Annotated in this window: 62 protein-coding genes, 1 other RNA gene and 1 riboswitch (2 of these 64 only partly in view); of the genes, 23 read left to right on the plus strand and 40 right to left on the minus strand. The window is 66.1% G+C overall.

The window, feature by feature from the left end:
• The 4 genes from C8J45_RS12930 to C8J45_RS12945 all read right to left on the minus strand — a co-directional run.
• Positions 1-561, minus strand: partial view of an A24 family peptidase gene (locus C8J45_RS12930; protein WP_258191445.1) — the 5' portion only. It extends 195 nt beyond the left edge of the window; only the first 561 of its 756 coding nucleotides appear in the window; its start codon is at positions 559-561; its stop codon lies off the left edge, out of view.
• Positions 554-805 carry a hypothetical protein gene (locus C8J45_RS12935; RefSeq protein ID WP_107963586.1) on the minus strand — a complete coding sequence of 84 codons (252 nt, stop codon included), beginning with the start codon at positions 803-805 and terminating at the stop codon, positions 554-556. The genes C8J45_RS12930 and C8J45_RS12935 overlap by 8 nt, the downstream gene beginning before the upstream one ends.
• A gap of 71 nt (positions 806-876) precedes the next feature.
• Positions 877-1,332 carry a GNAT family N-acetyltransferase gene (locus C8J45_RS12940; protein ID WP_107963587.1) on the minus strand — a complete coding sequence of 152 codons (456 nt, stop codon included), beginning with the start codon at positions 1,330-1,332 and terminating at the stop codon, positions 877-879.
• Between the two features lie 23 nt (positions 1,333-1,355).
• Positions 1,356-1,856 carry an SH3 domain-containing protein gene (locus C8J45_RS12945; RefSeq protein ID WP_107963588.1) on the minus strand — a complete coding sequence of 167 codons (501 nt, stop codon included), beginning with the start codon at positions 1,854-1,856 and terminating at the stop codon, positions 1,356-1,358.
• A 115-nt stretch (positions 1,857-1,971) separates the two neighbouring features.
• On the opposite strand from C8J45_RS12945, the gene C8J45_RS12950 reads away from it, so the two are divergent.
• Both C8J45_RS12950 and C8J45_RS12955 read left to right on the plus strand, forming a co-directional pair.
• Positions 1,972-2,970, plus strand: coding sequence for a D-glycerate dehydrogenase (locus C8J45_RS12950; protein WP_107963589.1), 999 nt, complete (start codon positions 1,972-1,974; stop codon positions 2,968-2,970).
• Positions 2,971-3,060: 90 nt separating this feature from the next.
• Positions 3,061-3,252 (plus strand): hypothetical protein, encoded by a 192-nt coding sequence (locus C8J45_RS12955; RefSeq protein ID WP_093399163.1) that lies wholly within the window; start codon positions 3,061-3,063, stop codon positions 3,250-3,252.
• Positions 3,253-3,313: 61 nt separating this feature from the next.
• Here the strand turns inward: C8J45_RS12955 and C8J45_RS12960 are convergent, their stop codons facing one another.
• The 4 genes from C8J45_RS12960 to C8J45_RS12975 all read right to left on the minus strand — a co-directional run bounded on the left by C8J45_RS12960 (position 3,314) and on the right by C8J45_RS12975 (position 7,192).
• Positions 3,314-3,559 carry a hypothetical protein gene (locus tag C8J45_RS12960; RefSeq protein ID WP_132833271.1) on the minus strand — a complete coding sequence of 82 codons (246 nt, stop codon included), beginning with the start codon at positions 3,557-3,559 and terminating at the stop codon, positions 3,314-3,316.
• Positions 3,560-3,725: 166 nt separating this feature from the next.
• The gene (locus C8J45_RS12965) at positions 3,726-4,364 is read right to left on the minus strand and encodes a LysE family translocator (protein ID WP_107963590.1); all 639 of its coding nucleotides are present in this window, start codon (positions 4,362-4,364) and stop codon (positions 3,726-3,728) included.
• 218 nt (positions 4,365-4,582) lie between these two features.
• On the minus strand, positions 4,583-5,986 hold the full coding sequence (locus tag C8J45_RS12970; protein WP_107963591.1) for a nitronate monooxygenase family protein: 1,404 nt from the start codon (positions 5,984-5,986) through the stop codon (positions 4,583-4,585).
• A 69-nt stretch (positions 5,987-6,055) separates the two neighbouring features.
• Positions 6,056-7,192 carry a glycosyltransferase gene (locus C8J45_RS12975; protein WP_107963714.1) on the minus strand — a complete coding sequence of 379 codons (1,137 nt, stop codon included), beginning with the start codon at positions 7,190-7,192 and terminating at the stop codon, positions 6,056-6,058.
• Positions 7,193-7,347: 155 nt separating this feature from the next.
• On the opposite strand from C8J45_RS12975, the gene C8J45_RS12980 reads away from it, so the two are divergent.
• Positions 7,348-8,661 (plus strand): amidohydrolase family protein, encoded by a 1,314-nt coding sequence (locus C8J45_RS12980; protein ID WP_107963715.1) that lies wholly within the window; start codon positions 7,348-7,350, stop codon positions 8,659-8,661.
• 31 nt (positions 8,662-8,692) lie between these two features.
• Here the strand turns inward: C8J45_RS12980 and C8J45_RS12985 are convergent, their stop codons facing one another.
• The 9 genes from C8J45_RS12985 to C8J45_RS13025 form a co-directional block, all read right to left on the minus strand.
• Positions 8,693-9,460 carry a ThuA domain-containing protein gene (locus tag C8J45_RS12985; RefSeq protein ID WP_107963716.1) on the minus strand — a complete coding sequence of 256 codons (768 nt, stop codon included), beginning with the start codon at positions 9,458-9,460 and terminating at the stop codon, positions 8,693-8,695.
• Positions 9,461-9,529: 69 nt separating this feature from the next.
• Positions 9,530-10,219: a spermidine synthase gene (locus C8J45_RS12990; protein WP_107963717.1), complete on the minus strand. Its 690-nt coding sequence runs from the start codon at positions 10,217-10,219 to the stop codon at positions 9,530-9,532.
• Between the two features lie 34 nt (positions 10,220-10,253).
• Positions 10,254-11,252 carry a ribosome small subunit-dependent GTPase A gene (gene rsgA / locus C8J45_RS12995; protein WP_107963592.1) on the minus strand — a complete coding sequence of 333 codons (999 nt, stop codon included), beginning with the start codon at positions 11,250-11,252 and terminating at the stop codon, positions 10,254-10,256.
• An 85-nt stretch (positions 11,253-11,337) separates the two neighbouring features.
• Positions 11,338-11,886 (minus strand): nicotinamide riboside transporter PnuC, encoded by a 549-nt coding sequence (gene pnuC / locus C8J45_RS13000; RefSeq protein ID WP_107963593.1) that lies wholly within the window; start codon positions 11,884-11,886, stop codon positions 11,338-11,340.
• The gene (locus C8J45_RS13005; protein WP_107963594.1) at positions 11,883-13,028 is read right to left on the minus strand and encodes a phosphotransferase enzyme family protein; all 1,146 of its coding nucleotides are present in this window, start codon (positions 13,026-13,028) and stop codon (positions 11,883-11,885) included. The genes pnuC and C8J45_RS13005 overlap by 4 nt, the downstream gene beginning before the upstream one ends.
• 1 nt (position 13,029) lies before the next feature.
• The gene (locus C8J45_RS13010) at positions 13,030-15,333 is read right to left on the minus strand and encodes a TonB-dependent receptor (RefSeq protein WP_374956447.1); all 2,304 of its coding nucleotides are present in this window, start codon (positions 15,331-15,333) and stop codon (positions 13,030-13,032) included.
• A gap of 51 nt (positions 15,334-15,384) precedes the next feature.
• Positions 15,385-15,494, minus strand: a riboswitch (TPP riboswitch).
• Positions 15,495-15,541: 47 nt separating this feature from the next.
• A complete protein-coding gene (locus C8J45_RS13015) occupies positions 15,542-16,657 on the minus strand; it encodes a glycosidase (RefSeq protein ID WP_107963595.1) in 1,116 nt (371 codons plus the stop codon).
• A gap of 165 nt (positions 16,658-16,822) precedes the next feature.
• Positions 16,823-17,581 (minus strand): SDR family oxidoreductase, encoded by a 759-nt coding sequence (locus tag C8J45_RS13020; RefSeq protein WP_107963596.1) that lies wholly within the window; start codon positions 17,579-17,581, stop codon positions 16,823-16,825.
• Positions 17,582-17,648: 67 nt separating this feature from the next.
• The gene (locus C8J45_RS13025; RefSeq protein ID WP_107963719.1) at positions 17,649-18,530 is read right to left on the minus strand and encodes an alpha/beta fold hydrolase; all 882 of its coding nucleotides are present in this window, start codon (positions 18,528-18,530) and stop codon (positions 17,649-17,651) included.
• Between the two features lie 37 nt (positions 18,531-18,567).
• Here C8J45_RS13025 and C8J45_RS13030 point away from each other — a divergent pair, with 37 nt between their 5' ends.
• The 7 genes from C8J45_RS13030 (at position 18,568) to C8J45_RS13060 (ending at position 25,625) form a co-directional block, all read left to right on the plus strand.
• Positions 18,568-19,926 carry a protein adenylyltransferase SelO family protein gene (locus C8J45_RS13030; RefSeq protein ID WP_107963597.1) on the plus strand — a complete coding sequence of 453 codons (1,359 nt, stop codon included), beginning with the start codon at positions 18,568-18,570 and terminating at the stop codon, positions 19,924-19,926.
• Between the two features lie 152 nt (positions 19,927-20,078).
• Complete coding sequence (astD, locus tag C8J45_RS13035; RefSeq protein ID WP_107963720.1) at positions 20,079-21,491, plus strand: succinylglutamate-semialdehyde dehydrogenase; 1,413 nt, start codon at positions 20,079-20,081, stop codon at positions 21,489-21,491.
• Positions 21,492-21,729: 238 nt separating this feature from the next.
• The gene (cobA, locus tag C8J45_RS13040) at positions 21,730-22,521 is read left to right on the plus strand and encodes a uroporphyrinogen-III C-methyltransferase (RefSeq protein WP_107963598.1); all 792 of its coding nucleotides are present in this window, start codon (positions 21,730-21,732) and stop codon (positions 22,519-22,521) included.
• A complete protein-coding gene (locus tag C8J45_RS13045) occupies positions 22,518-22,814 on the plus strand; it encodes a DUF2849 domain-containing protein (RefSeq protein WP_107955139.1) in 297 nt (98 codons plus the stop codon). Before cobA ends, C8J45_RS13045 begins: the two co-directional genes overlap by 4 nt.
• Position 22,815: 1 nt before the next feature.
• The gene (locus C8J45_RS13050; protein WP_107963599.1) at positions 22,816-24,447 is read left to right on the plus strand and encodes a nitrite/sulfite reductase; all 1,632 of its coding nucleotides are present in this window, start codon (positions 22,816-22,818) and stop codon (positions 24,445-24,447) included.
• Positions 24,440-24,880, plus strand: a complete 441-nt coding sequence (locus tag C8J45_RS13055) for a DUF934 domain-containing protein (RefSeq protein ID WP_056050673.1) — start codon at positions 24,440-24,442, stop codon at positions 24,878-24,880. The genes C8J45_RS13050 and C8J45_RS13055 overlap by 8 nt, the downstream gene beginning before the upstream one ends.
• Positions 24,873-25,625, plus strand: coding sequence for a phosphoadenylyl-sulfate reductase (locus C8J45_RS13060; RefSeq protein ID WP_107963600.1), 753 nt, complete (start codon positions 24,873-24,875; stop codon positions 25,623-25,625). The genes C8J45_RS13055 and C8J45_RS13060 overlap by 8 nt, the downstream gene beginning before the upstream one ends.
• Before the next feature lie 162 nt (positions 25,626-25,787).
• Here C8J45_RS13060 and C8J45_RS13065 read toward each other — a convergent pair whose 3' ends face one another.
• Positions 25,788-27,278 (minus strand): replicative DNA helicase, encoded by a 1,491-nt coding sequence (locus C8J45_RS13065; RefSeq protein WP_056063049.1) that lies wholly within the window; start codon positions 27,276-27,278, stop codon positions 25,788-25,790.
• Positions 27,279-27,377: 99 nt separating this feature from the next.
• Between C8J45_RS13065 and C8J45_RS13070 the strand changes: the two genes are divergently transcribed.
• Genes C8J45_RS13070 through C8J45_RS13080 form a run of 3 tightly spaced genes read left to right on the plus strand, consistent with a single transcriptional unit; the run spans position 27,378 to position 28,991 of the window.
• Positions 27,378-27,860 (plus strand): UPF0262 family protein, encoded by a 483-nt coding sequence (locus C8J45_RS13070; RefSeq protein ID WP_107963601.1) that lies wholly within the window; start codon positions 27,378-27,380, stop codon positions 27,858-27,860.
• A gap of 7 nt (positions 27,861-27,867) precedes the next feature.
• On the plus strand, positions 27,868-28,545 hold the full coding sequence (locus tag C8J45_RS13075; protein ID WP_107963602.1) for a glycoside hydrolase family 25 protein: 678 nt from the start codon (positions 27,868-27,870) through the stop codon (positions 28,543-28,545).
• Positions 28,542-28,991, plus strand: coding sequence for a cytidine deaminase (locus C8J45_RS13080; RefSeq protein WP_107963603.1), 450 nt, complete (start codon positions 28,542-28,544; stop codon positions 28,989-28,991). Before C8J45_RS13075 ends, C8J45_RS13080 begins: the two co-directional genes overlap by 4 nt.
• On the opposite strand, the gene C8J45_RS13085 is transcribed toward C8J45_RS13080, so the two are convergent.
• The 8 genes from C8J45_RS13085 to C8J45_RS13120 form a co-directional block, all read right to left on the minus strand.
• Positions 28,988-29,647 (minus strand): HPP family protein, encoded by a 660-nt coding sequence (locus tag C8J45_RS13085; RefSeq protein WP_308811350.1) that lies wholly within the window; start codon positions 29,645-29,647, stop codon positions 28,988-28,990. The two genes, C8J45_RS13080 and C8J45_RS13085, sit on opposite strands and share 4 nt — an antisense overlap.
• A gap of 128 nt (positions 29,648-29,775) precedes the next feature.
• Complete coding sequence (locus tag C8J45_RS13090) at positions 29,776-30,621, minus strand: protein-glutamate O-methyltransferase CheR (RefSeq protein ID WP_107963605.1); 846 nt, start codon at positions 30,619-30,621, stop codon at positions 29,776-29,778.
• Positions 30,618-31,739: a chemotaxis-specific protein-glutamate methyltransferase CheB gene (gene cheB, locus C8J45_RS13095; protein WP_258191454.1), complete on the minus strand. Its 1,122-nt coding sequence runs from the start codon at positions 31,737-31,739 to the stop codon at positions 30,618-30,620. The genes C8J45_RS13090 and cheB overlap by 4 nt, the downstream gene beginning before the upstream one ends.
• Before the next feature lie 20 nt (positions 31,740-31,759).
• On the minus strand, positions 31,760-32,125 hold the full coding sequence (locus C8J45_RS13100; RefSeq protein WP_107963606.1) for a response regulator: 366 nt from the start codon (positions 32,123-32,125) through the stop codon (positions 31,760-31,762).
• A gap of 79 nt (positions 32,126-32,204) precedes the next feature.
• Entirely contained in the window at positions 32,205-32,633 is a 429-nt protein-coding gene (locus tag C8J45_RS13105) for a chemotaxis protein CheW (RefSeq protein WP_107963607.1), read from the minus strand.
• The gene (locus C8J45_RS13110) at positions 32,630-34,948 is read right to left on the minus strand and encodes a chemotaxis protein CheA (protein WP_107963608.1); all 2,319 of its coding nucleotides are present in this window, start codon (positions 34,946-34,948) and stop codon (positions 32,630-32,632) included. Before C8J45_RS13110 ends, C8J45_RS13105 begins: the two co-directional genes overlap by 4 nt.
• A gap of 119 nt (positions 34,949-35,067) precedes the next feature.
• Entirely contained in the window at positions 35,068-35,712 is a 645-nt protein-coding gene (locus tag C8J45_RS13115) for a histidine phosphotransferase family protein (RefSeq protein WP_107963609.1), read from the minus strand.
• 222 nt (positions 35,713-35,934) lie between these two features.
• Positions 35,935-36,327, minus strand: a complete 393-nt coding sequence (locus tag C8J45_RS13120; RefSeq protein WP_107963722.1) for a M67 family metallopeptidase — start codon at positions 36,325-36,327, stop codon at positions 35,935-35,937.
• A 17-nt stretch (positions 36,328-36,344) separates the two neighbouring features.
• Here C8J45_RS13120 and C8J45_RS13125 point away from each other — a divergent pair, with 17 nt between their 5' ends.
• From C8J45_RS13125 to mtgA, 4 genes are read left to right on the plus strand one after another with little or no spacing between them, the layout of a single operon-like run.
• A complete protein-coding gene (locus tag C8J45_RS13125; protein ID WP_107963610.1) occupies positions 36,345-37,292 on the plus strand; it encodes an RluA family pseudouridine synthase in 948 nt (315 codons plus the stop codon).
• A 57-nt stretch (positions 37,293-37,349) separates the two neighbouring features.
• The gene (gene rpoH / locus C8J45_RS13130; RefSeq protein WP_056048373.1) at positions 37,350-38,252 is read left to right on the plus strand and encodes an RNA polymerase sigma factor RpoH; all 903 of its coding nucleotides are present in this window, start codon (positions 37,350-37,352) and stop codon (positions 38,250-38,252) included.
• A gap of 1 nt (position 38,253) precedes the next feature.
• The gene (locus tag C8J45_RS13135) at positions 38,254-39,525 is read left to right on the plus strand and encodes an NAD(P)/FAD-dependent oxidoreductase (RefSeq protein WP_107963611.1); all 1,272 of its coding nucleotides are present in this window, start codon (positions 38,254-38,256) and stop codon (positions 39,523-39,525) included.
• Positions 39,526-39,534: 9 nt separating this feature from the next.
• Entirely contained in the window at positions 39,535-40,206 is a 672-nt protein-coding gene (mtgA, locus tag C8J45_RS13140; RefSeq protein WP_107963612.1) for a monofunctional biosynthetic peptidoglycan transglycosylase, read from the plus strand.
• A gap of 92 nt (positions 40,207-40,298) precedes the next feature.
• Here mtgA and C8J45_RS13145 read toward each other — a convergent pair whose 3' ends face one another.
• From C8J45_RS13145 to C8J45_RS13185, 9 genes are all read right to left on the minus strand, one after another.
• Complete coding sequence (locus C8J45_RS13145; RefSeq protein ID WP_107963613.1) at positions 40,299-40,541, minus strand: hypothetical protein; 243 nt, start codon at positions 40,539-40,541, stop codon at positions 40,299-40,301.
• An 80-nt stretch (positions 40,542-40,621) separates the two neighbouring features.
• Positions 40,622-40,945, minus strand: coding sequence for a YbaB/EbfC family nucleoid-associated protein (locus C8J45_RS13150; RefSeq protein WP_060524617.1), 324 nt, complete (start codon positions 40,943-40,945; stop codon positions 40,622-40,624).
• Positions 40,942-42,636, minus strand: a complete 1,695-nt coding sequence (locus C8J45_RS13155; RefSeq protein WP_107963723.1) for a DNA polymerase III subunit gamma/tau — start codon at positions 42,634-42,636, stop codon at positions 40,942-40,944. Before C8J45_RS13155 ends, C8J45_RS13150 begins: the two co-directional genes overlap by 4 nt.
• Before the next feature lie 335 nt (positions 42,637-42,971).
• An RNA gene (ffs, locus tag C8J45_RS13160) (signal recognition particle sRNA small type) lies at positions 42,972-43,067 on the minus strand.
• Between the two features lie 60 nt (positions 43,068-43,127).
• Positions 43,128-43,367 (minus strand): hypothetical protein, encoded by a 240-nt coding sequence (locus C8J45_RS13165; RefSeq protein WP_107963614.1) that lies wholly within the window; start codon positions 43,365-43,367, stop codon positions 43,128-43,130.
• A gap of 81 nt (positions 43,368-43,448) precedes the next feature.
• Positions 43,449-43,808, minus strand: coding sequence for a hypothetical protein (locus tag C8J45_RS13170; RefSeq protein ID WP_181321215.1), 360 nt, complete (start codon positions 43,806-43,808; stop codon positions 43,449-43,451).
• Between the two features lie 112 nt (positions 43,809-43,920).
• Positions 43,921-44,232, minus strand: a complete 312-nt coding sequence (locus C8J45_RS13175) for a 2Fe-2S iron-sulfur cluster-binding protein (protein ID WP_107963615.1) — start codon at positions 44,230-44,232, stop codon at positions 43,921-43,923.
• Positions 44,223-45,308, minus strand: a complete 1,086-nt coding sequence (locus C8J45_RS13180; protein WP_107963616.1) for a cysteine desulfurase family protein — start codon at positions 45,306-45,308, stop codon at positions 44,223-44,225. The genes C8J45_RS13175 and C8J45_RS13180 overlap by 10 nt, the downstream gene beginning before the upstream one ends.
• The gene (locus C8J45_RS13185) at positions 45,305-46,348 is read right to left on the minus strand and encodes a cysteine desulfurase family protein (RefSeq protein ID WP_258191446.1); all 1,044 of its coding nucleotides are present in this window, start codon (positions 46,346-46,348) and stop codon (positions 45,305-45,307) included. The genes C8J45_RS13180 and C8J45_RS13185 overlap by 4 nt, the downstream gene beginning before the upstream one ends.
• 81 nt (positions 46,349-46,429) lie before the next feature.
• On the opposite strand from C8J45_RS13185, the gene C8J45_RS13190 reads away from it, so the two are divergent.
• A complete protein-coding gene (locus tag C8J45_RS13190) occupies positions 46,430-47,086 on the plus strand; it encodes an alpha/beta hydrolase (RefSeq protein WP_056048342.1) in 657 nt (218 codons plus the stop codon).
• A 145-nt stretch (positions 47,087-47,231) separates the two neighbouring features.
• Here C8J45_RS13190 and C8J45_RS13195 read toward each other — a convergent pair whose 3' ends face one another.
• Positions 47,232-47,411 (minus strand): hypothetical protein, encoded by a 180-nt coding sequence (locus tag C8J45_RS13195; protein WP_107963617.1) that lies wholly within the window; start codon positions 47,409-47,411, stop codon positions 47,232-47,234.
• 99 nt (positions 47,412-47,510) lie between these two features.
• Here C8J45_RS13195 and C8J45_RS13200 point away from each other — a divergent pair, with 99 nt between their 5' ends.
• Positions 47,511-48,092: a hypothetical protein gene (locus C8J45_RS13200; protein WP_107963618.1), complete on the plus strand. Its 582-nt coding sequence runs from the start codon at positions 47,511-47,513 to the stop codon at positions 48,090-48,092.
• On the opposite strand, the gene C8J45_RS13205 is transcribed toward C8J45_RS13200, so the two are convergent.
• A complete protein-coding gene (locus C8J45_RS13205) occupies positions 48,093-49,055 on the minus strand; it encodes a threonine/serine dehydratase (RefSeq protein WP_181321216.1) in 963 nt (320 codons plus the stop codon).
• Between the two features lie 137 nt (positions 49,056-49,192).
• On the opposite strand from C8J45_RS13205, the gene C8J45_RS13210 reads away from it, so the two are divergent.
• The 4 genes from C8J45_RS13210 to C8J45_RS13225 all read left to right on the plus strand — a co-directional run bounded on the left by C8J45_RS13210 (position 49,193) and on the right by C8J45_RS13225 (position 53,045).
• Positions 49,193-50,428 carry a type III PLP-dependent enzyme gene (locus C8J45_RS13210; protein WP_107963620.1) on the plus strand — a complete coding sequence of 412 codons (1,236 nt, stop codon included), beginning with the start codon at positions 49,193-49,195 and terminating at the stop codon, positions 50,426-50,428.
• Between the two features lie 148 nt (positions 50,429-50,576).
• Positions 50,577-51,632, plus strand: a complete 1,056-nt coding sequence (locus tag C8J45_RS13215; protein WP_107963621.1) for a deoxyhypusine synthase — start codon at positions 50,577-50,579, stop codon at positions 51,630-51,632.
• Between the two features lie 162 nt (positions 51,633-51,794).
• Positions 51,795-52,784: an alpha/beta hydrolase gene (locus tag C8J45_RS13220; RefSeq protein WP_107963622.1), complete on the plus strand. Its 990-nt coding sequence runs from the start codon at positions 51,795-51,797 to the stop codon at positions 52,782-52,784.
• Between the two features lie 78 nt (positions 52,785-52,862).
• Complete coding sequence (locus tag C8J45_RS13225) at positions 52,863-53,045, plus strand: hypothetical protein (protein WP_107963623.1); 183 nt, start codon at positions 52,863-52,865, stop codon at positions 53,043-53,045.
• Between the two features lie 4 nt (positions 53,046-53,049).
• Here the strand turns inward: C8J45_RS13225 and C8J45_RS13230 are convergent, their stop codons facing one another.
• From C8J45_RS13230 to thiS, 3 genes are all read right to left on the minus strand, one after another.
• Complete coding sequence (locus C8J45_RS13230) at positions 53,050-53,718, minus strand: HAD-IA family hydrolase (RefSeq protein ID WP_107963624.1); 669 nt, start codon at positions 53,716-53,718, stop codon at positions 53,050-53,052.
• Between the two features lie 255 nt (positions 53,719-53,973).
• The gene (locus C8J45_RS13235; RefSeq protein ID WP_056050734.1) at positions 53,974-54,156 is read right to left on the minus strand and encodes a CsbD family protein; all 183 of its coding nucleotides are present in this window, start codon (positions 54,154-54,156) and stop codon (positions 53,974-53,976) included.
• Positions 54,157-54,267: 111 nt separating this feature from the next.
• Positions 54,268-54,829, minus strand: the 3' portion of a protein-coding gene (thiS, locus tag C8J45_RS13240; protein ID WP_107963625.1) for a sulfur carrier protein ThiS. The gene runs 431 nt beyond the window's last position; the window shows 562 of its 993 coding nt (coding positions 432-993); its start codon lies beyond the right edge, outside the window; its stop codon occupies positions 54,268-54,270.

The following is a 54,829-nucleotide window of genomic DNA, read 5'->3' on the forward strand; positions in this document are numbered from 1 at the left end:
GCCGAACAGCTTGGGATCGCCGCCCCCCATGCCGTCGCGTCCGCGTATGCGTCTGTAGCCGAACGCGACCAGCCACAGCGTGCAGAACCCGGCGAGCCCGCCGATCAATCGATCGGGCAGCGGCGGGTCGATATCGAACGCGGCGCCGACGAGCCCGGTCGCAGCCAGCAGGATCGTCAGTCGATCGGGCAGCCAGAATGCGACGAGGTCGAGGCTCGCCAACGCCAGCAACAGCCATCCGAACACCGCGCCTGCAACGCCTACCGGTCCCGGCGCAACGAGCCCCGCAGCCAAGCCGATCGCCAACCCCGCCAACTCGATCCGCCAATGAACCGGACTGATCGCAACGCTGCACCCTTTGCACCGGCCGCGCAGGACGAGCGCGCTCACCAGCGGTACCAGCTCGACCGCGCGGAGCGTCCGCCCGCAGCCATCGCACGCCGATCGCCCCTGCATCACCGATCGCCCGTCGGGCCAGCGCATCACCAGCGCCGCGACGAAGCTGCCGATGATCGCGCCGAGCACCCCCAGCAGCACCGCCCAGAACGCAGCCTCAGACACCCGTTTTCCGCACCAGGTAGCGATACACGCCGAGGAGGTTGATCCCGAACAACACGATGTTCTGCGTGCCCAGCGCCCAGTCTCCGGTCAAGGCCGCACCGCTCAGCCACGCGATCGACGAGGCAACGAACAGCACGAACCCCCACCCCGTCACGCGCCGCCCGAAGTCGAGCGACACCATGAACGCGGCGATGACGCCGGATGCTGCGGCGGACCATTTGAGCGTCGTGATGAGTGTTTCCATCGGACCGGTGTATGCGCTTCCGCGCCGCCCGATACTGAGCGAGGTCAACACGCGGCGTATGGTGGCAGCGGCTAGAACTTCAGCGTGTAATAGCGCGAGAACGGCGTGTCCTCATACGTGCCGAACGGCTCGCAGGCGACGAACCCTGCTTGTTCATAGAGCGACCGCGCCGGCGCATAGACCGCGGTGCTGCCGGTCTCCAGACTGACGCGACCATAGCCCCGCGAGCGTGCCTCGGCGATCAGGTGATCGAGCATCGTGCGACCGACACCGCGGCGGAGCCGATCGGGGGACGTCCGCATCGACTTCAGTTCGCCGTGGTCAGGATCGAGCTGCTTCAGCGCGCCGATCCCGGCGAGGACATCGTCGTCCCAGCACGACCACAGGGTAACCGCCGGATCGCGCAAACCGCTCATGTCGAGCGCGAAGACGCTGTCAGGCGGCGAGTTCGCATAGGCCTCCCGGAGATGCAGCGCGATCAATGCGACGACATCGGGATTATCCAGCGTCTCTCGAACGATCCGCATAGTCTCGACCTCCGCGTTCAAGTTCAGGGCAGCATCTCGCCGGCTTCCACGCCCCACAGCCCGCCAATCTGCACGAACCCCGCCTGCCCCTTCACGTCCATGCGGCACCAGCCACTGCCGCACTGGCTCAACCGCCCGACCACGCCTGGAGCGGCTCGCCACAGCAAGCGGCTGCCGGCATTGGGCTTCTCGCGAAGTTCGACGGGGTCAGCGCCGTGCACGATCGCGGTGCGCGTGCCGCTCAGCAGGTTCGCCTGCATCCAGCCTTCGGTGCCGTCCGGATCGGCGATCTTGCGCCATTCCTTGTAGATCGCGACCACCTTGATGGGGAGATCCTGGCGCTGATACAGCCAGCTCGCCGGATAGGTCCGCGCAGGGCCGGTCCGCATCCGCGCGCGCGATGCCGAGATCGACGCGTAATAGGGCAGCGTGCGCTTCGTCGCGTCGGCAGCCGCCACCGGGTCGGGCACCAGCGCGGTGGCAACGAAAACGGAAAGCGCGGCGGCGAGAATGCGCATGGTCATGTCCTAACTGGCGAACCGAACTCCTATCGCGACGAACCGCTTTCCTCAACCGAAGTTGCGGCCCCGACGGTGACGGGACGTTGACGGGCACGAGCGGCTTCGCCAAGCCATCCGCATGACCGACACACGCCGCTGTCCGAACCCGAAGGTCGTCGTCACTCGCGAGCTGGCCGATACGCTCATGGACCGGATGGAGGCGCTGTTCGACACGCAGAACAACCGCGCCGATGTGAAGCTCGACCGCGACCAGCTCGCCGCGGCGATGGCCGATTGCGACGTGTTCGTGCCGACCGTGACCGACGACATCGACGCAGCGCTGATCGCCGGTGCGGGCGACCGGCTGAAGCTGATCGCCAACTACGGCGCGGGCGTGAACCATATCGACCTGAAGGCGGCGCGCGCACGCGGCATCATCGTCACCAATACGCCGGGGGTGCTCACCGAGGACACCGCGGACATGACGATGGCGCTGATCCTGTCGGTCCCGCGGCGCCTGGCCGAAGGCGAGAAGCTGGTGCGGTCGGGGCAGTGGAACGGCTGGAGCCCGGGCGGGATGCTCGGCCACCGGATCGGCGGCAAGGCGCTCGGGATCGTCGGGATGGGTCGGATCGGCCAGGCGGTCGCGCTCAGGGCGCGCGCGTTCGGGCTGACGATCCATTATCATAACCGCACCCGCCTCCCCGCGGTCCGCGAGGCGCAACTCGCCGCCACCTTCCATGCATCGCTCGACGACATGCTCGGGGCGGTCGACATCGTCACGATCCACACGCCCTTGAACGCCGACAGCCTCGACCTGATCGACGCCCGGCGGATCGGCCTGATGCAGCCGCACGTGTACCTCATCAACGCCGCGCGTGGCGGGATCGTCGACGAGGGTGCGCTGGTCGACGCGCTGGAGGCGGGCAAGCTCGCGGGCGCAGGTCTCGACGTCTGGGCGCACGAGCCGGCGATCGATCCGCGGCTGCTCGCGCTGCCCAACGTCGTGATGCTGCCGCACATGGGCTCCGCGACGCTCGAAGGGCGGATGGCGTCAGGCGAGCGCGTCATCCAGAATATCCGGATGTGGGCGGATGGCCATCGCCCGCCGGATCAGGTGCTCGACGGCTGGATCTGAGCCCACCGATACGATCTGCATCAATATTTCGGAACCGATGCCGCGATGCAGCATTTGTTGGATACCCCCGGAGAGACAGGAGTATCCAAGATGAAGAAGTTTGCCGTTTCCGCCCTGCTGGTCGCATCCGCCGTGTCGATGAGCGCATGCTCGACGCTCAAGGGCGCGGGCATCGGTGCAGCCGGTGGCGCAGGCGTCGCCGCCGCGACTGGTGGTAGCGTCGAGAAGGGTGCAGCCGTTGGTGGTGCCGGTGGCGCCGTCGTCGGCACCGTCGCCGACTGATACGTTACCCCGCAACATGAACGATCCTCCCCCGCCAGGGGGAGGGTTAAACCGAACGCCCTTAAACCGCGCGCATCCAGTGGGTTCGCGCTACCGTTCCGGTCAGGACCTTCGACCCGAACGCCTTGATGATCTTCGCCGCATCCGCGCTGTTCATCAGCACGACGCGTGTTCCGCCCGATGGCAGTGTCTCGATCGCACTGATGATCGCGCCATGCTTCTTGCACATCGCCACGACCTGAGGCTGTTCGACGCTGACATTGACCGCGCGCGAGATCGGCACGACCGTGTCCGTACCCGTCGTCACGATGCGGACTCTGAGGTCACGAAGGCAGAATAGATCGTCATGCGGCATTCCCGGCTCGGAGCGGGAGCGCAAAGCATCTCTCAGTCGCAGCCTGCCCGTACGAAGCGCCCCGATGGCTCATCTATGCGCGCTATCGCCCCGAACGGCAATGGCGCTGCGTGCCCCGCTATGCTCGCACGCGCAGCAAAGCTAGGCCGAACCCGACGAAGATCGCCCCCGTCACGCGGTCGAACGCGCGCCGCAACGCCGGGCGCGTAAGATACCGCGCGAGCGTTCGACCACCGGCTGCATACATGCCGTACCAGAAGCTCTCGACCACCGCGAAGGTCACCACGAGTATCGCGAACTGGGGCGCCTGCGGTGACGCGCGGTCGACGAACTGCGGTAGGAACGCGGCGGCGAACAACAGCAGCTTCGGATTGCTGATCCCGATCACGAACCCGCCGCGGAACAGGCGCCACGCCGACACGGAAGGAGGGAGCGCCACCGGCGACGTATCATCACCGACATCGATCGGAGCCCCCGCCCCGCGCCACGCCTTGATGCCGAGGAATATGAGGTACGCGACGCCGGCATAGCGCAGCGCGTCGAACACTCTCGGCCAAGCCGCGAGCAGCGCGGATACGCCCGCCGCGGACGCCGCCAGCACGAGCACCAGCGCGGTCAGGCACCCCACCATCGCCGCGACGCTACGCCGCGCGCCAAAGGCGATGCTGCGTGTCATGACGTGCAGCATGTTGGGTCCGGGCGTTCCGCATAAAAGGAACACCGCGACCACGAACAACCACCAGGCGTGTAGCGTCATTTACGGCTCCTGTTGTTCACGGGGCGGTTCGGGCGGTTCCCGTGTGTCCATCCGCCCCCAGCCCCATCACCCCAGCGGAAGCAGGGGTTTCCCCGTTTGGCGGGCGACTAAAACCTCAAAACGATACCCCAGCTTTCGCTGGGGTGACGGGGCTGCTTAGGAAAACGAGGAAAATTTCGCTTGAGACGCGTTCGGCTCAGTCACTGATATCTACCGCCTCAATCCCCCGTCAAAATCCGGTCGACCAGCTGCCCGACGCTCGGCACGAAGCCGTTCGAATAGAACGGATCCTTCTTGAAATTATACGCGGCATGGCCTGCGAACATCAGGTTCTGGTCGATATCGCCGCCATGCGCGATGTCCTGCAAAGTCTTCTGGATGCAGAAGCTGCGCGGGTCGGCGAGGCGTCCGGTCGAGTTGGTCTCGGTATCCGCCCAGCTCGAGAACGAGCATTGCGACAGGCAGCCCATGCAGTCGGCCTGGTCCTTGCGGATCATGCCCTTCTCGGTCGGGCTGACGAACACCAGCGTGTTGTCCGGCGTCTTGAGCGCATCGGTGTAGCCCTCGCCGAACCACTGCCGTGCACGCAGCAGGTCGTTGCGCGTAACCCAGAAGTTCTTGCCCTTCACGCCTACGTCGAGCTGGAAAATGTGGTCGCCCGCCTCCTGCGTCGAGAACGCGATCTGACGCTCCGAGCGTGCTTCGAGCGAGCGGAGGAACGGATTGCGCACCGCCGACGAATAGAAGCCGGTCGGCGAGAACTTGTGCAGCAGCACGTCGCCTTCCTCGATCTGCGTCAGCGCGTCCTTCCACCCCTGGGGGATCGGGCTTTCGCGAGTCAGCAAGGGCCGCGTGCCGAACTGAAACGCGATCGTGCCAAGCTCGGGATTGTCGATCCAGTCGTTCCAGTCGCGCAGATACCAGACGCCACCGGCCATCACGATCGGCACGTCGTCGCTGATGCCGCCTTCGCGCATCACGTCGCGCAGTTCCTTCACGCGCGGATACGGGTCCTGCGGCTTCAACGGGTCCTCGGCGTTCGACAGGCCGTTATGCCCGCCCGCGAGCCACGGGTCCTCGTACACCACCGCGGCAAGCCATTCGGCCGCCTTCGAATACGCCCGCTTCCACAGCGCGCGGAAGGCACGGCCGGAGCTGACGATCGGCAGGTAGCTCACGCCGTAGGATGCGGTGATCTCGGACAGCTTGTACGGCATGCCCGCGCCGCAGGTGACTCCGGCGACCTTGCCCCGCGTGCGTTCGAGCACGCCGTGCAGGATCCGCTGCGCGCCGCCCATTTCCCACAGCACGTTGATGTTGATCGCGCCCTTGCCGTCGGCGATCTCGTAGGCGCGCTCGACCTGCTGGACCGCGCCTTCGATGGCGTATTCGACCAGTTCCTCGTGACGGGCACGCCGCGTCAGGGCTTCATAGACCTGCGGGATGATCTTGCCGTCGGGATCGTAGCTGTCCGCGTTGACCGCCGACACGGTGCCGATACCCCCGGCCGCAGCCCAGGCGCCGGCCGACGCGTGGTTGGTCGCGGCGACGCCTTTGCCGCCCTCAACCAGAGGCCAGACTTCCCGACCGTTATAGACGATAGGCTTCAGGCCCTTGAACACGACGTCACCTCTCCCGGAAAATACGGCCCCCTATATCGCAAGGACGCAGCGTGCGAGCAATATTACGACCTAGGTTAGCGCGCCCGGACGGTTCAGGGCACCTTCGTACAGCGCGCGATAGCGAGCGATCATAACCGCTTCGTCGAATTCCGCGCGCGCCTTGGCCTGGTTCGCGGCCCCGACCGAGGCGCGCAAGGCGGGATCGCCGACCAGCGCCTGCAACGCATCACGCAACCGAACCTCGTTTGCGATCTCGGTCACGAACGGCAGATTCTCGGGCGCGACCATCCGCGTGATGTCGCCGACCGGATAGCTCGCGATCGGCAGGCCCGCGGCCATCGCCTCGACCACCGCGATCGGGAACTGCTCGCTGCGCGACGACACCGCCAGCATGTCGAAATGGCCGATATAGCGGTATGGGCGATCGAGAAATCCGGGCAGCACCAGCTTGTCCGCCATCCCCATCGCGGCGGCGGCTTGCAGGATGTTCGCGCGCTCCGGGCCCTCCCCGATGATCACCAGCCGCACGCGTCCGGATACACCGCCGACCGCACGGACCAGCGCGGTGAGGTCCTTCACCTCGCGCAAGCCCGCCAGCGCACCGATCACGACTTCCTTGGCGTTGCGCGTGAACCCGGGGATGGCCTTGGGCTCGGGCTTCTGCGCGTAATAAGCCGTGCCGATCCCGTTGACGATCCGGTGGACGCGCTCGCGCGGCTGTTTCCAGGTCTTCAGCGCGATGCCTTCGAGCACCTCGGAGGGCACTGCCAGCGCATGCGCCGCGCCCAGCGCGAGCCGCCGATAGATGTTGCGCTCGATCTTGAGCCCGCCCGCCTCGTCCGCGTTGAACCCGTCTTCGTGATGCACGAGCGGCGGCGCGCCCTTGGCGAACGCCCGCCGCGCCATCGCCCCATCTATCGCACCCCAGTTATAGCTCAACACCAGATCGAACCGCCGCATATACTGCGCGATCGCCTCGTAGCGCTTGACCGAAGGCTTGCCCGTCAGCGGCGGTGGATTCTGCGCGATCTCGTAGCGGATGCCCTTCGCAATCGAGTCCCGTGCTTTCAAGGCATCGGGCATACCCGACACGATGGTATGCTTCGCGCGATCCCCGATCGCATTCATCAACCGAACCGCCCGCGCCTCCTTGCCGCCAAGATCGAACGACGAGTGGAGATGCAGGATGTTCACGGGAGCAGACATAGCGAACGCGATGCCGATTTCGGCGCGCGCTTTCAAGGGACCTTCGATACCCGACAGGACTTGCCCGCTCCGCCATCCGCGTTCGCCGTTCCCGCAATGACCACTTGCAGGCGCCCCTTGGTTGGACGAGCATGGTAGGCAAAGGGGAGAGAATGATGATCAAGGCATTTCTGATCGGGCTGGCGGCGACCGTCTCGGTATCGGCATTGGCGCAGACCAAGCCGTCGACCACGACTTATATCCAAGCCGGCACGCTGCTCGATCGCCCCGGTCAGGCGCCGCGCGGCAACACGACGATCATCGTTCGCGACGGCAAGGTGGCGGAGTTGCGCGACGGCTTCGTGGCGCCGGAGCAAGGCGCGACTCTGGTTGATCTCCGCAACGCCTTCGTCCTGCCGGGGCTGGTCGACATGCACGTGCATCTCTGGGGTATCGGCGGCGATCCGATGCGCGCGCGTCTGGAGGCGCTGAACCGCGACCGGTTCGACGACGAGATGACTGCCGTCGCCAACGCGCGCACGACGCTGAACGCAGGCTTCACCTCGGTCCGCGATCTCGGCGGCGATCCGCGCGGCATCCGTGCGCTGCGCGACGCGATCGACGCCGGGACGGTCGAGGGACCGAGCATCACCAACGCGGGCGAAATGATCTCGGTGACCGGCGGGCACGGCGACGGCGGCAACGGGCTGGCCGAGGAATTCGCCGACATGGTGCATGCCAAGGAAGTGAACCTCTGCGACGGTCCCGACGACTGCCGCCGCGCGGTGCGCGCGCAGGTCGCGCTCGGCGCCCGCGTCATCAAGTTCGCCGCGACCGGCGGCGTGCTCTCGAACGTCAGCGGCGGGCTCGGCCGTGCGATGACGCCCGAGGAGATGCGCGCGATCATCGAGACGGCGCATACGCTCGGTCGCAAGGTCGCCGCGCATAGCCATGCGACCGAGGGCACGCGTGCGGCGCTGGAGGCCGGCGTCGATTCGATCGAGCACGGGACGTTCCTCGACGCGGATACGATCAAGCTGTTCAAGACCAAGGGCGCCTATCTGGTGCCGACCGAGATCGCGCCCGTCGCGGCGCTCGCGCAGGCCCGCGGCGGCGCGCTGCCACCCGCGACGATCGTCAAGGCCGAAGCCGCAGCCGCCGCGATGGCCGACAGCCACCGTCGCGCCTATGCGGCCGGCGTGAAGGTCGCGTTCGGAACCGATACCGGCGTGTCGAAGCACGGCGACAACGCGACCGAGTTCGCGCTGATGGTGAAGAACGGCCTAACCCCAACGCAGGCAATCGCCGCCGCCACCGTCGGTGCCGCCGACCTGCTCGGTCGCGACGACATCGGTATGCTGGCGCCCGGCAAGACGGCGGACATCATCGCGGTGACGGGCTCTCCGCTGCAGGACGTCACGCGGCTCGAACACGTCGATTTCGTCATGCACCGCGGCAAGATCGCCAAGACGTCGTCCGGCGGCGTCTGACAGCCGGGATCGACCGCGCGGCGTCCGGGGTTCAGTGGCGCTGACCCCGGCCCGTCGCGGCCCAGTAGAGTCCGCCCAGCAGATGCTGGAGATAGCGCTCGTCGCGGTACGCCTCCGCATCGTGGCCGAGCAGTGTGACGAACACCCGCCCCTTCTCATACCGATGATGCCAGGCTTCGGGGTGGTCCTTCCCCATCGGCTTCGCCACCTGACCCGGCCAGATCCTGGTCGGATCATAGCTCGTCTCGTCCACCGTCAGCACCGTGTCGATGGCCACCGCGAACGGATTGCTCGTGACGTAGAACTCGTCGCTCCAGATCCAGCGGTCGGGCACGCCGAACGTCGCCGGAAAGCCCTTGTCGACCACGGTGACGACGCCGGTCTGCAGCATCGGATGATTGACGAAACTGCGACCCACCAGTTTCTCGTACCACGGCCAGTCGGCCTTCGGGATGATCGCGGCGCGGTGCACGACGATCGCGTTGCCGCCACCCCGCATATACACCTCGAAATGCCGACGCTGCGTCTCGCTCAGCTGTTCCGCCGGGGTATTGAGGAACATCACCGCCGCGTAATGGCTGAGGTCACCATCGAACACCGCAGGGTCGCTGGTCCACTCGATGTGAAACGCATGCAGCTTTGCGAGGTGCTCGATACTGTCGCGCGCGACCGGAATATATTCATAGTGGTATTTGCTGGGGGTCGCGATCACCAGGACCTTGAACTGATCCTCGGCGAAGCCGACCGACGGGATCATCACAAGGACGATCGCGAGAAGCGCTCGAAAAGCCGCGGTCATCATGTCCCTTTCGCGTCGCCAAAGCGCCTTATAGCGATCGAAGCCCCGCCGATGATACCGCGGCGCGTGTCAATCCGCCGGCGTGGCGAACCAGATGACGTGTCGCGGCCCCTTGCCGTTGCTGCGCGCCCGCACGACGACCTCCTCGGTACGAAACCCCGACGACGCGAGACGACGGACGAAGACCGGGTCGGGTGCCGCCGACCAGATCGCCAGGACGCCGCCGGGGGCGAGCGCTCGCTTCGCCGCAACCAGTCCGCGTACCGAATAGAGCCGGTTGTTATCGGTCCGCGTCAGCCCGTCGGGGCCGTTGTCGACGTCGAGCAGGATCGCATCGTACGCCGACGACGCCTCTGCGATGACGGCGCCGACATCGCCCTGCACCAATGTCACGCGCGGATCGTCGAGACAGCCCGCCATCAGCGTCGCCATCGGCCCGCGCGCCCAGTCGATGATCTCCGGCACCAGTTCGACCACCGTTATCCGCGCGTTCTGGTCGAGCGCCGCCAGCGCCGCGCGCAGCGTGAACCCCATGCCGTACCCACCGATCAGCAGATGCGGTCCCTGTCGTTGGCGCGGGCGCTTTCCCAGCCGTTCGCAGGTCATGACCGCGAGCGCCTCTTCCGACCCCGTCATCCGCGTACTCATCAGCTCGGCACGATCGAGCAGGATCATGAAGTCGCCGCCGCGGCTGTACAGGTGCAGTTCCTCACCGCCGCCCGGCACGATCGCGGTGGCCAGCAATTCCCGTGGTGTCATGCTGCGCTCGCGTCCCTGGATACCGGGTCCTGCATCAATGCGGCCGCCGCCCGGCAGTCCGCGCGGCATTGGCCTTCTCTTCGGTCGCGAGCTTGCGCCAGCGCGCGAACCGGTCCGGCGCCAGCGTCCCCGCCTTGATCCCCGCCTGGACCGCACAGCCCGGCTCTACGGTGTGCGAACAATCCGAAAACTTGCACGCCTGCGCCGCCAGTTCGAAATCGTCGAAGACCTCGGCGATCCCGGTCGACGCGTCCGACAGTTGCAGTTCGCGCATGCCGGGCAGGTCGAGCAGCCAGCCGCCCTCCTCCAGCCGGTGCATCTCGCGCACGGTGGTCGTATGCCGTCCCGTCGAGTCGCCCTTGCGGATCGCCTGCGTAAGGATGCTCTCCGACCCGCGCAACGTGTTGACGAGCGTCGACTTTCCGACGCCGGACGATCCAAGGAACGCCACCGTCTTGCCCTTGCCGCACCAGGCCGCGAGGTGTGCGACGCTGGCCGGATCGCGACCGTCGATCGCCTCGACTTGCAATCCCGCCTCGATGCCGTGCACCGCCGCCACGAACGTCTCAGGGCTATCGGTCAGGTCGATCTTGGTCAGGACGACGACCGGGTTCACCCCGACCTCGCGCGCGAGAACGAGGTAGCGCTCGATCCGCGCGACGCTGAAATCCTGGTTGCACGACGCGACGAGGAACACCGTGTCGACATTGGCGGCGATCATCTGATCCTTGCGCGGATCGGCGGGTGATCGCCGCTTGAACAGGTTCATCCGGTGCAGGACGCGCACCGGCTCCAGCGTCCGATCGTCGATCAGCAGCCAGTCGCCGACGGTCGGATGATCGTCCGTCGGCAAGGCACCGGCTATGTACGGCGAGACGAAACGCTGGCCCCCGTCGCCGGCGACCGCGATCTGGCCGCGGTGGACGGACATCACGCGAACGGGGTGGCATTGCGCCGTTTCGTCATCCGAAACCTGGACGCTGAAATGATCGTTCCAGCCAAGATCGAGCAGTGTCTCGGTCGGAGCTGTCATCGGGTTGCGGCGTCCACTATCATGCCCGCTCGGCTGACATCATCCGCGCCGATACGCAAGCGACCAGGGTGACGCCGAACCGTCGCTACGCGGCTCGCCAACGCCGATATCCCATGACCGCCAGCGCGATCATCACCGCATAGAGGCCTGCCGTCAGCATGAGCCCCTTGACGATGAACATCCCGACATAGAGCACGTCGACCACGATCCAGAGCAGCCAGCTCGCAGCATGACGCCGCGCCGTCCAATATTGCGCGACCAGGCTGAAACTGCTCAGCCCCGCGTCCATCCAGGGCAGCGCCGCATTCGTGTAGCGGCTCATGAACCAACCGATCGCGAGCGCGCCGACCGCACCGGCCGCCAGCCCGGCGGAGGCTTGCGCGCGATGCAACGGCCGCACGACGATGTCGCCGGTATCCGCCTTGCCGCGCGCCCACGCGATCCAGCCATAGACGATCGCGATCCCGAACAGCGCCTGCAGGACCATGTCCGCATACAGGCGAACGTCGAGGAAGAGCTTGAAGTACAGGGCGCAGGCGACGAAATTGACCGGCCAGCACAGCATGCGCCGCGTCGCGGTCAGCCAGATGCCCGCGAAGCTGACGACGACGGCGATGATTTCGAACCCCGTCATCGGACCGGACCCTCGCCGCCGATTCGCTCCAGGAAATCCTGCCCGGCTGCCGACAGGAACCAGTCGGCATGACCGACCAGATAGTCGTCACATGCCAGCGTTGCGGCATCCGGATCGTCGACGATGCCGGCGAAGTAGTCGATCTCCGACAGCGCGAATTCGAGATGGACCAGCGGCAACAGGCGCACGATCGTCGCGATGTCGGCGCGGCTCAAAGGCCGGATCGTCGCATAGCCCGAAAGGATCGCGATCGCGGCCTCCGGGTCCGCGATCGCCGCGTCATCCCCCTGCCCCAGCTTCAACCACTGTATCGCGGTCCGCTCGATCGCGGTGGCGATGTCATGAACGGCGCAAGTACGATCGGCGAGACCGAAGTCGAACACCGTCCGCACGCTCCCGTCGCCCGCCCAGAGCAGGTTCGACGGATGCCAGTCGTTGTGAGTCCATAGCGGCACTTGCGCCGCCAGCAGCGCGGGAAGCCCCTCGCCCAACGTTCCGAACAGTCTCGCAAGGTCCCGCCGCCACGGTCGGGGCGTCAGGAATGCGGCGAGCGCCGGACGGGCGGCGACATAGACTTCGGCCGCCGCGATCGGATCGGCTGCGGGCAGGATCGTAAAGCTCGCCACGAGCGGTTGCGGGCGACGTGCCGGAGCCATAAAATCGCGTGCGGCCAAGTGCAGCGTCGCAAGGGCGACCCCCGCGGCATGCGCGTGGGCGTGCGTGAAGAACGGCGTCCACGACAGGCTGTCACGGTACAGGTCCGCGCCGGGCGCCTCGCGAAAGAGCTCGTAGGACCACTCGCCGCGCGCAACTACACTCCCGCCGTCTGCGGTCGCCATCACTTCGGCAACGGAAACGCCCGCACCGGCGAGATGCGCGATGAATGCGTGCTCCTCGGCCAGGCCCTCGATCGAGCGGACACTCGCGTGATGACGTTTCAGCAAGAACGCGCCCTGCGTCGCGTGGACCAGCGTCGCGGCGGAGAATGGTCGCGGGGAATGCCAGTGCAGACCGGTCATCCGTCCTGCCGCCGGGAAGCGGGCGAGTACCGCCTCGGCCTCGTCCGCGGTTATCGCGGGCCAGGTCGGCGCTTCCATCGCGGTGCCCATACCGTGGACCAGATGCGCGGGCTGCGACGCCACCTCAGAACGCCCGCGAGATCGTCGCCATGACCGCCGCGCCGCTGCCGATGTAATAAGCGGGCGGTGCGCCAGCGATGACCGTGCCGTTGCGGCCGATCGTGTCCTGCGCATTGGTGCTGACCGACTGCACACCGGCGAGGACGTGCGGATCGGTGACGTTGATCGCGTTGACGCGCAGGTCGGTGCGCTTGCCGTCGAGCCAGTCGGCGAGGTGCATGCCGACCGACAGGTCGAGCGTCGCATACCCCTTGATGCGTTCGTCGTTCATGAAGCTCGCATATTGCCGGCCGATATATTTCGACGCGACGCTGCCGAAGAAACGCCCGTCGTCATAGATCCCGCCGGCGCCGAACTGCACCGTCGGGCTGGACACCGCGTGCTTGCCCCTGGTCGGCAGGAAGTCCGCGCCGACTGGGAGGTCGTCATCGATCCGCGCGCGCAGATATTCGCCGGAAAGATACAGGCTGACCCCGGCGACCGGGCGATAGTCGATCTCCGCATCGACGCCGTACGAAGTCTGGCCGCCCGCGTTGAGCGTCGCGTTGACCTGCGCGCCGCCCTGATCGAGCACGGTCGCGAGTTGGCGGTTGCGGAACTTGTAGTGGAAGCCGGTCACCGACGCGGAGAACTGCTCGCCGATGAAACGATAGCCCACTTCCTCCGAGACAGAATACTCGTTCTTGAGCGCGTTGGTGCCCTGCACGACGACCGCGCCACCCGCATAACTGTTGTAGAGCGTGAACTCGTTCGGCGTGCGGAAGTTGGTGGTGATGTTGGCGAACAGCTGCTGGCGATCGTCGATCCGGTAGTGGATCGCGGCGCGCGGCAACGCGGCGAAGCTGTCGTTGCGCACCTTGTCCTGCGGTCCGGGGAGGTAGTTGCGGCCGTTGCGGAGGACGTTGACGCCCTTGAACCCCGCGTCGATCGTCAGCCGCGGCGTGAGTGCGATGCTGTCGGCGAGGAAGAAGCCTTTCGTGACGGTGACGGTGCGCTGGTTCTCATAGGCGAGCAGGCGGCCGTCGGCGGTGCGGATTGCCTTCGAACGATAGCCCCAGCGGTCGAACGGCTGCCCATCGGCGTCGACCGAGGTGTACGACTGCGTAACGCGGTCGGTGCCGTAGTCGAACCAGAGCCCAGCGGTGAGCGTGTGTGCGCCGGTCCTGAAGGTGAGCTTGCTGACGTTGCCGGTTCGCATCTGGTCGCCGGTATAATTGCCGAGCACGGTCGCGACGCCGTCGACTGCACCGGGCAGCGCGATCGGCTGTGCCAGTTCCTCGGTGCCAAGGAAATTGCCTTCGGTGGTCAACTGCGTGCCGTAAGGCGAGTTGCCGTAGCCGAACTGGAGGTAGGTGGTGCTGTCGAGCGCCAGCCGATCGGTCAGCACCAGGTGCACCGGCGCGGAGGCGTAGAGGTTGCGGAACGGCGCGCGGTACAGGCGCCAATAGTTGGTGTTCCCTGCCGTGTAGCGCTTGTCGTAGTTGAACCCGCGACCTTGCGCGTTCCATTCGGCGAGCGTCGGGCTCGGGTAGCTCGACGAGTTCGCGTCGTTATACGACAGCGCGAGGCTGGCGCGGTTGCCGGCACCCCATTCGTTAAGGATTTTGGCGTCGATGTGCTGGCGTGTATCGAAACCCGCACCCCGCCAATTGTCCGCGCGGGTGTTCGAATAAGACAGGAACGCCTTCAGCCCGGTGTTGCCGATCGTCCCGCTATCGACGCGGAAGAACCCACGCCGGGCCGCGTAGCTGCCGAGTGACAGGTCGACGAGCGCTCCGGCGCGCGCCTTCGGATCGTCCAGCGACAGCGACAACAGCCCGCCGGCGCCGCCGAGCGTCGGTGAATCGATATCGACCGAGCCTTGCGCGAGCGTGATACGCTTGAGGTTCTCCGGGTCGGCGAACTGCGACGGATAGGCGTAGTAATAGCCAATGTCGTTCTGCGGCGCGCCTTCCATCAGCACGCCGATCTCGTCCTGGCCGAGCCCGCGCAACGTCAGGCTGGAACTCGTCGACAGGCCGTACGGGTCGCTCGACGCGACGTTCGCGCCGGGCAACAGCGTGACAAGCTGGAACGCGTTGAGCGTCGGCGCCTGCTTGACGATGAAGTCGGCGGAAATCGCACTCTGCGCGCGCGGCACCTTCTGGTCGGGCAGCAGACCGGCTGGGTCCTGCTTGCCGACCACCCGGATCTCGGCAGGCTCGACCGGATCGGACGCTTGCGCCCCGGCCGACGATGCGGCGAGGGTCGCAGACAGGGACAGCGCGACCCGCCCCAGAAGTCTGCGCTCGCGCCCAGCGGAAATCACACTCAAACCAGCACTGAAAAACGTCACGTCCACTCCAATCGGAGGGACGACGGGCCAGCCGCAGACCCTCCCTACGCCGGTATAAGCCGGATCAGGTTCAGCGGGTCATGGGCTGCTGCCCACCTCTCAGCCGCGCATGAGCGGCCCCCCGGGGATACGCGTCGCTTAGGCGGTCCGGGGGTGCGTGGAAAGCGCTATCGCGTGCGGTTCACGGGGCGGCGGCGAACACGTCCTTGCCGATATGCGTGATCCGGCACGCCAGGTCCGCCTCGCCGCTTGCCACCACGTAGAAGTCGCCGGCGTCGGCGATGCCCGTCGTGAAGACCACGTTGTCGAGGTACATGCTGTCCTTCAGCGGCTCGGTGAGCGCGGGGTTCGGTTCCAGCAATGCGGTGTGCTCGGTCGCCACCGTGATCGAGGGATCATCCTTGTCGAGGATCGACCAGTACGTCCGGTAGATGCCGACCACGCCCGACGGCTCGACGCCGTGCCACAGCGTCAACCAACCTCGATCGGTCAGGATCGGTGGTGCGCCGCCGCCCATCCGCGCGGTCGAGACGGTGGCCGAATGCGGGCGGATGCCGGGCTTGTCGTGCGGCTTCCAGTGCAACGCATCGGGCGAGCGCGACAGGTTGATCGACGGTCCGCTGCGCCATTCGCTGCCCGGCGGATACGCGAAATACAGATCGCCGAGCGGTCGCGTCTGCGCCCAATACTGCCCGTCGATCAGCCCTTCGAAGATCAGCATGTCCTTGTTCTGGTGATCGAGCACGATCCCCTCGAGCTGCCAGTCGAGCGCGTCGGCGGACGAATACAACGTCGTCGAATGCCGCTCCGGGCTCACCGAACAGGTGGTCATCAAATACCGATCCCCAACCTTCGAGATCCGCGCATCCTCGACGCCATAGCATTGGTACGACGTCCGCGGCGCGATCGCCTTGTCGTAATGCACCGCAACGACCGATCGTGCCTCGGGGTCCAGCTCGACCGGCAGCAACCAGGACAACGACGTCAACGCCATCACCTTCCACCCGCCCCCAGGGATCAGGAACTTGCGCGGATCCTTCGTATCAACCATCTGCAACGGCCACGCATCGAGCAGGTATGCGCCGTCCTGCCAGCGGATCGCATGGACGTTGCCGTTCTTGATCGGCTGCCGCAGAGCCTCCGCCACGCGCACCATTAGCAGCAGATTGCCGTTCGCCAGCCGCGTCATTCCCGGGTTAAACGCGCCGAGCACATAGGTCTCCGCGCCGACCTTCCCCGCCAGCGGCGAGCGCGACAGGTCGATGTCGGCGGGGGTGAAGACGAGCTGATCGAACATGCTATTCTCCTAAGGTATCTAATCTTTCATCGCCCCCCTTGGCCCTCCCCCTTTTTGTTCGCCACCCTATCTCCGTTCGCCCTGAGCGAAGTCGAAGGGCGTGCTCCGAGCGAAGGTGCTTCGACTTCGCTCAGCACGAACGGAATTGGGGAAGCTAGTCGGCGCCTATTCCCCCTCCAGCGCCCGCGGGACGATGACGATCTGCTGGATCACGGTCCGCGTCGGCTGCGTCAGCACGAACTCCACCCCGACCGCGATGTCCTCCGCGCGCAGCATCTGCTCCGCCTCGATCATCTGGCGCTGCTTTTCGTCGGGCACGTCCGGATACTGCATGTTCGAGCCGACCTTGCCAGGCTCGACCAGCGAGACTTTGATCCCCTTCGGCCCAAGCTCGCGCCGCAACGCCTCCGAGAAGCCGGCGATTCCGGACTTTACCCCGGCATACACCGTCGAGCTCGGCCCGAGGATATGCGCGCTGAGCGAACCGATGATGACGATGTCGCTGATCGGCTTCATCCGATGCGCGGCATGGTGCGCGCTGAGCAGGTACGCCGTGAAGTCGACCGCGATCGCATAGCGGAGCTCGTCCTCGCTCATCTGCGTCAGCCCGCCCGCTGCGACCGCCGCGTTGACGACGGTGATGTCGAACCCGCCGAGATACGCCTCGCCCGCGTCGAAGAACGCGCGGACCTTGTCGGGATCGGCGAGTTCGGTGACCATCCCGTCGCCCTCGCCGACTTCGCGGATACGCGCCAGCGCGTCCTGCAGATACCGCTCGTCGCGCCCGCAGATATAGACCGTCGCACCCTCGGCCGCGAGCAGCACCGCGATTGCCCGGCCGATCCCGGTGGTCCCCCCGGTAATGATCGCGCGGCGGCCCTTCAGCGGGCGGACAGTGGTGTGGGCGTCGGAGAGTTCGGTCATCAAGTATCCCGGCTTGTCAGCAGATTGGCGGCGAAACGCACGTTGAAACACTGCGCGCCGACCTCCCCTAAGCGCGGATCGCCGCCCCCTCAAGCGCGCGCGCCAGCAACCCGTCGATCGGCTCCTGCAGCATCGTCTCGCTCAGCGTCGGTGCGTGGCCGACACCCGGCACCGTCACCAGTTCGGCCTGGTCGAGCGACGCCGCCATCCGCTCCGCCGTCGCCGCCGACAACAGGTCGGAGCGCCCACCGCGCACGATCAACGTCGGCACGTCGCGCAGCGAACCCAGCGCCTGCCACATGTCAGGCCCCGCCTCGTTCCCCGGCACGCGGAACGGCTCGGCGATCTTCAGATCATAGTCGAGCACGATGCGCCCAGAACTGTTTAGCCGATACAGCCGCTTGGCCATCGCCAACCAGTCCCCGATCTGCCAGTCGGGATAGACGTCGGCGTTGTTCTCCGAAACGCAGCGTGCTGCATGCATCCAAGTCGGGAAGACGCTCGCCTTGCCGACATAGCCGCGGATTCGCGACAGCCCCTGCGCGTCGATCTCCGGCCCCACGTCGTTGAGCAACGCCGCCATCATCCGACCGCGCGATGGCCCGGCCATCAGCATCATCACGATCCCGCCCAGCGACGTGCCGAACGCGATATACCGATCGATACCCTGATCGGTCAGCAATGCCTCGACGTCCTGCACGTACGTCAGCGGGACGTACGACATCGGGTCCTTCGCATACGCGCTCTCGCCGCGCCCGCGAAAATCCACCGCGATCAGGCGCCAGCGCCCTGCCAGCCTTGCCGCGAGCGCATCGAAATCGCGCGCATTACGTGTCAGCCCCGCCATGCAAATGATCGGCGGCTGGCCTTCCGCACCGCCCGGATAGTCCCTCGCGTGGAGCCTCAGCCCGTCGTTGGACCACCAATAGAGGTTTTCGTAAGCGGCCATGGTTGCGTCCTTCGGGTAGCGGCCACCATATCGCCGCATGCCTATCTCCCCGCAAGCCTATCGCCCCGAAGCAAAGCTCCTCGACCTCGGCGACGGCTTTTTCGATCCTGTCGCGCCTGCGGACTTCCCCGAGACGCGAACCCGCTTCCGCAACGATCGCGCCGCCGCGCAAATCGGTCTCGACGCGCTCACCGACGACGAATGGACTCGCCATTTCGGCCGGTTCGAGCCGCTCCCCGGCACACTCCCCCAGCCGTTCGCGCTCCGCTACCACGGCCACCAGTTCCGCAACTACAACCCCGATCTCGGCGACGGCCGCGGTTTCACCTTTGCGCAGATGCGAGATGACCGAGGCCGGTTGATGGACCTCGGCACCAAGGGATCCGGCCAGACGCCGTGGAGCCGTGCAGGCGACGGCCGCCTCACCCTCAAGGGCGGCATGCGCGAAATCCTCGCGACCGAGATGCTGGAAGCGCTCAACGTGCCGACTTCGCGGACGCTGTCGCTGATCGAGACCAGCGAGGAACTCCAGCGCGGTGACGAACCCAGCCCGACTCGCTCCGCGGTGCTGGTCCGCCTCAATCACAGCCACGTCCGCATTGGCAGCTTCCAGCGCCTCGCCTACCACCGCGACGAAGCGGCTTTACGCAAACTCGTCGGCTACACGCTGCGCAACCTCTACGACGAGGACAGCGAAGACCCGGTCCGCCTGCTCGACCTCGTCGTCGGCCGCACCGCGCACCTCGCCGCGCGCTACATGGCGGCGGGTTTCGTCCACGGCGTGCTCAATTCGGACAACATCAACGTCACCGGCGAAAGCTTCGACTACGGCCCGTGGCGGTTCGCCCCGACCTGGGACCCCGCCTTCACCGCCGCCTATTTCGACCACCAGGGACTGTACGCGTTCGGCCGCCAGCCCGAGGCGATCCACTGGGACGTGATGCAACTCGCCGTCGCGCTCCGCCAGATCGCCGAGAGCGACCCACTGGTCGCCGCGCTCGACCAGTTCGGCCCGCGCTACCAACCCGAAGTCATGCAGGCGATCCTCTGGCGCCTCGGCGTCCGCCCCCGCGATCCCGAGACGGACCAGAACCTCGTCCAGGCCACCGAGCGCGCGCTCCGCACCTCCGGCATCGGCATCGACCGCTTCTTCTTCGACGCGTTCGGCGGAGAGCTGCCCGACACCTATGCCGAACCCTGGACCGAAGTCCGCGCCGCGCTCGCGGCGTACCAACCCCGGAAAGACCGCTCGCACGCGTATTGGTCGGGCGAACCGTGCAGCATGCTGATCGACGAAGTGGAGGCAATCTGGGCCCCGATCGCCGACCATGACGACTGGACGCTGTTGAACGAGAAGGTAGCGGCAATCCGCTGCATGGGCGAAGCGCTAGCTTAATGGTTCCCCCGCGGAGGCGGGGGCCCAGGATCTCACAGGACAACGTTCGTAACCCTGGGCCCCCGCCTCCGCGGGGGAACGAGTATTGCCGGTCGACCTGCCTTTTGCACGACCAGTGGAAACTCATCGCGAATCAAGGCAAGAGCAGCGCCATGTCCGACGAGATCATCTCCCACGAACCCGCCACCGGCGCGGTCCTCTGGCGCCATCCGGTCGGCGACGTCGACGCGGAGGTCGCCTGCGCGCGCGCCGGCTGGTCGAGCTGGGCGTCGAAACCGCTCGCCTTCCGGATCGAGACGATGCGGCGCTTCGCCAACATCGTCCGGCAGCGCAACGATGCCTTCACCGATCTGATCGCGCGCGAGACCGGCAAGCCGATCTGGGAAGCGCGCGGCGAAGTCGAGACGGTCATCGCCAAGGTCGACATCTCGGTCAGCGCCTATGCCGACCGTACCGCGCAGCGCCGCCTCGAAGCGACGATGGGCTCGCGGATCGCCGTCCGTCACAAGCCGCACGGCGTGCTGGCCGTGCTCGGACCGTACAACTTCCCCGCGCATCTGCCCAACGGCCACATCGTCCCCGCGCTGATCGCGGGCAACGCGGTCGTCTTCAAGCCGTCGGAAAAAACACCCGCCGTCGGCGCCTTCCTCGTCGAGTGCTTCCGCGCCGCAGGGGTGCCGCCCGAATGCATCCGTCTCGTCATCGGTGGCCCGAACGAGGGCAAGGCGCTCGCCGCGCATCCGGATATCGACGGACTGCTGTTCACTGGCTCGGCGCGCACCGGCCTGGCGCTCAACCGCGCGTTCGCCGACAAGCCCGAGAAGATCCTCGCGCTCGAGATGGGCGGCAACAATCCGATCGTCGTCTGGGATACGCCCGACCTGCACACCGCGGCCGTGCTGATCATCCAATCGGCCTTCACCACCGCTGGCCAGCGTTGCACCGCCGCGCGCCGGCTGATCGTCGACACCAAGCTCTACGACCCGTTGATCGCCACGCTCGACAAGATGGTCGGCCGGATCATCGTCGGCGAACCGCACGCCAACCCGGCCCCGTTCATGGGCCCGGTGATCGACAACGAAGCCGCCGAGCAACTCAGCGAAAGCTTCCTCGAACTACTCACGCGCGGCGGCCGCCCGATCCGCCATCTCGAACGCCCGGTCGCGGACCTGCCGTTCCTCAAGCCCGCGCTGGTCGACGTCACCGACATCGCCGATCGGCCCGATATCGAGCTGTTCGGGCCGATCCTCCAGGTCGTCCGCGTCGATGATTTCGACGCCGCGATCGCGGAGGCGAACAACACGCGCTACGGCCTGTCCGCCTCGCTCATCAGCCAGACCCCCGCGCTCTACGACCGCTTCTGGGCCAACATCCGCGCCGGCATCGTCAACTGGAACAAGCCCACCAATGGCGCCTCGAGCGGAGCCCCGTTCGGCGGCATCGGCTGGTCCGGCAACCACCGTCCGAGCGCCTATTACGCCGCGGATTACTGCGCCTACCCGGTCGTCAGCAGCGAATCCGAAAGCGCCCGCGCGTCGATCGGGATCGGCCTAGCCGACGGCTGATTGCTTTCGATCCTCCCCCGCCAGGGGGAGGTGGCGCGAAGCGACGGAGGGGGAGGACACGGAGCAGAGGTTATCGCCGCCCTCCCCCCTCCGTCTGGCAAGAGCCAGCCACCTCCCCCTAGCGGGGGAGGATCAGTCGCTTCGACAACCAACATACCCCGCCACGGAAAGCAATCCTACCTCCCGCCAAAGCATCATTCGGTTGCAGCGCAGCGCCCATCCGCCCATCTCCGGTCGCATGGCAAGCCTCCTAGACCCCACCGCCCGCGGGCGCGTCATCCTCGTCGGGGCGGGCCCGGGCGATCCCGGCCTCCTGACCGTCCGCGCGGTCGAGGCGCTGAAGACCGCTGACGTCGTCGTGCATGACGGGCTGATCGACCCGCGCGTGCTCGACATCGCGCCGCCGTCCGCACAGCGGATTTCGGTCGCCAAGCAGCGCGCGCGTCACACGCTGCCGCAGGAGGCGATCAACGCGCTGATCATCGCGCACGTGAAGACCGGCGCGATCGTCATCCGGCTCAAGGGTGGCGACCCGTTCGTGTTCGGCCGCGGCGGCGAGGAGGTCGAGGCGGTTCGCGCTGCGGGTCTCCCCGTCGAAGTGGTTCCTGGCGTCTCGGCTGCACTCGGTTGTGCCGCCGAAGCGATGCTGCCGCTGACGCACCGCGATCATTCGAGCGCAGTCAGCTTCGTCGCGGGCCAGTGCAAGGGTTTGACCGAGCAGGACTGGTCGGGGCTCGCCGGCCAGGGCCGCACGCTCGTGATCTACATGGGCATCGCTACGGCGACCGAGATCGCAGACAAGCTGATGGCCGACGGCGTTGCGCCCGATATGCCCGTCGCCGTGCTGGAGCGCGGCACGTTGCAGGGCAGCCGTGCGATCCGGACGCTACTCGCCGACCTCGGCGCCATGGTGGCGCGGGAAGCGGTGAAGAGCCCCGCGATCATCGTCGTCGGCGAAGTCGTCGAACTGTCCGACGCACAAGATAAACTCGCCCGCTGGGCCCGCGTAGCAGAGGACGCCGCCGCATGAAGCTGTTGACCGGAAACGACCTTCCCACCGGCGACGTCGTCTGGTGGACCGGCAATGGCTGGTCGCGTCACATCGAGGACGCGGCGGACGTCGGCGTCGCCGGTGAAGCCATCCTCCAGGCGGAGGAAGGCGCGCGCCGCGTCAATGTGCCCTATCTGATCGAGGCAACGCAGACGGACGAAGGCCCCCGCCCCGCCCACATCAAGGACCGCATCCGCGCTTTGGGCCCGACGATGCGGCCCGACCTGACCCTCAAACCCGCCGACCCTAACGCCGGCAGCTGGGTAATCTGATATGTATAAATACGACGAATACGACCAGGCGATCGTCGACCAGCGCGTCGACGAGTTTCGTGATCAGGTCCGCCGCCGCCTTTCGGGTGAGCTGACCGAGGACCAGTTCAAGCCGCTGCGGCTGATGAACGGTCTGTACCTCCAGCTCCACGCGTACATGCTGCGCGTCGCGGTGCCGTACGGGACGCTCGACGGGCGCCAGATGCGGATGCTCGGGCACATCGCGCGGAAGTACGATCGCGGTTACGGGCATTTCACCACGCGGCAGAACATCCAGTTCAACTGGATCCAGCTCGACCAGACCCCGGACATCCTCCAGGAGCTGGCGACGGTCGAGATGCATGCCATCCAGACCAGCGGCAACTGCATCCGCAACATCAGCTCGGACCAGTTCGCCGGCGCCGCCGCGGACGAGGTCGCCGATCCGCGTCCTTGGGCCGAGCTGATCCGCCAATGGTCGACGTTCCACCCGGAATTCACGTACCTGCCGCGTAAGTTCAAGATCTGCGTGATCGCCGCGGACGAGGATCGTGCGGCGATGCGCCTCCACGATATCGGCATCGGGCTGCACGTCCGTGACGGCGAACTCGGCGCGAAGATCTTCGTCGGCGGCGGCATGGGCCGGACGCCAATGATCAGCCACGAGATCCGCGACTTCGTCCCCGCCGACGACCTGATGAGCTATCTCGAGGCGTGCCTGCGCGTCTACAATCGCTACGGCCGGCGCGACAACATCTACAAGGCACGGATCAAGATCCTGCTCCACGAGATCGGCCCCGACGAATATCGCCGCCAGGTCGAGGAGGAATTCGCCGCGGTGAAGGGCCTCGGCCTCGATCCTCCGCGGGCCGAGCTGGAGCGCATTACCAGCCACTTCGGCGCGCCCGATTTCGACGCCAATGCCTCGACCGACATCGACCGCAGCGATCCCGACTTTGCGGTCTGGCTCGACCAGAACGTCAAGGCGCACAAGCAGTCGGGCTATGCGATCGTCAACATCAGCCTGAAGCCGATCGGCGGCATCCCCGGCGACGCGTCGGCGGACCAGATCGACGTGATGGCCGACCTTGGCACGCGCTACAGCTTCGACGAACTGCGCGTCACGCATGCGCAGAACATCGTCCTGCCGCACGTCAGGATCGCCGACCTGCACGCGGTGTGGTCGGCGCTGAACGAGGCGGGGCTAGCCGAAGCCAATCTCGACCTGATCAGCGATATCATCGCCTGCCCTGGTCTCGATTATTGCAGCCTCGCCAATGCGCGCTCGATCCCACTCGCGCAGAAGATCGCGACGCGGTTCGGCAGCCTCGATCGCCAGCGCGATCTGGGTGAGTTGAAGCTCAAGATCAGCGGCTGCATCAATGCGTGCGGGCACCACCATGCCGGCCACATCGGCATCCTCGGCGTCGACAAGAAGGGCACCGAGAATTACCAGCTCTCGCTCGGCGGCTCGGGCGCGGAGGATGTAAGCCTCGCGAAGATCACCGGCCCCGGCTTCTCGGAGGACGGCGTGGTCGACGCGATCGAGCGTGTCACCGACCGGTATCTGCAGGTCCGCGACCCCGGTGAACGCTTCCTCGATACCTACCGCCGCGTCGGCTTCGAGACGTTCAAGGAGGCGATCTATGGTTGAGTATCCGGACCAGACGCTGCTCCGCTTCCGCGACGACGAGCCGCATGACGAGCCGGCCGTGACGCTCGATTCGTTCATCGGCCAGAGCAACGCGGCCGCCGTGCGCCTGGAAGCGGGCGACGATGCCCGCGCGCTGTTGCCGCAGATCGACCAGCTTGCGCTGATCGAGGTGAGCTTTCCCGGCTATCGCGATGGCCGTGGCTATTCGTCCGCGCGGATCCTCCGCGAGGCGGGGTATACCGGCGAACTGCGTGCGCAGGGCGACGTCCTGGTCGACCAGATTCCGCTGATGCGGCGCTGCGGGTTCGACAGCTTCGCACCACAAGCACCGATCGATATCGACGTGTTGCGCGCGAGTTTGGAGCGCTACGATACGCCGTACCAGAAGGCGGCGGACGGCGCGGTGCCGGTGTGGAAGCTGCGCCATGGGTGAGCCCGCGCGCCGACTCGACATGATCGACGTCACGCCGGCGTTCACGCGCGCCGATGCGATGGCGATGCAGGAGCGGTTCGAAGGCGTCTCCGCTCAGGAGATGCTGTTCGAGCTGCTGGTCGGCGAGTTGCGCGGGCGGATCGCGGCGGTGTCGTCGTTCGGCGCTGAGTCGGCGGTGCTGCTGCACATGGTCGCGCAGGTCGATGTCGACGTGCCGGTGGTGTTCACGAATACGCAGAAGATGTTCGGCGAGACCTTGGCCTATCGTGACGAACTGGCCGAGAAGCTGGGCTTTACGGATCTGCGCGTGTTCCGTCCCGATCCGCGGTTGCTCGCGATCAAGGACAAGACGGGGTTGCGGTGGTCGTACGATCCAGATGGGTGTTGCGATCTGCGCAAGGTCGAGCCGTTGCGGCGGGCGTTGGCGCCGTTCGATGCGTGGATTTCGGGGCGGAAGGGGTTTCAGTCGGGGACCCGCACTGCCTTGCCGCGGTTCGAGGAGGATGAGGGGCGCCTCAAGATCAACCCGCTGGCGGATTGGGACAAGGCCAAGCTCGACGCGTATTTCGCCGAGCATGAGTTGCCGCGGCATCCGTTGGAAGCTCAGGGTTATCTGTCGATTGGGTGTGCGCCGTGCACGACGAAAGTTGCACCGGGCGAAGACCCGCGTGCGGGGCGGTGGCGGAGTTTCGACAAGGTCGAATGCGGCATCCACGCCCCCACCGATTATGACCCGATGATCTGACTACTTTCCCTCGCCCCTACGGGGAGAGGGAGGGAGGAGCCACTTGGCGACGGAAGGGAGAGGGGCGGCATCCAGGTCCCGAGCCACACTCCCCTCTCCCTTCCCACCGCAAGCGCGGCGGGCCCCTTCCCTCTCCCCGGAGGGGAGAGGGACACGATGGCTTCAATACTCGGCGAGATCCGAGAACTTCGTGATCGTCGGATCGAACTTCATCCGGACCTTGCCGGTCGCACCGTGGCGCTGCTTCGCGATGATAAGCTCCGCCAAGCCGTAGACCCGCTCCATCTCCGCCGCCCACGACGCGTGGTCCTCGAAGATCTTCGAACTATCCCCTTCCGCCGGCCGCTTGGGCTCCTTCGACGCGACGTAATAGTCCTCGCGGTACACGAACCAGACCATGTCGGCGTCCTGCTCGATCGACCCCGATTCGCGAAGATCCGACAGCATCGGCGTCTTGTCCTCGCGCGATTCCACCGCACGCGACAGCTGCGACAGCGCCAGCACCGGCACGTTGAGGTCCTTCGCCAGCGTCTTCAGCCCGCGTGAAATCTCGGAAATTTCCTGGACGCGGTTGCCGTCCTTGCTCTTGCCCGACCCCGACAGCAGTTGGAGGTAGTCGACCACCACCAGCCCGATCTCGTTGTTATGCCGGCGCTGCAACCGGCGCACGCGCGTATGCAGTGCGCCGATCGAGAGACCGCCGGTATCGTCGATGAACAGCGGCAGGTTCTCCAGTTCCGCGGCGGCGGCGGCGAGCTGTGCGAACTCGGTCCGGCTGATCTTACCCATGCGCAGCGATTCGGACGATATCTGCGACTGCTCGGCAAGAATACGCGTCGCCAGCTGATCCGCGGACATTTCCAGCGAGAAGAACGCGACCTTCGCCCCGACCGAATCCTTGGGCGCGATCCCGTCGGCCATGTCGCGCATCCAGCGCCGCGCGGCGTTGAACGCGATGTTGGTGGCGAGCGAGGTCTTGCCCATGCCCGGACGGCCGGCGAGGATCATCAGATCGCTGTGATGCATGCCGCCGATCTTCGCGTTGATCGAATCGATGCCGGTGGTGACGCCCGACAGGTTGCCGCCCGAGTTCAGCGCGCGCTCGGCCATCTTGACCGCCGCGGTGGTCGCCTGCGCGAACGACTTCACCGTGTTCTCGGAGCCGCCGTCGGCCGCAACCTTGAACAGCTCCTCCTCGGCCAGTTCGATCTGCGCCCGCGGATTGACTTCCTCGGAGGTATCCATCGCGCGATCGACGAGCGTGCGACCGACCGACACGAGCGCGCGGAGCATCGCGAGGTCGTAGATCTGCTGCGCGAACTGGCGCGCGCCGATCAGGCCGGCGCCGCTGCCGGTGAGTCCAGCCAGATACGCCGGTCCGCCAAGCTCACGCATACCCTCATCCGCATCGAACATCGGCCGCAGCGTCACCGGCGTCACCAGCATGTCGTTGCCGCGCAGCGTCTTGATCGCCGCGAAGATGCGCCCGTGAACGGGCTCGAAGAAATGCCCCGGTTCGAGCTTGTCGACAAGATCGTCCGCGAGCCGGTTGTCGATCATCATCGCGCCGAGCATTGCGGCCTCGGCCTCGACGTTGCGGGGAAGCTGCTGCGGCTCAGCCACGGCGGGAACGGGGAATGCGAGAGTTGCCATCCCCTGCACCTACGCGATGCATGGGTCCTCGTCCAAGCTACTCGCGCCGGAATGCTGGGGATAAGTGACAGGGCGAATGTCCCCCGCTATCGAACCGGTATGGCCGACCCGCGGATCATCGACGTGCAACTCGACGAGACCAGTCTCGGCTGGCGCTCGCCCGACGTCGAGCAGGAGCGGCGGATCGCGATCTTCGACCTGATCGAGGGCAATCACTTCGCCCCGCAGCGGGCCTATGCCGATGGCTATGCCGGGCCGTACAAGATCAAGCTCCAGTCGGAGGAAGGCCGCCTCGGCATCCATATCCACCGCGAGGACGATACGCATCTGGAAACGCTGGTGCTCGCGCTCGGGCGCTTCCGCCGGCCGATCCGCGATTATTTCTCGATCTGCGACAGCTATTACCAGGCGATCCGGCAATCCTCTCCCGCCCAGATCGAGACGGTCGACATGGCGCGCCGCGGCGTCCACAACGAAGCCGCCGAGCTGCTCAAGGAGCGCCTCGACGGCAAGATCGAGGTCGATTTCGACACTGCGCGACGGCTGTTCACGCTGATCTGCGTCCTCCACATCCGCAACTAGAAGACCCATGGCTCACGCACTTTTGAAATTCGCGGCCGCGCTCGCCGCGACCGGCTTTGTCGGTATCTGCGGCTGGACCGCCGCGACCGGCTGGCACCCCGACGTCAAACACTACCCGCTGCAGGGCATCGACCTCGCCGAGAACCCCGGCCCCGTCGAATGGGGCACGGTGCGCGCGAGCGGCGCCGACTTCGCCTATATCGTCGCCACGTCAGGTACCGACCGGCGCGATCCGGCATTCGAGACGAATTGGGCGGCGCTGCCCGACGCGGGCCTGCGACGCGGCGCGGTCCACGTCTATTCCTTGTGCCAGCGCGCGGACGAGCAGGCGAACGCGTTCAACACCTTCGTGCCGCGGACGTCGGACGCATTGCCGACCGCGGTCGACATCGCCTTCCACGACGACTGCACCGCGCGACCCGATCGCGCGACGCTGATCGCCGACATCGCGCAGTTCGTGACGATGGTCGAGACGCACACCCGGCAGCCGGTGATGCTGCGGATCAGCAAGGCGGTGGATTCGACGTACACGCTGTCGGATGCCGTGCCGCGGCCGCTATGGGCGGTGGAGAATATCCTCAAGCCCGACTACACCGCGCGGCCGTGGCGGATGTGGCGCGCAAGCGATTTCCGCCGCATCGACGGGATCGAAGGACCGGTGAATTGGGACGTGGTGGCATCATGACTGATCAAGCAACACAACTCGTAGCGGCAGCGCGTGACGCCGCGCGCAACGCCCACGCGCCCTATTCGCGGTTCGCGGTCGGTGCCGCGGTACTGCTCGACGACGGCACGGTGATCACCGGCGCGAACTTCGAGAATGCGAGCTACGGCTTGTCGCTGTGTGCCGAGACGGTCGCGATCGCCACCGCCAGTGCGGCGGGGCGGCTGCGTGATATCGTCGCGATCGGCGTGATCGGCGGCGCGATGGACGCCGACGGCCGCGCGACCGGCACATCACCCGTGAGCCCATGCGGGCGCTGTCGCCAGGTCATCAACGAAGCGGCGCAGATGGGCGGCCGCGACCTGCCGGTGCATTGCGGAGCGGCGGAAGGCGATGCGATCCGCACCTATACCGTGTCCGAATTGCTGCCCGACGCGTTCGGTCCAGCGGATCTTGGGGTCAGCTAAGCAACGCGTCCTGGAGGATCGCCGCTTATACTTCGCGTTCGTCGGTGCACCGCGTGATACGCGACACGGCCAAACAACAGATCCAGATCCTCCCGGCTGACGTCGAGCGTTTCGCCGAGATCGGCGAGCGCCTTGTCCAGATCCTCGGGGTGCGGCGTCGCTTCGTCCGGGATCAGCGGCTTCCCGGATACCGGTATCGCGCGATGTGGATAGCTGTGGCCGGAGAACCGGTGGAACAGAATGCCGCACGCGGTCAGTATGATGGCGTTGAGTGCGATCGGCACGACGGCGAACGCGAACCCCACCTGCAACACGGCGGGGCCGCCGACGACCGCGGTCAGCGCGACCGCCCCCGCCGGAGGGTGTAGCGACCGCGTCAATGACATCACGAGGATCGCGCCCGCCACTGCGATCGCCGCGGCGAACTCGGGCACGGGAACCAGTCTTGCCACGACGATGCCGACCAGCGCCGACAGGACATTCCCACCGATGACCGGCCAGGGTTGTGCGAGCGGACTTGCAGGCACGGCGAACACGAGAACTGCGGCGGCCCCCATCGGCGCCGCGATCAGCAGGACGCTGCCGTGCGGATGGACGAACGACGCGCTGATCGCACTCGTCAGCGCAATGCCGATCAGCGCTCCGAGGCAGGCCAACAGCCTGTCGCCAAGAGAGCCTCCTGCGAGAATGGGTACGAAAAACGCGCGCATGGTGAAATCCGGTGAGTGACCCCGGCTCCTATGGCGAACGGGGTCCGGTGTCACGGAACCTCGACGCTATGGCGCTAGCTCCTCGCCTCGATCGGCGTCTCGTAGAAGCCGCGAAAGCGCTTGCTCGGCTCGAACACGCGGGTCTGGCCGATCACCGTCTCGCCCGCACCCATCACCAACATGCCACCCGGCTTGAGCGCGGCGGCGATCTTCGGGAAAACCTGTCCCTTGGTGTTGGTCGACAGGTAGAGCAGCACGTTGCGGCAGAGAACGATGTCGAACTGCCCCGGCGGCGGCTGGTCGGAGACGAGGTTCATCCGACGATACGTCACCAGCGCGAGCAGTTCCGGCTTGGCGACCCAGTCGGTCCCGGTCGTATCGAACCAGCGGATCATCCGACGAACCGGCAGCCCGCGCTGGATCTCGAACTGCGAGAACCGGCCCGATCGCGCGCGAACGATCGCCGCATCGGAGACGTCGGTAGCGACGATCTCCGGCATCGACGCACCGCTCGTCTCGCGACGCTCGGCGAACTGCATCGCAAGCGACAGCGGTTCCTGACCGGTCGAGCAGCCTGCACACCAGATGCGCGCGCGCCGGCCATCCTGCTCGACGTCCGTAACGGCCTCCGCGAGCATCTCGAACACCAGCGCGTCGCGAAAGAAGGACGTCTCCTGGTTGACGAGCGCATCGACGATGGAGTCGCCGATCTGCCGATCGCTGCCCTGCAACAACTGCGTGACGAGCTGGTCTAGCGTGTCGAGTTTGCGCGCACGCAACAACGGTTTCAGCGCGGTATCCAGCCGCCACGAGCGATAGGCGGCGATCTGTTGACCGGTCCGTGCCTCGAGCAATGCGGTCAACACGCTGATCGCGGTCTGCGATGCCGTGGAGGAAGTCGGAAGATCACGGTGCGTCATGGTCGACGGCGCGATGCGACGAGGCGGCCGATCGCGTCCGGTGGCAGCACGGCGTCCGCCACGCCAGCAGCCGCGACCGCGCCCGGCATGCCCCATACGACCGAGCTCTGCTGATCCTGCGCAACGACGCAGCCGCCGACCTCGTGAACCCGCCGCGCGCCCTCGGCCCCATCGCGGCCCATCCCGCTAAGGATGATCGCCAGCATCCGTGCGCCGTACACATCGGCGAGCGAGCCGAGCATCGGATCGACCGAGGGCATGCAGCCGCTGGCGACCGGTTCGTGCGTGAGCCGGAACGCAGCACCGCCATCGGACAGCTTGACGCATTTCAGATGTGCGTCGCCCGGCGCTATGATGATCCGGCCCGGCCTAATCCGCAACCGATCGACCGCGACCTCGCACGGACGACCGGCAAGCAGCGCGATCTGCGCCGCGAAATACGGCATGAACGACGCCGGCAGATGCTGCGTGATGACGATCGGCAGGCGGAACCCAGCGGGCAGCGCGCGGAACATCTGGCTGAGTGCGTGGATGCCACCGGTCGAGGCGCCGATCGCAACGATGTCATAGTCCGCGCTGCTAGAGATCTGCCGCGTCGGAGCTTCGTCGCTCTCGCGCGTCGAGCGTACGTTAGACTGGGGAGCAGGACGCACCAACGCCGCAGCCGGCATCGGCGAGGGTCGCTCGCTCAGCTTTTCGAGCTTGGCGACGAGCATCGATCCGAACCGGCCGGACAATGCTCCCGCCGCCGGCTTGATAAGCGTCTCGGCCGCACCCAGCGCGAGCGCCTGGACCGCGATGGCCCCGCCCTCGTCCGCGGTCGACGACACGATCAGCACCTTGGCCCCCCGCCCCGCCGCAACGAGCGACGGCAGTGCGGTCAGTCCGTCGACCCCCGGCATCTGGATATCGAGCAGGATGAAATCGACCATCGCCCGACCTAGAAACTCGAGCGCCGCTGCGACGTTGCCGACCGCACCGACCACCGAGAAGCGGTCGCTCGCATCGATCATCCGCGCGATGACGGCGCGGGCGACGACCGAATCGTCGACGATCAACACCTGCGCGGTGTCGAGACCGTCGCGATCCGAGTACCGCGAGACAGGAAGGGGCCGGATCGTCACCGTGGCGCCTCGGTTCAGGCCATGCCGACGATCTGGAGCTTCGATTCGAGCGTATCGCGGTCGAACGGCTTCATCACATATTCGTCCGCGCCCGCTTCGATCGCCGCGCGGATATAGGCCATGCCGTTCTCGGTGGTGCAGAACACGACCTTGGGCCGGCGCGGCACATCGGCTTCACGCAGCGCACGCAGGAAATCCATCCCGCTCATCACCGGCATGTTCCAGTCGAGCAGGATCACGTCGGGCAGCGACGCCATGCAGGCCGCCAGCGCCTCGCGGCCGTCACAGGCTTCGGTGACGGTGAAGTCGAGCGTCTCCAGGATGTGACGCGCGACTTTGCGGATCACCTTCGAATCATCGACGACAAGACAGGTCTTCATGGCAGGCCTTCCGGGGCAAATCGTGCGACCGTCCTAGATCGCAAAGGGTAAGCAGCGAGTTAAGCGTGGAAATTCAGACTCAAGCGGCCAGCGGCGTCGCAGGAATGACGGCCACCAGATCGAGTATCAGCAACGGGTCTCCGTCGCGCTCGACGATGCCGGTGCCCGCCCGGCCCCAGCCGCCTTGCAGCGCGAGTCCGGACGACAGGGGCAGCCGCACGAACGGCGCGACGTCTTCGACGGAATCGACCAGTATCGCGTAATGATGCCCGTCGACGACCGTGATCACCGCGCGCCGCACCGTGTCGGGCGTCGGCGAAAGGCCGAGCGCGGTACCCGTGTCGATCACCGTCACCACCCGGCTGCGCAGCGCGGCCAATCCTCGTACGAACGTGCTCGCGCGCGGCACCGCGACGACCTCGCCGATGTCGACCACCGAATCGACCTGCGCGGTATCGATCGCGACACCGCGACCGGCGATATGCGCGATCAGGAACAACTCGGTCACAGGCCCCTCCGAGCGGCGATCGCCGCGATCAAGGCAGGCCGGTCATAACGATAGACGCTCGCGTCACCGTCGCCCTCGGCATTGCGCGCACGCCGCAACGTCACAACCGGAGCCAGAGTCTCCCGAACCGGTGCGTCCTCCATCGCCAGCGCGACCGCGGCCGTCTCGCCCGCCGCCAGCGCGGTGACGCAGCGATAACCGGACGCCTCCAGTGCGGGCTTGAGGAACGTTTCCATCCAGCCCGATCCGTCGACCTGCAACAGGCATACCGGCGGCGATGCGATCGTCACTGGCTCGCCTGCAAACAGAGCATGCGGATCGACCAGTTCGATCTGCTCGCCAGCGATCAGCACGACACCGGCGATAGGTCCGGTCCCGCCCGACGCGGAGCGACGCGCCGGCGCGATCTCGGCGGGCAGCGTCACGATCTCGATCGCATCGGCAATCGCATAGGCCATCTCGCTTTCGCCGTCGGTCAGCCGCAGAACGGCGACTTCGCTCCGGTCGCCGATCTCTCCGACCGCGTGAAGCGGGATGATCGCATCGCCGACCGACAGCCGCATCGCTCCGGCCGTCCAGCGGATCGCGCTGGTCGGGACGGGCTCGACGCGATCGATCACCGCCAGCGCGATCGCGCGCCGCTGGCCGTCGAGATCGTCGAACAGCAATGCCGGCACGCCTGGGACGACCACCTCGTCGGCGGTTGCATCGTGCACGACCACCGGCGCGAAGCGCAGCCCCGCCACCGCGGCTATGCCCGATGCGTCGAGCAACAGCATCGGCAGGCCGTTGTCGGGCAGCGTCTTCCCCGCATAGACACCGGTCGCCATCACCGCGGGCGAGGCCGGTTTCACGACCAGTTCCTCGGTATCGATCACGGTATCGACACCCAGCGCATACTCGCCCTCGCGGGTCGACACGATCACCAGGGTCGGCGGCGGCTCGGTACCGAGGCGGAACAGATGACCGAGCGAAACCAGCGGCATCCGGCGCCCCCGGACCAGCACCGCCGCGGCGTCGCCGATCGCCTCGATCCGTACGGAATCGCCGCGGACCGTCACGATCTCCTCGATCGACTGGCGTGCGAGTGCGAAGCGCTGCGTGCCGACACCGACGATGATCGTCGACAGGATCGACAGCGTCAGCGGCACGTGGATGACGATGCGAAGCCCGCGCCCCGGATCGTTGGTCAGGACGATCCGGCCGCCGATCTGTTCGATGTTCGCGCGGACCACGTCCATGCCGACGCCGCGACCGGACGTGGCGGTGACGGTATCGCGGCTCGACAGGCCGGGTGCGAAGATCAGGTCGAGCTTGGCGGTCGCGCTCATCGCCGCGAGTTCGGCGAGCGTGTGGAGATTCTGCTCCGCGGCCTTGGCGACAATCCGGGCTACGTCGATGCCCTGCCCGTCGTCGCTGATCTCGATAAGGATCTGGTTGCCGGACTGGCGCGCGGAAACCACCAGACGCCCCGTTTCGGGCTTGCCGGCGACGCGGCGCACCATCGGCGTCTCGATTCCGTGATCGATCGAGTTGCGGATGATATGGACCAGCGGATCGCGCATCAACTCGATCATCTCGCGGTCGAGTTCGACATCGGCGCCCTCGATCACGAGGTTCACCGCCTTGCACAGCTCCGCGCTGGTATCGCGCACCATCCGCGGCAACGCGGAGAACAGCGCATCGACCTTCTGCATGCGCGTCCGCGTGACGGTGTCGCGCATGTCGGCGACGGTCAGCGACAGGCGTTCCAGCGCGGCCTCGACCTTCGGGTCGACATCGCTGTCCCGCAGCCGCCGCGCCAGCTCGTTACGCGCCAGAACCATCTCGGACATGCCGCTCATCATGTGATCGAGCAGATCGACGTTGAGGCGTACGCTGCGACTGGTGGCGCGGCCGGCGGGTACCGAAGCGGCCGGAACGGTTACAGCCGCCGCCTGACGCTGCGCGTCCGGGGCAAGCGCGGCGATCAGTAGGTCCTCGCCCGAATCGTCCAGCGCCGAGCCTGCATCGATCGCCTCGACGATCTCAGAAATCCGGTCGACGATGCCGAGCACCGCGTTGACGAGCGCCGTATCGGGCGTTCGCTTGCCCTCGCGGACGGCGGCCAGCACGTCTTCCGCCGCATGGCTGAGCCGGGCAAGTCGCGGCAGGTCGAGAAACCCGCAGCTTCCCTTGACGGTGTGCACGAAGCGGAAGATCGCATCGAGGCGGGCGCCGTCGGCGGGCTGCGCCTCCCATGCGACGATCTCGCCGGAGATCGCTCCCAGCGTTTCGCGCGTCTCGGCAATGAATTCCTGTAACAGATCGTCCATGCCGGCCCCGCGTTCGAGACACCGTCATGCATGGTGGAGGTTAAGAGCGCGTTAGCTCTGGTAGGAAGAACCGGTGCTTCGATTCCTCCCCGCACGCAGGATCGCGAACCTCGACGCGCTTACCGCGCGCTGAAGACCGCACCGAAGATCATTATGTCATCGGCGGGCTCGGAGACGATCACCGTTCCACCAGCCTCGGTGACCAGCGTTTTGATCATGTACGCGGCTGCGGCGCGTGGCGTGACGTTGTGAACGCCCTCGCCCTCGACCAGCGTACGCCGGATCTCGGGATCGAGCACGATACGGGCCCCCTCGATCTTGACGACGATCTCCAGCTGGCCGTCATTGTCCTCGGCGCCTACCTCCATCGTACCGCCGCGTACGAGCGATTCGGTCGCGACCAGCGCGAGGTTGAGCAGCACCTTTACTGCCGACCGCGGCATCGCCGTCGTCTCGACCGCCCAGACGAACGTGATCCGCTTGTTCTCGGCAACCAGCCCTTCGATCGCGGTGCGCGCCTCATGTGTATCGACCAGTTCGCCGAACCCGCCCGCCGCCCCGAAGGCCAGGCGGAAGAACTTCAGCTTGCTCGCGGACGCGCGTGCGCTGTCGGCGAGCAACTGAATCACGCGCTCGCGCATTGCCGGGTCGGTCTCGTCAGCGAGCAGTTCCAGTCCGTTGTTCAACGCTCCTACCGGTGAGAGCAGGTCGTGACACAGGCGCGAACAGAGCAGGCTCGCGAAATCGACCGGGCTGACCGTCATGAAAATCCCCTAATTCTGGAGGGTCTTGTGACGGGGGTGCAGCCGCTGCGCAAGTGCGACGGCTTGGGAGAAGCGGACCAAACCCGCCCCGTGACCCCGGCCCTGTTCCGGGGTCCACGATTCCGCAGACTAACGGCTATTGGATGGGCGGAACGGTGGATGCCGGAACGAGGCTCTCCTGAGCGTAGCCGAAGGGCCCGGCACGACTGAATTCGACGAGCCTTACGTGCAGTCGATCGCCTCTTCGACGAATGCTCCGACGTCGACCGATCGCCAGGCGCGCGCTCGACCCGCGCCGATAATCAACCAGACCGCCCCGTCCCCCATCGCCTGCGCCGCATCGCGCGGAGACGGAACAGGCAAACCAGATGGATGCGAGTGATAATGCCCGATCACGGCCATCCCGCCCGATCGCGCGTGCCGATGCGCGGCGAACAACGCGGCTGGATCGATCTCGAACGTCCGCGCGGGGTTCGCCGCTACGTTCGCGCACGCTGCCGTCGCTTCGATCCGTCCCGCCGCCCCGAACAGCAGCCCGCAGACCTCCGCATCCGGCGACGCAGCCGCTTCTGCGACCAGCCGCTGCAGCAATTCGCTTGAAATCGTCACGCTCATCGCCACATCGGTAGGACATGGACCGGGGGGTTTCCATCGTCGAAGCATCGATCACACCGGCCACGGATGGCTGGAGGCTGGATCGTGCGCTCGCCGAAGTGCTTCCCGATATGTCGCGCGAGCGGTTGAAAGCGCTGATTGCCGCGGGCCAGGTGTCACTCAACGGTCGCGAGTGGCGCGATTCGGCGAAGAAGGCGGCGGCAGGCCAGGTTTTCGCGGTTGTGATCCCTCCGCCGACGCCGCTGCACAACGAAGCGCAGGATATCCCGCTCGTCGTCGCCTATGAGGACGACGACCTGATCGTGATCGACAAGCCCGCCGGGCTCGTCGTCCACCCTGCCGCGGGGAACTTCGACGGGACGCTCGTCAATGCGCTGCTCCATCACTGCGCCGGCAATCTGTCGGGCATCGGCGGTGTCGCGCGGCCCGGCATCGTCCACCGCATCGACAAGGACACGTCGGGGCTGATGATCGCCGCCAAGACGGATCGCGCACACGAAGGCCTGGCGAAGCAGTTCCACGACCACAGCATCGACCGCCGCTACAAGGCGATCGTCGGCGGTGTCCCGCGCCCGCCGAGCGGGACGGTCAACGCACCGCTCGCGCGCAGTCCGCAGAACCGGAAGAAGATCGCGATCGTCGAGGGTGGCAAGCGCGCGGTGACGCATTTCTCGACGATCACGGCGCTCCGCGGTGCGGCGTTGATCGAGTGCCGGCTGGAGACGGGCCGTACGCATCAGGTGCGCGTGCACATGGCGTCGATCGGCCACGCCTTGTTGGGGGACCCGGTCTATGGTAGAACAAAGCAAGCTCAGAAGTCGCTGCTCGAAACGCTCGGTTTCCGCCGGCAGGCCTTGCACGCGGCGCATCTGGGGTTCATCCATCCGGTGAAAAGCATCGCTTTGGCGTTCGAAAGCGAAATGCCCGCAGACATGCAGGAACTGTTCACCCAGCTTCACGTATAGATAACCGGTCCTATGCCGCATTGCGGCAATCGGGGTCAGCAGAAAGGGATTACGACAATGGCAGCCCGCTCCAACGTTCCAGCGACGATTCCTGCGCTCGGCAGCGAGGCGGGTCTCAATCGCTATCTCGCCGAGATTAAGAAATTCCCCCTCCTGAAACCCGAGCAGGAATATATGCTCGCCAAGCGCTTTCAGGAGCATGGCGACACCGAGGCCGCGGCGCAGCTGGTGACCTCGCATCTCCGCCTCGTGGCGAAGATCGCGATGGGCTATCGCGGCTACGGCTTGCCGACATCGGAGCTGATCTCCGAGGGCAACATCGGGCTCATGCAGGGCGTGAAGAAGTTCGAGCCAGAGCGTGGCTTCCGTCTCGCGACCTATGCGATGTGGTGGATCCGTGCCTCGATCCAGGAATACATCCTGCGCTCGTGGAGCCTCGTGAAGATGGGCACCACCGCCGCGCAGAAGAAGCTGTTCTTCAACCTGCGCCGGATGAAGAGCCGCCTCGATGCGTTCGAGGACGGGGATCTGCGCCCCGAACACGTCACCAAAATTGCGACAGATCTCGGTGTGGCCGAAACCGACGTAGTAAGCATGAACCGTCGCATGGCGATGGGCGGTGACACGTCGCTCAACGTGCCGATGCGTGAGGACGGCGAAGGCCAGTGGCAGGATTGGCTGCAGGACGATGCGCCGTTGCAGGACAAGATCGTCGCCGATGCGCAGGAGGCGGACGTTCGCCACTCGATGCTGGTGTCGGCGATGGATGACCTCAACGAACGCGAGCAGCATATCCTGACCGAGCGTCGCCTGACGGACGATCCGAAGACGCTCGAGGAACTGTCGCAGGTCTACGGCGTGTCGCGCGAGCGCGTGCGGCAGATCGAGGTGCGTGCGTTCGAGAAGCTGCAGAAGGCGATGATGCGGATCGCCGGCGAGAAGCGCCTGCTGGCAGCGTAACATGGTGCGCACCGTCGTCATCGGCGGCGGTGCGGCCGGTATTGCTGCGGCACGGACGCTGCACGATGCGCGGCATGAGGTCCTACTGGTCGAAGCCAGCGACCGTATAGGTGGCCGAGCCCATTGCCTTTCCCTGAAAAGCTTGTTCCCCCGCGAAGGCGGGGGCCCAGACTGGACCCCCGCCTTCGCGGGGGAACATGTAGACGCCGGTTGTGGCTGGCTGCATTCCGCCCAGCGCAACCCGTGGACCGACATTGCTGAGGCAACAGGCTTCACCGTCGATCGCTCCGACGCGAACTGGCGCACCCAGTGGCACAACCTTGGTTTTCCACCCGAAGATCAGTCGGCCTCTGCCAAAGCCTACCAAGATTGGAACGAGCGAGCCCTTGCCGCTCTAGAAGGCCTCGACCGCCCCCTCTCCGACTTCATCGCCCCCGACAACAAATGGCGCCCGAAGATCGACGCGATCTCCGGCTACGCCAACGGCGCAAACCTCGCGCAAGTCTCGCTCCACGATTGGGCAGCCTACGAAAAAGCCGCCACCGACGACAATTGGACGGTCAAGGAAGGCTACGGCACGCTCGTCGCCAGCCATGCCGCCGATCTGAATATCCGCCTCTCCACCCCGGTAACGCGCATCGACCACAGCGGCCGCCGCATCAAACTCGACACCCCGGCTGGAACGATCGAAGCGGACCACGTCATCGTCTGCGTCCCCACCACCGCCCTCGCGCGGTCGCAGATTATCTTCGACCCGCCGCTCCCCGACAAGCATGCCGCCGCCGCGGACCTTCCGCTCGGCCTTGCGGACAAGGTGTTCCTCCACGTCGACCGCCCCGAATGGCCGACCAACGCGCACTTAGTCGGCAACCCCTACAGCGCTTGCACCGCCAGCCACCGCCTTTCTCCGTTCGGCTGGCCGATCGTCGAGAGCTTCTTTGGTGGCGACTGCGCGGAGATGCTGGAGGACGGCGATGCGGCACAGTTCGCGATCGACGAACTCGTAGGGTTACTCGGCAGCGACTGGCGCAAGCGCTTCACGCCACTGGCCGCGACCCGCTGGCGGCACGAACCCTATATCGGCGGTAGCTACAGTCACGCGCGAATTGGCAGGGCCGGGCAGCGTGCCGTCCTGGCCGCCTCGGTCGACGGCCGTATCCACTTCGCCGGTGAAGCATGCCACGCGTTCGACTTCTCCACAGCCCACGGCGCGTACGAAACTGGCGTGACCGCCGCCCGTGCGGTCATTGGCGAGGCCGCGACGATCGCATAAGGAGCGGCGATGGGCCTTATCCACATCGCCGCCAAGATCGTCTTCGCTTTCGTCCTGATCACGGTAGCGTGGGTCGGAGTCTATCGCTTCGTGCCGGTGCCGTTCACCTGGACGATGATGGGTGACGTCATCAACGGCCACGGCGTGACCAAGGACTGGATGCCGCTGTCGGAAATGGATCCTGACATGGCACGCGCGGCGATCGCTGGCGAGGATTCGCGGTTCTGTTCGCATCACGGCTTCGATTTTAAGGCTATGGCGGGGGCTGCGGCGCGCAACGCGCAGGGCGGGCGGATCCGCGGTGGGTCGACGATCAGCCAGCAGACCGCGAAGAACGCGTTCCTGTTCCAGGGTGGCGGCTATGTGCGGAAAGCGTTCGAGGCGTATTTTACCGTGCTGATCGAGACGCTGTGGGGGAAGCGGCGGATCATGGAGGTGTATCTTAACATCGCCGAGACGGGGATCGGGACCTACGGCGCCAACGCTGGGGCGATCCGGTATTTCAACCACGATGCGTCGAAGCTGTCGCCGACCGAGGCGGGGCGGATTGCCGCCGTGTTGCCGTTGCCCAAGAAGCGGGCTGCGATCGATCCTCATGGGTTCGTGCGGAAGCACGGGAATACGCTGTCGCGGCGGGTTTCGGTTGTCCGGAACGATGGGTTGGATAGCTGTCTTCGATAAGGGCACCGCGACCTTTAGGAGCTAGCACCCCTGCCTAGGCCACGGCCAGGCTGTGTCCCCACCTTCGAGGGGACACATGCCCTTGGCAGACGTTACTGCGTCGACTTCTCGACCGCGTCGCCGGCCTTGTCGGCTGCGCTGCCTACGCTCTTCGCCGCCGAAGTGATCGCCGCGTCTTTGCTGTTCTGCGCGCCTTGGCGGCTGAACAGGTAATAGCCGCCGATCAGCACCGCAATTAACAATACGACGGCGATCAGCGTGCCGCCCCCGCCGCTCCGGCGCTCGATAACGGTGGTGTGGGTGGTCGGGGTTTCGACGATACGCTCTTCGGCCATTTTGACTCTCCCTGATTACTGGAGAGCGCAACGCCGGCCGAAGAACGATTGTTCCCGCGCCGAAACGAACCCGATTTGGTTCAGAACGGCAGCTTGAAGCCTGGCGGCAGTTGCAGGCCGCTGGTCATCTTCGACATCTCGCTGCCCGATACCGCGTCGGCCTTCGCGCGCGCGTCGTTGAAGGCGGCCGTGAGGAGGTCCTCGAGCATCTGCTTCTCGCTCACCTGCATCAGCGAATCGTCGATCGCGATGTTGATGATACGGCCCTTGGCGGACGCCTTCACCTTGACGAGCCCGCCGCCGGACGCGCCCTCGACCTCGATCGTATCGAGGCTGGCCTGCGCCTTTTCGAGTTCGCTCTGGACGTTCTGCGCCATCGCGAGGATTTCATCGATATTCTTCATGCGTTGCTCCTTTGGCCGGGCCACGATTCTAGCTGGGCGTCGGGAAACGCTGCCACCGCGGCCTTCATGATGGGGGATTCGAGAATAGCCTGGCGCACCGCGGCGTCGGCGGCGTCCTGCGCCTCGCGCAGCGTCGGCGCGCCAGGGGCGTCGACGATCGACACTTTCCACGCGGTCCGCGTCACGCTCTTCAACAGCGTGTTGAGTTCGGCGAGCGTGTCGGCCGAGACCGGGCGACTGCCGCTGAGGACGAATTCGGGCGGCGAGTAACTGACGACGCGTGCGCCGTGACGAAGACGCGCGGCGATCGCGAGGCCGCCTGATTCGTCGAGCAGATCGACCAGCGCTTCGAACGTCGGCGGCAGGATCGGGCCGGTCGCTGCGGGTTCGGGCGCCTTCGCCGTAGCTCCAGCGTTCCAGGGCGGCGCTTCGCCGGACGGGGGCGCAGGTGGCGGCGGCACCGTTGGTGCAGCTGCGGGGGTCGCACCGCTGGCGATCTGCCGCGCGAGCTCGCCGGGGTCGGGCAGCGTCGAGGCGTAGATCGCGCGCAACAGCGCCATCTCCGCGGCCTCGATCGGCAGCGCAGCCTTGGCGACCTCGTCATGACCCTTGAGGAACAGCTGCCACAACCGGTGCAGCGCGGGGAAGCCGAGCGATGCGGCCCATTCCTCGCGTGCCGCACGCTCCTCCATCGGCTGCGCAGCGTCCGCCGGCGTGCCGACCTTGGTCAGCGTGATGCCGTGGACGGTTTCGAGCAGCGAGCGGAGCACCGACAGTGGGTCGACGCCGTAATCATATTGGCGGCGCATCGAGGCGAGCGCCCCTGCCACGTCGCCGGCCAGGATCAGCGTCAGCAGGTCGCGGACCGCGCCCCGGTCCGACAGGCCGAGCATCTGGCGGACCGCATCGGCCGTCACGCCGCCGCCTTCGAGCCCGGCATGCGCGATCGCCTGGTCGAGGATCGAGAGGCCGTCGCGCGCGGAGCCTTCCGCGGCGCGCGCGATCAGCATCAGTGCCTCGGGATCGGCAACGACGCCCTCTTCGGTCGACACCCAGGCGAAGTGCTTGGCGAGCTGCTCGGCGGAGATGCGGCGAAGGTCGAACCGCTGGCAGCGCGACAGGACCGTCACGGGGACCTTGTTCACTTCGGTCGTCGCGAACAGGAATTTTACATGCGGGGGCGGCTCCTCCAGCGTCTTCAGCAACGCGTTGAACGCGTTCTTCGACAGCATGTGGACTTCGTCGATGATGTAGATCTTGAAGCGCGCGGTGACCGCCGAATAGCGTGACGCGTCGATGATCTCGCGGACATCGTCGACACCGGTGTGGCTGGCGGCATCCATCTCGATCACATCGATGTGGCGGCCCTCGGCGATCGCGCGGCAGGGTTCGCAGACGCCGCAGGGATCGATCGTCGGGCCGCCGTCGCCGTCGGGGCCGATGCAGTTGAGTGCCTTGGCGATCAGGCGTGCGGTCGACGTCTTGCCGACCCCGCGGACGCCGGTCATCAGGAAGGCGTGCGCGAGCCGGTCGCGCTTGATCGCGTTGCCGAGCGTCTGGACCATCGCGTCCTGCCCGATCAGCTCGGAAAAGGTCTGCGGACGGTATTTGCGCGCGAGCACGCGGTAGGCGGGGGCATCCGGTGCTTTAGTCGGCTGCGGGGGTTCGCCCAGGTCGAAGGAATCTGACATTGCGGTCGTCATAGCGGGTGCTGCGCGTGCTGTCGAAGGGGAGTGAAGTATAGGAAGTGCAGACGCTGGGAGAGGTCTGCACTTTGCTCGCCGATAGGGTCGCGGGGGCTTGGCGCGGGGCTTATTATGGAGGGCGTGCGGGGCATGGGCCGATCTTGGCACAGCGTTGCGACGTAGAACAGCGATTCGGAACGTTTCAGGAACACGCAAGGCCAAAGCTAAGGCTTGCCGGGGTCGACGAGTTCCAGAAGTTTAGAAGGTGCGCTGCGGCTAAGCCGCATCGTCAGACGACGCTTTGCGCCGCTGGCCGCGCTCATGCCAGTCTTCTGGCATTCGCGGTGGGAGCCGGGACGACCCGTAGCTGAGTCGTTGTGGCTGCTTCCTTCCGGATCTGACCAAGTTGGCGACGACCACGTCCGCCCGACTCCCGCGGCGCATATGGCGGGGTCGGGCGGGATGATCAAGCCGCTTTAGTAATCGCGGCTATTCGATCAGCGGCTGACGCGAACCGTGCGGCAGACGCGCTGGCGGTGATGGTTGCGATAGACGTTGCGGCAAACCTGGCGCGTGCGCACGGCGTGACGACGGTAGCCGGGGCGGCGATCGTCGTGGCGAACGACGGTCCGCTCATGGACGACGGTGCGCTGTGCCGAGGCTTCGGCGGCGATCCCGACGGGGGCAAGGCCGGTCAGTGCGACGAGACCAGCGGCGGCGAGGGTGAATAACTTCATGATAATCTCCTACTGGGTGCGGGCCCTCCCGAGCCCGGCAACCTATGTTACCAAACTAAAGACGGTCGTTACGGTTCCGTATCAGCGGCGGAAGCAGCGACGAACCGGGCCGTAATAGCCACGCTCAATCCGGCAGACGACGCGTGAGCGGCCGTATCCGCGGGGTCCGCGATAGCCGTAGCCGCCGCCGCGGTAGCCGTGATCGCCACGATACCCGCCGCCATAGCCACGGTAGCCACGATCTCCACCGCGCCAGCCACGGTCGCCCCGCCAGCCACGGTCACCATGCCAGCCGCGATTGCCATGCCGTCCGCGGTCGTCGTGCCAGCCGCCACCCCCGCGGGGGCCGTCCCAGCCGTGGCGCTGCGCATCGGCGGGGGCGGACGCAAACAGGGTTCCCGCGGCCAGGGCGCCAGCGGCGAACATTGTGATGATCTTCATGCTCGGTACTCCTCTCAAGACCTCGTACATTGAGGCGATGAGGGGATAGTGTGTCCGCGGCCGTGGACGGTCCCTGAACCGCCCGTTGTCTTCCTGTAAGCTTTGCTGTCGTTTATTCGGGTATGCGCACGGTCACGCCGTCGAGCGCTTCGGTCAGGCGGATCTGGCAAGCGAGACGGCTGGTGCGCGTCGCATTGTGCGCGAGATCGAGCATGTCCTCTTCGTCTTCGCTTGCGGGCTGCAGCTTGGGGAAGTCGGCCGCATTGACGATGACGTGGCATGTCGCGCAGGCGAGCTGGCCTTCGCAGGTGCCTTCGAGCGGCTGGTTGCCGGCTTGCGCGACGTCGAGCAGGCGGTCGCCGGGGTTGGCCGCAACGCTGCTGATGGTGCCGTCGCGGGCGATGAAGTGGACGATCATGGCCATTGCGTCTCCGCTGCCGCGACGATCGCATCGATGGCGTCGCGGAGTTCGGTTTCGGTGGTGTAGCGACCGAAGCCGAGGCGGATGCTGGACCGCGCCTGCGCTTCGGTGAGGCCGATCGCGCGGAGGACGTGGCTGGAGCGGCCTGATCCGCTCGCGCAGGCGGAACCGGCGGAGAAGGCGATGTCGCGCAGGTCGGACATCAGGCGGTTCACGTCGAGGTTTGCGCGGCGGACGTTGAGGTTGCCGTGGTAGCGGTGTTCGGTCGAGCCGTTGATCGTCCAGTCGGGACCGAGGCGATCGAGTGCGAGCGACCAGAGGCGATCGATGTGCGCGGCGTCCTGGGCCTTGCGGCCGGCCATGAGTTGTGCGGCGACGCCGAAGCCTGTGCAGAGTGCGGGTGACAGCGTGCCCGAGCGGCCGGGGGCTTCCTGCCCGCCGCCGTGCATCAGCGGGGCAGGATTGACGCCGTCGCGGATCCAGAGTGCGCCGATGCCTTTGGGGCCGTGGATCTTGTGCGCGGAGATCGCGATGAGGTCGACGGTGTCGGGGATCGAAACGCGGCCATAGCCTTGCACCGCGTCGCAGAGCACCAACGCGCCGGCTGCGTGGGCGATCTCGGCGAGCGCAGCGATCGGCTGGATGACGCCGATCTCGTTGTTGACGAGCATCGCGGCGACGAGGCCGGTGCCGGGCTGGATCGCGGCGCGGGCTTGGTCGAGGTCGACCACGCCGTCTGGGTTGACCGGGGGGATCGTGACTTGGCGCCCCCTCGCCGCTTCCGCTGCGACCGTGTCGAGGACGGCGGCGTGTTCGGTGGCGAGTGTGACGATCGGGCCAGTCGTGCCCTTGATCGCCCAGTTTAGTGCTTCGGTCGCGCCGCTGGTGAACGCGACGCGCCCACCGGGGGGGAGCAGCTCGACGACCTGGTCGCGGGCGACTTCGACGGCGACTTTGGCGCGACGGCCTTCGCGGTGGGGGGAATGCGGGTTGGCGTGCTGTGATTCGAGCCACGGGAGCATCGCGGCGAGCGCTTCGGGCGCGAGCTGGGTGGTCGCCTGATAGTCGAGGTAGGTCATGCCCCCAGTCTCCCAGGGCGATTTATGTCCTGGGCGATCCGCGTCCAGGCTTCGGCGAACTTTGCGACATCTTCGGCTGTCGTGGTCCAGCCGAAGCTGACGCGGACGACTTCGGCGGCGGCTTCGGGGAAATATCCCATTGCGGCGAGCACGTGGCTGGGGCGCATGCTGCCCGACGAGCACGCGCTGCCCGCCGATACCGCAAACCCCGCCATGTCGAGGCGGATCAACTGGGCTGCGGAGCTGACGCTGGGCATGCGGTAGGAGGCGATCGTCGGGATGCGCGGCGAATGGTGCGCAACGATCTCGCCGCCGCCCGCAAGGACGGCTTTGTTGAGTTTGGCGCGAAGGTCGGCCATGTCGGCGAACCAGTCGCGAGGGGCTTCGAGTGCGGCGGCGAACCCGAGCGCGCCGGGCAAGTTCTCGGTACCGCCGCGATAGCCGCGCTCCTGCCCGCCCGTTGGGTCGAGCAGACCGAGATCGCGGACCAGCAGCGCGCCGATGCCGGGAGGGCCGCCGAGCTTGTGCGCAGATACGATGATCAGGTCCGCGTTGGGAAGCGGGAGCTTGCCAGCTGTCTGCGAACAATCGGCTATCCAGAGACCGGTGGGTAGGTCCTGGAGAACGCCGGTTTCGCTGTTCGCTGATTGCAGAGCGATCGTCTGAGCGCCCTCCCCGTTCACGACGATACCGCCTGCGTCGACTTCCAGCATTACAGGGTGTTCGGCCGCGCGGAGGACCGCATCATGCTCGACTGCAGCCACCGCAACACCGGGGCGCCTACGTAGCGCCAACGCCGCGGACTCGCTCGCGCCGCTGGTCAGGATCACGTGATGCGGCCAGTCCAGCGCCTGCGCGATCCGCTTGCGCGCACCCTCCAGCGCAGCCCTTGCCGCCCGCCCCTCGGCATGCGGCGAGGAGGGGTTCGCCCAGCGCGCCATGCCTTCCATCACCGCCGCGACAGCCTCGGGGTGCATCGGCGTGGTGGCGGCGTGATCGAGGTAGATGCGGGCTTCGGTACGGGCCAGGGTCGGTTCCAATTGCGAAAAGGGGCGCGGACCTTATATAGCGTCGATAATCCGGCACTCCACCCGAGTGCGTATCCCAGCTCGCGAGTGCCCATGCCAGAAGTCATTTTCCCCGGTCCCGAAGGCCGTCTCGAAGGTCGTTTTGCGCCGGGGCCACGTCCGCGCGCACCTGTCGCGATGATCCTGCACCCGCATCCGTCAGCCGGTGGCACGATGAACAACGCGATCGTGCAGCAGCTGTACAAGACTTTCCAGCGGCGTGGGTTTGCGACGCTGCGGTTCAACTTCCGCGGTGTGGGGAAGAGCCAGGGCGTGTTTGATAACGGCGTTGGCGAACTGAGCGATGCGGCGAGCGCGCTCGACTGGGTGCAGAGCTTCCATCCCGAGGCGCAGACGACCTGGATCGCGGGGGTCAGCTTCGGCGCGTGGATCGGCATGCAGCTGCTGATGCGCCGGCCGGAGATCCGCGGGTTCATCTCGGTCGCACCACCGGCGAACCTGTACGACTTCACGTTCCTCGCGCCGTGCCCGTCGAGCGGGATCATCATCCAGGGTGAGGCCGACGAGGTCGCGACGCCGGGCGCTACGCAGAAGCTGGTGGATAAGCTGCGGACGCAGAAGCACATCACGATCCATCATGACACGATCCCGAAGGCTAACCACTTCTTCGAGCATGAGATGCCGGAGTTGATGGGGTCGGTGGACAAGTACCTCGATATGCGGTTGGACCCGAACTCGCCCATCCGGTGATTTTGTCCTTCTCCCCGCGGGGAGAAGGTGGCGCGGCAGCGTCGGATGAGGGGGAGTTGGGATGGGCTAGCACTCCCGAACTCCCCTCTCCCTTCCCACCGCAAGCGCGGCGGGCCCCTTCCCTCTCCCCGCAGGGGCGAGGGAGTTAGAGTGTCCAGATTGCTACGTTGGCTAGCAAGACTGCGGCCATTACCAGCATCAGCACGCCCTTTTTCGTATCGCGCTTCTTCACGATCAGCGCGGTCCCGCCGATCAGGCATGCGAACATGCCCAGCATGGCGATGGCGGGTGCGGCGGCGGCGATGCTGGTGAGGGTGGCGTTCATGCCGCTCGTTACGCCACCTCGCTGCCGGATTGAAGCGCGTTGACTTCACGTCACCCGCAGCAATAGCCTGACGACTTCGATCGGATAGTCGGAGGTTCCATGCTCGTCTTTCTCGCGATGATCGCCGCGCAGACACCGACCCCAGCCGAGTGCCGGTACGACAAGCCAGCGATGATGGCGCTCGACGAACGCGCGTTCGATCAGGCCATGACGGGCGGCTGGCGTACGCTCGCGAACACTGGTTGCGATGCGCAGGCGGCCGAGCTGATCGCCGAGTGGCGCGCGGCTCATCCCGCCAACCTACGCACCGCCGGGCTGCTGCAATGGCATGAAGGTCAGTTGCGCGCGAACGCGGGGCAGACGACGCGGGCGATCGCTCTGCTCGAGGCCGCGCGGAAACCGGTTGAAGAGGATGCGGGGTTTGGCTGGAACCTGTATGTCGACGGCAGCATCGCGTTCCTGCGTCGCGACCTCCCCGCATTGGACACCGCGCGGGCCAAGCTCGCCGCACTTCCCCGCCCCGCCGGCTATGCTCCGGTCGGTCCCGACGGCCAGCCTCGCGCCTATGCGTGGCCGATGAACCTGAACATTCTCGACGGGTTCGTCGCCTGCTGGAACCAGAGCTACAAGCAAGCTTATGCCTGCGCAAAACCGGCAGTGAAGATACTCCCGCCCTCGTGATCAGCCGGCGATCGCCTTGGCATAGGCGGTGAGGTCGACGTTGCCGCCGGACAAGATGACGAGCAGGCCGGGTTCGAGCTTCACCTTGCCGGCCAGGACCGCCGCCAACCCGACCGCGCCGCCGGGTTCGATAACCAGCCGAAGCTTCTCCGCGGCCCACCGTTGGGCAGCAGCGATCTCAAGTTCGCTGACGGCGACGCCGGTCGCGTCGCGGCGCGAGAGGACGTCGAACGTCAGCGGCGACACGCGCAAGGTCTGGAGCGAGTCGCAGGCGGTTGGTGGCGGGTTGGGGCCAACGGGCTCGATCCAGGACGCTTCAAGGGAGCGGCGCATGTCGTCCCAGCCTTCGGGTTCGACGACGGTGATCGCGCTGTCCTTCAACGCCAGCGCGATGCCTGCCGACAGGCCGCCACCGCCGCAGGGGATCACGACGCGGCTGGGCACGCCCATGCCTAGCGCCGCCATCTGTGCAGCCGCTTCGATTCCTGTGCTCCCCTGCCCCTCGATGATCCACGGGTCGTCGAAGCTCGGGACCAGCGTTGCGCCCCTCGCCTCCGCCAACCCTGCGGCGATCGTCTCGCGGCTTTCGGTGGCGCGGTCGTAGGTGACCACCTCCGCGCCCAGCGCCAACGTCGACTCGCGCTTCAGTCGCGGTGCGTCCGACGGCATCACGATCGTCGCCGCGATGCCGAGGCGTTTCGCCGCCCAGGCGACTCCCTGCGCGTGGTTGCCCGAGGAGAACGCGACGACGCCTTTTTGTCGCGTAACCTCGTCCAATGCGGTGAGACGATGCCACGCGCCGCGAATCTTGAAGGCGCCGATTGGTTGCAACGACTCGGCCTTGAAAGCGACCGGCACGCCCTTGATTTCACTGATGAACAGCGGCGTCGGCGGGAGTATGCGGGCGATCTTTTCCGCGGCGTCCCGCACCCCTGCCCGCGTCGGTTGTCGCAAAATCGTCACACGCCGTCTCCTATCCGCCAAACGCTATTTACATGGGGGGCGCGTAACCCTAGATCGCGCTTCCGCTGCCCCATGGGACTTCCAACCGCAAGGCAGTGTTTTCGTAATTTGTCTCAGGACATTGGAGGTCCCTTGAATTGGTCAAGCATCATATCGCGCTGGGGTTAGCGAAAGCCCATTCGACCGCCGACACCTCCCACATCGGGAGCGGCATCGACATCGCTAAAGGGCGTCCGGTCAATCCGGTCACGCTCGTTCGTCCGCACGCTGCTGCGCGCGCCGCTCGGTTCTTCGTCGAGAAGTTCCCGGGCCGCTCGATGTATGCGGTGAAGGCGAACCCGTCTCCCGAACTCCTGCAGATCCTGTGGGACAATGGCATCACGCATTACGACGTGGCGTCGATCGCCGAAGTGCGCCTCGTCGCACGGACGATTCCCGAGGCTACGCTGTGCTTCATGCACCCGGTCAAGGCCGAGGAAGCGATCGCGGAGGCGTATTTCACGCACGGCGTCCGGACCTTCAGCCTCGACAGCCTGGAAGAGCTCGACAAGGTCGTTCGTGCTACCCGCGAAGCCACCGACCTGACGCTCTGCGTTCGTTTGCGCGTGTCGTCGGAGCATTCGAAGCTGTCGCTGGCGTCGAAGTTCGGTGCGGCACCGCATGAAGCCAAGGAGCTGCTGTTCGCGGCTCGCCAGGCAGCGGACGCGCTCGGCATCTGCTTCCATGTCGGTTCGCAGGCGATGACCCCGGAGGCCTATTCGAACGCGATGGAGCGCGTCCGTGCGGCGATCGTCGAGGCGGCGGTCACGGTCGACGTCATCGACGTCGGCGGCGGCTTCCCGTCGTCCTATCCCGGCATGGAGCCCCCGCCGCTCGAGCATTTCTTCGAGACGATCCACCGTGCGTTCGAATCGCTGCCGGTCAGCTATTCGTCCGAGCTGTGGTGCGAGCCGGGCCGGGCGTTGTGCGCGGAATATTCGTCGATCATCGTGCGCGTCGAGAAGCGTCGCGGGACCGAGCTGTACATCAACGACGGTGCGTATGGCGCGCTGTTCGATGCGGCGCATATCGGCTGGCGTTTCCCGACCGAGCTGCTCCGCGAGCCGGACAGCCGGGCGAAGGACATGGAGTTCAGCTTCTACGGTCCGACGTGCGACGACATGGATTACATGGTCGGCCCGTTCATGCTGCCCGCGGATACGAAGGCCGGCGATTACATCGAGATCGGCATGCTCGGCGCATACGGCTCGGCGATGCGGACCGCGTTCAATGGGTTCGGGTCGGACGAGACGGTGATCGTCACCGACGAGCCGATGGTCTCGCTGTATGACGAACGTTTCCAGGACCTCGCGTCGAACGTCGTCAAGCTGTAACCAAGCTTTAGTACCGCGCCCTTCTTCCTCCCCTCCCGTTTACGGGAGGGGTCGGGGGAGGGCTTGTCCGCGAGCGTGGCGTTCGCGGATATTTCAGTCCCTCCCCTAACCCCTCCCGCAAGCGGAAGGGGGATTTATGGAGCATGTTATGACCGAAGACACTCGCGCCAACGCGCAACGCAAGGCGGAACTCCTTTCCACCACCGTCGAGCATATCGACATCACCAGCTTCGACGCGCGGCCGATCGTCGACGCGATGAAGAAGATGTCGTTCACCAGCCGCGATCTCGGCCGTGCGACCGACATCTACAACCAGATGCTGGCCGACAAGGACTGCACGATCTTCCTCGTGATCGCGGGCTCGACGAGCGCCGGCGGTTGCATGGACCTGTATGCCGAGCTGCTGCGCAACAACATGATCGACGGCATCGTCGCGACCGGCGCGACGATCGTCGACATGGATTTCTTCGAGGGCCTCGGCCACAAGCATTACCAGGCGCTCGACGTGCCGCACGACGACGTGCTGCGCTCGCTGATGATCGACCGGATCTACGACACCTACATCGACGAGGAAGAGCTCCAGCACGTCGACCACACGATCTTCGAGATCGCCGAGACGCTAGAGCCACGCGCCTATTCGAGCCGCGAGTTCATCCGCGAGATGGGCAAGTATCTCGTCGAGCACGGCAAGAAGGAGAACAGCCTCGTCAAGCTCGCCTATGAGCATGACGTGCCGATCTTCTGCCCGGCGTTCGTCGATTCGTCAGCCGGCTTCGGGCTGGTTAAGCACCAGGTCGATGCGGTGAAGGCCGGCAAGCCGTACATGGTGCTCGACGCGATCGCCGACTTCCGCGAGCTCACCGAGATCAAGATCAAGGCGGGCACCACGGGCCTGCTGATGATCGGTGGCGGCGTGCCGAAGAACTTCATCCAGGATACGGTCGTCTGCGCCGAAATTCTCGGCCACGACGACGTCCAGGTGCACAAGTATGCGGTGCAGATCACGGTTGCGGACGTGCGCGACGGTGCGTGCTCGTCGTCGACGCTGCAGGAAGCGGCATCGTGGGGCAAGGTGAACACGGGCATCGAGCAGATGGTGTTCGCTGAAGCCGGTTCGGTCATGCCGCTGCTGGCGTCGGATGCATATCATCGTGGCCTGTGGAAGGACCGTCCGGTCCGCAAGTGGGGCGCGAGCTTCGACTGAGGCGGACCGACTGACGGTTGATTGACGTTCGTCCCAACGCCGTTCTCCTGCGTAGGCAGGAAAACGGCCTTGGGACGATCGCTTCCGGCAAAAGCAGCGAAATCCACCTCGCGCGTTTGCCAAGCCTTCCCCCGCTTCCCTTCCATCGTGTAGCATCGCGGCATGACCTTCGATCGCCGCTCGCTCCTGTCACTCCCCCTGGCCGCTGGCATTGCACCGGCCGCCTTCGCGCAAGCCACTGCGTTGCCCGGACCTTCGGACATCCCGGTCTGGCCCCCCGCCGAGCATTTTCTGCTCTGGCCGGGTATCCCCGCTGGCGCGCCGAACCCGCTCCCTCGACCGAACCCCGAGATCGCGACCCGAGAGAATGGGTATCGCGACATCAAGATGCGCGGCGTCGCGCGGCCTGAGGTCGGTGTGTTCCGCCCGCAGCGTCCCGATGGTCGCGCGGTGCTGGTGATGCCCGGCGGCGGCTATTATCTCACGTCGCTGCGCAACGAGGGAATCGATGTCGCGCGCGTCCTGAACGGCTTCGGGATCACCGTGTTCGTGCTGAGCTATCGCCTGCCCTGTGAAGGCTGGGCTGACCGCGCCGACGTGCCGCTGGCCGATGCGCAGCGGGCAATGCGACTGATCCGCGCCAATGCGCGCGCCTATCGCATCGACGCGCGCAAGCTTGGCGTGCTCGGGTTTTCCGCAGGTGGTCATCTGGCGGGATCGGTAACCGTCCTCCACGATTACCAAGCATACAGCCCGATCGACGCCGCCGATCGCCATTCCGCACGCCCTGCCTTTGCCGGACTGATGTATGCGGTGTCGAACGTCGATCCGGGCCGTAGCCATGGCGGATCGCGCGCCAACCTGCTGGGTCCCGATCCGTTACCCGCTGTGCAGGCGCGTTACGCGATCGATCGTCAGCTGCGTCCCGGGACGCCGCCGCTGTTCTTGTTGCATGCAGAGGACGACAAGACCGTACCTGTTGCGAACACGGTGGATATGCTCGCCGCCGCCCGGCGCGTCAATATTCCGACCGAAGCGCACTTCCTGCAACATGGTGGGCATGGTTTTGGCACGCGCTTGTCGCCGCGATCGCCGGGATCGCTATGGCCGCAATTGTTCGATCGCTGGATGGGCGAATCGGTCGCCGGCTGAGGCGCCACGAGGTTGGGCCGGTGCGGCCGGGACCCGCCGCGCAGTTCGGACGTTCTCTTTCTATACGGGAGATCGCCGATGACTCAGCCGCACGCCAAACCGCGCACTGTCTTCTATGAGAATGGAGAGGTGGTCATCGACGGGCCAGACGGCGCGATAATCTCGCTGACGCCCGAGGCGGCGTTGCAGACCGCCGGTCGACTCGACGAAGCGGCGCTAGATGCACTGATTGCACGCGCTCGAGACGACATCGCTCACTGAAGTTTCAATGCGGCTGGCGGGTTAGCCTGATGCCTCCGTCGTCATCCTCTATGACTGCGATACCGGTATAGTTGCGGACGCGAAGATGATCTGCGTCCGGCAAATGCCCCGGCTGGTGGGTTTCGGTCAGGATCAGGACATCTGCACCTGCGGCTTCGGCAGAGGCGATACCGGCGGCGGCGTCCTCGAACACGAGGCAGTCGGTTGCTGCAACCTTGAGTCGCTCCGCACCAAGCAGGAAGCAATCAGGCGCAGGCTTGCCGTTGGCGACGTCTTCTGCGGCGATCATGGTTGCGGGGATCGGCAATCCGGCGGCCTTCAACCGCACTTCGGCAAGCGCGCGCGGGGCCGAGGTCACGATCGTCCACCGTTCGGGCGGCAGGCTGGCCAGGAAGGCCGCGGCGCCAGCGATCGGCTTGACGTCGTCGACGTCCTCCATCTCTGCCGCAGTGATCGCTGCGGCCTCCGCTACCGGATCGACACCGGGAAGGCCAAGGCGGCGGATCGTCTCGACCGACTGCACGCCGTGGATCGTCGGCAGGAACGTCGCGACATCGAGGCCATGCGCGATCGCCCAGTTCGTCCAGGTGCGCTCGGCGGAGGCGATCGAGGTGAGGATCGTGCCGTCCATGTCGAACAGGAACGCGGCGTAGCTGCGGGTCGGGAGGGTCATAGGACTGCTCGTGATGGGGTTTGGGCGGTAGGGCAAGGTGGTTTGGTTCGGCTCTCTGCACCACCCCAGCGAAGGCCGGGCCCAATTGGCATGTCCAAGATAACGGCGCGCCGCCCTTCATCAGGATCGTCCCCCACTTGAGCCCTGGGCTTCGCCGGGGTGGTCGTGGGTAGCGGTGCAGCCTCAAGCGACCACCCAAAGAAAAGGCCACTTCGGTTTCCCGAAGCGGCCTGTATTCCTGCACCGAGCTAAAGCTTAGATGTCGTCGCCAAGTGCGCCCTTGACGCTGCCCTTGACGTTCTGCGCAGTGCCCTTGGCCTGCTGCGCTTCACCCTCGGCTACCAGCTTCTCGTTATCGGTCGCCTTGCCGACGGCTTCCTTGACGTTGCCTGCAACCTTGTTGCCTGCTGCTGCGACCTTGTCGGTGAACTCGCCCATCAGAGCCTCCACTTGCTTTTGCGTACCCGCCAACCGGGCCGCTTGAACTTGCTAAGGTATAACGGCCGTCTTTACCGTGGGTTCCGTGACGTTTGCGTCATGACCTATGTTTCAGATCAACCCCGCCAATGGACTCGAAGGATCGGCATAGCGACGCTGTCCCATCCGCCCGGCACGATACGCGAGCCTCCCCGATTCGACCGCGGCCTTCATCGCGGCGGCCATCATCAGCGGGTCCTTCGCCTCGGCGATGGCGGTGTTCATCAGCACTCCGTCGCAGCCCAGCTCCATCGCCACCGCGGCATCGGACGCGGTGCCGACGCCGGCGTCGACCAGCACGGGCACCCCTGCCCCCTCGACGATCAGGCGGATCGTCACGCGGTTCTGGATGCCGAGCCCCGAGCCGATCGGTGCGCCCAGCGGCATGATCGCGACCGCGCCCGCGTTCTCGAGGCGCTTGGTGGCGATCGGATCGTCGACGCAATAGACCATCGGCTTGAAGCCCTCGTTCGCAAGGATTTCGGTCGCGCGCAGCGTCTCGACCATGTCTGGATAGAGCGTCTTGGCCTCGCCGAGCACTTCGAGCTTTACCAACTCCCAGCCGCCGGCCTCGCGCGCCAGTCGCAGAGTGCGAATCGCCGACTCGGCATCGAAGCAGCCGGCGGTGTTGGGG

Origin of the sequence: Sphingomonas sp. PP-CE-3G-477 (assembly GCF_003050745.1) — a bacterium.
Taxonomy (GTDB): Bacteria; Pseudomonadota; Alphaproteobacteria; order Sphingomonadales; family Sphingomonadaceae; genus Sphingomonas.

Coding starts and splice junctions, on each gene's coding strand:
- C8J45_RS12935 (WP_107963586.1), bottom strand. CDS start 805: ATGGAAACACTCATCACGACGCTCAAATGGTCCGCCGCAGCATCCGGC.
- C8J45_RS12940 (WP_107963587.1), bottom strand. CDS start 1,332: ATGCGGATCGTTCGAGAGACGCTGGATAATCCCGATGTCGTCGCATTG.
- C8J45_RS12945 (WP_107963588.1), bottom strand. CDS start 1,856: ATGACCATGCGCATTCTCGCCGCCGCGCTTTCCGTTTTCGTTGCCACC.
- C8J45_RS12950 (WP_107963589.1), top strand. CDS start 1,972: ATGACCGACACACGCCGCTGTCCGAACCCGAAGGTCGTCGTCACTCGC.
- C8J45_RS12955 (WP_093399163.1), top strand. CDS start 3,061: ATGAAGAAGTTTGCCGTTTCCGCCCTGCTGGTCGCATCCGCCGTGTCG.
- C8J45_RS12965 (WP_107963590.1), bottom strand. CDS start 4,364: ATGACGCTACACGCCTGGTGGTTGTTCGTGGTCGCGGTGTTCCTTTTA.
- C8J45_RS12975 (WP_107963714.1), bottom strand. CDS start 7,192: ATGTCTGCTCCCGTGAACATCCTGCATCTCCACTCGTCGTTCGATCTT.
- C8J45_RS12980 (WP_107963715.1), top strand. CDS start 7,348: ATGATCAAGGCATTTCTGATCGGGCTGGCGGCGACCGTCTCGGTATCG.
- C8J45_RS12985 (WP_107963716.1), bottom strand. CDS start 9,460: ATGACCGCGGCTTTTCGAGCGCTTCTCGCGATCGTCCTTGTGATGATC.
- C8J45_RS12990 (WP_107963717.1), bottom strand. CDS start 10,219: ATGACACCACGGGAATTGCTGGCCACCGCGATCGTGCCGGGCGGCGGT.
- rsgA (WP_107963592.1), bottom strand. CDS start 11,252: ATGACAGCTCCGACCGAGACACTGCTCGATCTTGGCTGGAACGATCAT.
- pnuC (WP_107963593.1), bottom strand. CDS start 11,886: ATGACGGGGTTCGAAATCATCGCCGTCGTCGTCAGCTTCGCGGGCATC.
- C8J45_RS13015 (WP_107963595.1), bottom strand. CDS start 16,657: ATGTTCGATCAGCTCGTCTTCACCCCCGCCGACATCGACCTGTCGCGC.
- C8J45_RS13020 (WP_107963596.1), bottom strand. CDS start 17,581: ATGACCGAACTCTCCGACGCCCACACCACTGTCCGCCCGCTGAAGGGC.
- C8J45_RS13025 (WP_107963719.1), bottom strand. CDS start 18,530: ATGGCCGCTTACGAAAACCTCTATTGGTGGTCCAACGACGGGCTGAGG.
- C8J45_RS13030 (WP_107963597.1), top strand. CDS start 18,568: ATGCCTATCTCCCCGCAAGCCTATCGCCCCGAAGCAAAGCTCCTCGAC.
- astD (WP_107963720.1), top strand. CDS start 20,079: ATGTCCGACGAGATCATCTCCCACGAACCCGCCACCGGCGCGGTCCTC.
- cobA (WP_107963598.1), top strand. CDS start 21,730: ATGGCAAGCCTCCTAGACCCCACCGCCCGCGGGCGCGTCATCCTCGTC.
- C8J45_RS13045 (WP_107955139.1), top strand. CDS start 22,518: ATGAAGCTGTTGACCGGAAACGACCTTCCCACCGGCGACGTCGTCTGG.
- C8J45_RS13050 (WP_107963599.1), top strand. CDS start 22,816: ATGTATAAATACGACGAATACGACCAGGCGATCGTCGACCAGCGCGTC.
- C8J45_RS13055 (WP_056050673.1), top strand. CDS start 24,440: ATGGTTGAGTATCCGGACCAGACGCTGCTCCGCTTCCGCGACGACGAG.
- C8J45_RS13060 (WP_107963600.1), top strand. CDS start 24,873: ATGGGTGAGCCCGCGCGCCGACTCGACATGATCGACGTCACGCCGGCG.
- C8J45_RS13065 (WP_056063049.1), bottom strand. CDS start 27,278: ATGGCAACTCTCGCATTCCCCGTTCCCGCCGTGGCTGAGCCGCAGCAG.
- C8J45_RS13070 (WP_107963601.1), top strand. CDS start 27,378: ATGGCCGACCCGCGGATCATCGACGTGCAACTCGACGAGACCAGTCTC.
- C8J45_RS13075 (WP_107963602.1), top strand. CDS start 27,868: ATGGCTCACGCACTTTTGAAATTCGCGGCCGCGCTCGCCGCGACCGGC.
- C8J45_RS13080 (WP_107963603.1), top strand. CDS start 28,542: ATGACTGATCAAGCAACACAACTCGTAGCGGCAGCGCGTGACGCCGCG.
- C8J45_RS13090 (WP_107963605.1), bottom strand. CDS start 30,621: ATGACGCACCGTGATCTTCCGACTTCCTCCACGGCATCGCAGACCGCG.
- C8J45_RS13100 (WP_107963606.1), bottom strand. CDS start 32,125: ATGAAGACCTGTCTTGTCGTCGATGATTCGAAGGTGATCCGCAAAGTC.
- C8J45_RS13110 (WP_107963608.1), bottom strand. CDS start 34,948: ATGGACGATCTGTTACAGGAATTCATTGCCGAGACGCGCGAAACGCTG.
- C8J45_RS13115 (WP_107963609.1), bottom strand. CDS start 35,712: ATGACGGTCAGCCCGGTCGATTTCGCGAGCCTGCTCTGTTCGCGCCTG.
- C8J45_RS13120 (WP_107963722.1), bottom strand. CDS start 36,327: ATGAGCGTGACGATTTCAAGCGAATTGCTGCAGCGGCTGGTCGCAGAA.
- C8J45_RS13125 (WP_107963610.1), top strand. CDS start 36,345: ATGGACCGGGGGGTTTCCATCGTCGAAGCATCGATCACACCGGCCACG.
- rpoH (WP_056048373.1), top strand. CDS start 37,350: ATGGCAGCCCGCTCCAACGTTCCAGCGACGATTCCTGCGCTCGGCAGC.
- C8J45_RS13135 (WP_107963611.1), top strand. CDS start 38,254: ATGGTGCGCACCGTCGTCATCGGCGGCGGTGCGGCCGGTATTGCTGCG.
- mtgA (WP_107963612.1), top strand. CDS start 39,535: ATGGGCCTTATCCACATCGCCGCCAAGATCGTCTTCGCTTTCGTCCTG.
- C8J45_RS13145 (WP_107963613.1), bottom strand. CDS start 40,541: ATGGCCGAAGAGCGTATCGTCGAAACCCCGACCACCCACACCACCGTT.
- C8J45_RS13150 (WP_060524617.1), bottom strand. CDS start 40,945: ATGAAGAATATCGATGAAATCCTCGCGATGGCGCAGAACGTCCAGAGC.
- C8J45_RS13155 (WP_107963723.1), bottom strand. CDS start 42,636: ATGTCAGATTCCTTCGACCTGGGCGAACCCCCGCAGCCGACTAAAGCA.
- C8J45_RS13165 (WP_107963614.1), bottom strand. CDS start 43,367: ATGAAGTTATTCACCCTCGCCGCCGCTGGTCTCGTCGCACTGACCGGC.
- C8J45_RS13170 (WP_181321215.1), bottom strand. CDS start 43,808: ATGAAGATCATCACAATGTTCGCCGCTGGCGCCCTGGCCGCGGGAACC.
- C8J45_RS13175 (WP_107963615.1), bottom strand. CDS start 44,232: ATGGCCATGATCGTCCACTTCATCGCCCGCGACGGCACCATCAGCAGC.
- C8J45_RS13180 (WP_107963616.1), bottom strand. CDS start 45,308: ATGACCTACCTCGACTATCAGGCGACCACCCAGCTCGCGCCCGAAGCG.
- C8J45_RS13190 (WP_056048342.1), top strand. CDS start 46,430: ATGCCAGAAGTCATTTTCCCCGGTCCCGAAGGCCGTCTCGAAGGTCGT.
- C8J45_RS13195 (WP_107963617.1), bottom strand. CDS start 47,411: ATGAACGCCACCCTCACCAGCATCGCCGCCGCCGCACCCGCCATCGCC.
- C8J45_RS13200 (WP_107963618.1), top strand. CDS start 47,511: ATGCTCGTCTTTCTCGCGATGATCGCCGCGCAGACACCGACCCCAGCC.
- C8J45_RS13215 (WP_107963621.1), top strand. CDS start 50,577: ATGACCGAAGACACTCGCGCCAACGCGCAACGCAAGGCGGAACTCCTT.
- C8J45_RS13220 (WP_107963622.1), top strand. CDS start 51,795: ATGACCTTCGATCGCCGCTCGCTCCTGTCACTCCCCCTGGCCGCTGGC.
- C8J45_RS13225 (WP_107963623.1), top strand. CDS start 52,863: ATGACTCAGCCGCACGCCAAACCGCGCACTGTCTTCTATGAGAATGGA.
- C8J45_RS13230 (WP_107963624.1), bottom strand. CDS start 53,718: ATGACCCTCCCGACCCGCAGCTACGCCGCGTTCCTGTTCGACATGGAC.
- C8J45_RS13235 (WP_056050734.1), bottom strand. CDS start 54,156: ATGGGCGAGTTCACCGACAAGGTCGCAGCAGCAGGCAACAAGGTTGCA.